Here is a 45810-nt window from a genome sequence, read left to right on the forward strand (position 1 = left end):
GGCCTGTCACGCCGGGGGTCGCGGGTTCGAGTCCCGTCCGCTCCGCCACTAATTTGAAGGCCTTCCCGAATGGGAAGGCCTTTTTGCTATGGGCGTTTTTATCAAGTGACCCACAGGTTTGCATACCAGCACAAATACCAAAGCCCGGCTTAATGACCGGGCTTTGGTATTTTTAGCGTGTTAAACAGCCAACGTTTGGTTTTTACCTGCCAAGAGAGGGCCAGATAGCCGGTTATTTCCACCATTTTCTGGCTATATTCGAGCCTTGCTAGCTTCATTTGCAGCCAATTGAGCGAGTCTACAGGCGGTCAAATCAGCCTTCTGCTGTCTGCTGACTACAGGGCAGTTCCATATTGACCACCCCCTCTTCCATTTGCACGTCGATCTTGAAGCCAAGCCGTTTGGCGAGGTTGACCATGCCGCGATTGCTGGGCATGGTCATGCCGGATAGCTGGCCAATCCCTTGCTCTTTGGCGTAACGGATGATCTTCTCCATCATCAATTTGCCGAGCCCCACCCCTTTCAAGTCCGATCGCACCAGAATGGCAAACTCGGCATCGCTCAGGTCCGGGGTCGAGATAGCGCGTACCACGCCGAGGATTTGATCCTGCAGCTCGCCATCTTGCCCCACAGCCACGAAGGCCATCTCCCGGTCGTAATCGATCTGGGTCATGCGAGCCAGCTCTTCGTGGCCCAGCTCGCCCACATCGGCGAAGAAGCGTTTGTACCTGTCTTCATCGGAGACTTGCAGTACGAACTGCTTGTGAGCAGGCTCATCTTCCGGCCGGATCGGGCGCAGCAGGATATGGCGCTGATCTTTAAGCCAGGCACCCTCCTCCAGTTCGGTAGGATAGGGGCGGATCGCCAGTCGGTTGCTGGTCGGGATGGTGGGGTCACTCAGTGTGAGGCTGGCATCCAGCACCACCATTTCGGCGCCGTACGCTTGCAGCGGGTGCAGGTCCAGCTCCTGAATCTCAGGAAAGGCGAGCAGCAGTTCGGAGAGCTGGCAGAGCACCTGACCGAGGGCATCGATATCCAGTCGTTCCGGTGTGGCCTGCTCACGGATCTTGCGGCTCTTGATCGCACCGATGATCTGGTAACGAGCCAGTGCCTGATTGAGCGGTGGCAGGGCAGCCACCATCTCCTGCGGTTCGGCGCCCGACTCACCCAGCAGAATGACGGGGCCAAAGATGGCGTCTTGCTGGATCCGCACCCGCAGCTCCAGGCCGCCGCTGCGGCGAGCCATGCGTTGCACCAGCAAGCCTTCGATGCGGGCGCCCGGATCATGCTGTTTGACCCTGTCCAGAATGGCATCCGCAGCTTGCGCCACTTCGGCCGAGGTGCGCAGATTGAGCACCACCCCGTGCACGGCAGACTTGTGCAGGATGTCGGGTGAGCGCAGCTTCACCGCTACCGGATAGCCGATCTGCTCGGCGGTCAGGGTCGCTTCGATGGCGTCGGTGACGATCCAGGTTGGCAGGGTCGAGAGACCGGCGGCTTGTAAAATCGGGTGCACCAGATGGGTATCCAATCTTAGCTGTTTGCGCTCCTGCGCTTGGCGGATCAGCTGCTGGCACAGCTCGACATTGAGCTGGTTGCCATGTAGTGACGCCGGTGTCTCCATCAACTGCTTCTGGTTGCGGCGGTATTCCACCATGTGCATGAAGGCGGCCATGGCGCTTTCCGGTGTGCGGTAGGTCGGGAAGCCCGCTTCGGTAAAGAGTTTGCGTCCCTCCTGCGCCGAGTATTCACCCGCCCAGTTGGTGAGGATGTTGAGACGGCGCGCTCTGGGGTGCTGTTTCAGATGGGCAATAAGATGGCTGGCCAGCGGCGCGCTCGGTGCCGTGAGCGAGGGGGCGTGGATGATCAGGATGGCGTCGATGCCATCTTCCTGCAACACGTTGTCCAGCGCCTCCTGATAGGTGGTGATGGTAGCATCGCTGCCAATATCGAGCGGCGGGCGAGCCAGCTTGCCGCCCCGCTCCAGCAGCACATCCACCGCCATATTGGCCAGCCCGCGGCCGTTGGAGATGATGGCGAGTCGCTCTCCCTTGAGGGTCATGGAGTGGCTGAGGGTTTCCACCGCGGCAAACAGTTCGTGGGTATCCCGTACCCGCAACATGCCGGCGCGGCGGATGGCGGCATCATAGACGTTGTCGAGGCCGTGGGCCGGATCGTGGCGCCCGCTTTTCAGCACTAGGATTGGCTTGTTGCGCGAGGCTGCCCGCGCAGCCGAGAGAAAGTGGCGGGCGTCGTGCAACTTGTCCATGTAGATCAAGATGGCGCGGGTGACGCTGTCGCGGGAAAGTTGATCCAGCAGCTGGCCGAAGTCGATATCGCAGTGATCGCCAAGGGAGATGAAGGCGGAGAAGCCCAGCTCATGCTGCTTGGCCCAATCCAGAATGGTGGTGCTGACGGCGGCGGATTGCGACAGAAATGCGACTTGCCCCGGCTTGGCGGCAATGGGTGAAAAGCTGGCGTTGATCCCCTGGCCGGGCAGCAGCATTCCCATGCTGTTGGGGCCGAGCAGGCGAATGTCATATTGCTGGCAGACCCGTTTCAGCTCCAGTCGCTCCTCGGGGGAAAAGTCGGCGGCCAGTATGATGGCAGCCCCCGCGCCCTTTTGGCCGAGCGCTTCCAGTAACGGCAAGACCCGCTCCCGCCTGGTGCAGATGATGGCGAGATCCGGGGTCAGCGGCAGGCTGGCAATATCGGGATAGGCCAGCACGCCGGCGATGGCCTTGTTGCGCGGGGTGACGGGGAGGATGGGCCCTTTGAACTGGCCCGCCAGCAGGTGGCGCACAATTACATGACCCGCCTTGAGCGGGTCGGTCGAGGCGCCGATCACGGCGATTGAGTGGGGTTTGAACAGCCGATCCAGACCGCTTGCTTTCATGGGCACTCCCGACAAAAGGGGGAAGATACCAGTCTAATACGCCTTTGCTGCGGGTTCTGTGACCGGATCCTGATCACCGTTTGTTCAGGGCATTGGCACGCAGATAAAAGCGCAGTTCGCCCTGCACCCGGCGAATGGCTCCCAGGTGGCGTTCCTGCAGATAGATATCCTGCTCCCGGTCGAGCGCCGTACTGGGCACGCCCATGCTTTGCAGATACTCGTCAAACAGGGTTGAACCCTTGATCTCTACCAGATGCTGTTTCATGGCTCTCCTCCCTGCGCCTTGGCGTGTGTTGATGAACGCCCAGTCTGCGATGACCTGCCGGGTTTGCCTATTGTCACTTTTGACACGAGATTTGACACGAGAGCGCTCACACATCTTTCAGAGAGGGCGCCGTTGAGGTGCTGGCTGGCGTTATAGTATGGCGAGGAGCATGAGGCACGGATGGTGCGCAGGATGATCAGAGTCTGGTGGTGGTGCATGGCACTGTGGACGGTTGGCGCAACGGCAACCGAGCAGCCTATCCGCGCCTGGAATCTGCTGCTGGATCACCCCAACCCCGCCGTCGTCCAGTTGTTGCGCCTCTCCCTCGATCTCACCGTGCCCGAATATGGCCCTTACCAGCTGGTCTCCAGCCCGCAGATGGAGCAGGGGCGGGCGGTGAAGGAGCTGCGCAGCGGCGAGCTGGTTCAGGTCGGTGTTTTTGCCCCCGATGGTGAGCGAGAGCGTGAGTTGCTGGCAATCCACATTCCGCTGGCCAAGGGGCTGCTGGGGTGGCGGGTGTGTCTGGTTCGGCAGGGGGATGAGGGGCGTTTTGCCGCGATCGGATCGTTGGCGGACTGGCATCGCGCCGGGCTCTCCATCGGTCAGCATAGATCCTGGCCAGACACCCAGTTGCTGCGGGCTAACGGCCTCAAGGTGACGGTGGGCAATCTTTATGAAGCGCTGTTCAACATGCTGCGCAAGAAGCGTTTTGACTGCTTCCTGCGTTCGGTCATCGAGATCGAGGATGAGCTCAGGCAGCATCCCGATCTCGCCATCGAGCCCCGTCTGGTATTTCGCTACCCGTTGGCGCTGCTCTTCTTTGTCTCGCCAAAATATCCGGAGCTGGCCCAGCGCATCGAGCTTGGCCTGCTGCGGGCGCGGCAGTCTGGTGCTTTTGACCGGGTCTTTGAAGAGGGATTCGGCAGCACCATTCGGCGGCTGAAACTGGATGAGCGGGTGCGCCTCGAGCTGCACAACCCCGACTTGCCGCTGCCCAGCCGCATTATGATGGCCGATCCGGCCCTTATCTATAAACCGGTGTCAGCGCAGTGAGCCCTGATTCTGCGCGGTATCCCAGAAGGCGCGGATCAGCGGTTCTTCCAGCCGCTTCTTGAGTACCCCGATCCCCACATCAAATGGTTTGAAGGCTGGCTTGAGGTCGATGATCCGCACCTTGTCGCCGAGCGGGCTGTGGTCGATTACCGCCGCCGGTACCAGCCCCACGCCACAACCAAGCGCCACCATGGCGACGATTCCCTCGTTGCCCGCCACTTCGGCATAGATGTTGGGCGCTATCCCCTTGTTGCGAAACCATTGATCGCTGCGTTTGCGGGCCAGCCCCTGCTCGGAGAGGATGACTGGCAACTGCTCCCAATCAGGTTCTCCCTGACGGAACCACTGGTTCAGTTGCGGGGCGTTGCGCGGTGCGATAAAGACCAGCGGCACCAGCTGCAGGCTGGCGAACTCCAGCTTGGCGGGCAGGGCATCGGGGCGAGCGGCGATGGCGAGATCGGCCTCGTCGGCCAGAATCTTGTCCACCGCCAGCGCCGGGTCGCCGGTCTCCAGCTTGATCTCCAGCTGGGGGTAGCGGCGGCGAAAGCGCTCCAGCACCTCGGGCAGCAGAAAGTAACTGGCAGTGACCGAGCAGAATACCCGCAGCCGCCCCTGCAGCGGTTCATCGCTACGTTTGAGCTCCTGCTTGAGCTGGCGCCACTCCTGCAACAGGCCGCCGCCAAACTCCCGCAGTTTCTCGCCGGCAGGGGTGAGCCGCACCGAGCGGTTGTCCCGCTCGAACAGGATGCAGCCTGTCTCCTGCTCCAGCCGCTGGATGGCGCGACTCAGGGTGGAGGGGCTGACCGCCATGGCATCGGCACTCTTGCCGAAATGAAGGGAGTCGGCGAGGTGGAGAAACAGCTCGAGATTGCGAAGATCCATCTTTCAGCTCCTGGCGCGGCATATGTGCCCGATATCCAGCGGTTGGCGGCTTGTTTCTGCCATCTCGCGGTACATTCAGCAGGCAATTATGAAGGGTGATCGTTTCAGTTATTGCAACGTACTGTTTCGAATATATCAGTTCAGGCAATAAGTGTCCCGCGCTATAGTGGTTCAGACAACGCCGCTATCCGGCATGGAATCAATCGAACGGAGCAATCACCATGGCTAACTATTTCAACACCTTGAACCTGCGTCAGCAGTTGGCCCAGCTGGGCAAGTGTCGTTTCATGCAGCGCGAAGAGTTCGCGGACGGCTGCAACGTGCTGAAGGGCAAGAAGGTGGTGATTGTGGGCTGTGGTGCCCAGGGTCTGAACCAGGGTCTGAACATGCGCGACTCCGGGCTGGATATCTCCTACGCCCTGCGCAAGGCCGCCATCACCGAGAAGCGTGCCTCCTGGCAGAAAGCCACCGACAACGGCTTCGCGGTCGGTACCTATGAAGAGCTGATCCCGACTGCCGATCTGGTGCTGAACCTGACTCCGGACAAGCAACACTCCGACGTGGTCAAAACCGTGATGCCGCTGATGAAGCAGGGCGCCGCGCTGGGTTACTCCCACGGCTTCAACGTGGTGGAAGAGGGTCAGCAGATCCGCTCCGACATCACAGTCGTGATGGTTGCGCCGAAGTGCCCGGGGACCGAAGTGCGTGAGGAGTACAAGCGCGGTTTCGGCGTACCGACCCTGATCGCCGTTCACCCGGAGAACGATCCCAAGGGCGAAGGCATGGCCATCGCCAAGGCGTGGGCCTCTGCCACCGGCGGCGACCGTGCCGGGGTGCTGGAATCCTCCTTCGTGGCGGAAGTGAAATCTGACCTGATGGGCGAGCAGACCATCCTCTGCGGCATGCTGCAGGCCGGTTCCCTGCTCTGCTACGACAAGCTGGTTGCCGAAGGCACAGACCCGGCCTACGCCGGCAAGCTGATCCAGTTCGGCTGGGAGACCATCACCGAAGCCCTGAAGCAGGGTGGCATCAGCCTGATGATGGACCGCCTCTCCAACCCGGCCAAGCTGCGCGCCTTCGAGCTCTCTGAGCAGCTCAAGACCCTGATGCGCCCGCTGTTCGAGAAGCATATGGACGACATCATCGCCGGTGAGTTCTCCCGCGGCATGATGGCCGACTGGGCTGAAGATGACGTCAAACTGTTCACCTGGCGTGAAGAGACTGGCAAATCCGCCTTCGAAAACGCGCCGGCGTTTGCAGGCAAGATTGCCGAGCAGGAGTACTTCGACAATGGCGTGGTGATGGTGGCCATGGTCAAGGCGGGTGTCGAGCTGGCGTTCGAGACCATGGTGGCCTCCGGTATCTACGAGGAGTCTGCCTACTACGAATCCCTGCACGAGTTGCCGCTGATCGCCAACACCGTTGCCCGCAAGCGTCTGTACGAGATGAACGTGGTCATCTCCGATACCGCCGAGTACGGCAACTACCTGTTTGCCAACGCCGCCGTGCCCTTGCTACGCGAGCACTTCATGCCGACCCTGAAAGCGGGCGATCTGGGTGCCAGCAAGGCGGAAGGGCAGAGCGTCGACAACCTGGCGCTGCTGGCGGCCAACGAAGCGACCCGTAACCACCCGATCGAGAAAATCGGCCAGGTACTGCGTGGTTACATGAAAGACATGAAACGCATCGCCGTTGGCGGTTAAGCCAGCATCGGGCTGGAGGATGAAGGGGCGGGGATGACGATCCCCGTCGCCGGTCGGACTGGACACCCGCTCGGCCAGCCAGAAAAATCAGCCTGACAGTCATAAAAGATGGTCATAAAAAAGCCCCGCTCATCGAGCGGGGCTTTTGCATTCAGAAAGGCTGGATAAATCAGGCTTTCCACGCTTTCCAGGTGTTGATCAGACCGTTGGTGGAGCAGTCGTGGCTGGTGACAGCCTCGTTGTTGCCCAGCTCCGGCAGGATCTTGTTGGCCAGCTGTTTGCCCAGCTCCACGCCCCACTGGTCGAAGCTGAAGATGTTCCAGATTGCGCCCTGTACGAAGATCTTGTGCTCGTACATGGCGATCAGGGCACCCAGGGTTTTTGGGGTCAGGCTCTTGAACAGGATGGAATTGGTCGGGCGGTTGCCTTCGAACACCTTGAACGGCACCAGATCCTTGACCTGCTCCAGGGTTTTGCCAGCCGCCAGGAACTCGGCTTCAACCTCTTCCTTGCTCTTGCCGAAGGCCAGCGCCTCGGTCTGGGCGAAGAAGTTGGCCAGCAGTTTCGGATGGTGGTCACCGATCGGGTTGTGGCTGATGGCCGGCGCCAGGAAGTCGCAGGGGATCAGCTTGGTGCCCTGATGGATCAGCTGGTAGAAGGCGTGCTGGCCGTTGGTGCCCGGCTCACCCCAGATGATGGGGCCAGTCTGGTAGTCAACCGGCTTGCCGTTGCGATCTACGTACTTGCCGTTGGACTCCATGTTGCCCTGCTGGAAGTAGGCTGGGAAGCGGTGCATGTACTGATCGTACGGCAGAATGGCTTCGGACTCGGCACCGTAGAAGTTGTTGTACCACAGGCCGATCAGCGCCAGCAGCACCGGCACGTTCTGCTCATAGGAGGCAGTGGCGAAGTGCATGTCCATCTCGAAGGCGCCTTGCAGCAGGGCTTCGAAGTTCTCGAAACCGACAGACAGGGCGATGGGCATGCCGATGGCAGACCAGGAGGAGTAGCGGCCGCCAACCCAGTCCCAGAACTCGAACATGTTGTTGGTGTCGATGCCGAACTCGGCCACGGCCTTGCCGTTGGTGGAGAGCGCGGCGAAGTGCTTGGCAACGTGGGCCTTGTCACCGGCGATGTTGATGAACCAGTCGCGGGCGGTCAGGGCGTTGGTCATGGTCTCCTGGGTAGTGAAGGTCTTGGAGGCCACCAGGAACAGGGTGGTTTCCGGATCGATCTTCTTCAGGGTCTCGGCGATGTGAGTGCCATCGACGTTGGAGACGAAGTGCATCTGCAGGTGGTTTTTGTAGGGACGCAGCGCCTCGGTGATCATCACCGGACCCAGATCAGAGCCACCGATACCGATGTTGACCACGTGCTGGATCGCTTTGCCGGTGTAGCCTTTCCACTCGCCGGAGATGATTTTCTCGCAGAAGCCTTTCATCTTGGCCAGTACGGCGTTCACTTCCGGCATCACGTCCTTGCCGTCGCACTCGATGGGGCGGTCGGAGCGGTTGCGCAGGGCCACGTGCAGGACGGAGCGGCCTTCGGTCATGTTGATCTTGTCGCCATTGAACATGGCATCGATCGCGCTGCGAAGATCGGTCTCTTTGGCCAGATCAACTAGCAACTTGAGGGTTTCTTCGGTGATCAGGTTCTTCGAGTAATCAACCAGGATGTCGCCGCCGAAGGTAAGGGAAAACTTGTCAAAGCGCTTCGGGTCCTGCGCGAACAGATCCTTGAGTCGGGTCTCTTTGTTTGCTGCAAAGTGGGCTTCCAGTGCCTGCCAGGCCTGGGTTTGGGTTGGATTGATATTTTTCATAGGATTCCTGAAATGCCAAGTTGTGTTTGAACCTTGCAGGCAAGGTCCCGCCAAACCTTATTATCCGAGCATTATAGCGAGCCGAACGGGCGGCCCGTGTAACAGATTTTTACCGATTGTCTTTTACCGCAATGGGCCACTGTCGGGAGCATACAACCAGAACATTGGGATTATGTGTCACGAAAGCAAGGCGGATCTTGCGCTTGCTCATGATTGGGGTCACCCCGATAGCCTGAAATTGTTTTCATCCGGTTGGCGTGGTTATGCACCGACATGGCCATGGGCTGGGGCCAGAAACGACAATGCCAGCCCGAAGGCTGGCATTGTCTGTTGCAGCAGAACCGCGATCACGCCTGCGGTTTTTGCATGTGCATCACCATCTGCGGGAAGGGGATCTCGATGCCTTCGGCATCAAAGGTCAGTTTCACCTTCTCGTGGAAGTCGAACCAGACACCCCAGTAGTCAGCGGTTTTCACCCAGGGACGCACTACGATATTGACCGAGGAGTCGGCCAGCGCGGCAACGGCAATGGTGGCTGCCGGATCTTTCAGGATGCGCGGCTCTTCGCTTACCAGACGCTCGAGGATCTGTTTGGCCTTGCGCAGGTCGGAGCCGTAGCCGATGCCAAAGGTCATATCGACGCGGCGAGTATCCATGCGCGAGTAGTTGACGATGGTGCCGTTGAGGATGGCGGAGTTGGGTACTACCACCATCTTGTTGTCACCGGAGGTGAGGGTGGTGGTAAAGAGCTGAACGGACTGCACCACACCCGCGGTGCCCGCCACTTCGATGAACTCGCCCGCCTTGATGGGGCGGAAGATGATCAGCAGGAAACCGGCAGCGAAGTTGGAGAGCGAGCCTTGCAGCGCCAGACCGATGGCCAGACCGGCGGCACCGATAATGGCGACGAAGGAGGCTGTCTGCACGCCGACACGGCCCAGCGCGGCGATCACCACGAACACCAGAATGGCGTACTTGAGGATGCTGCCGACGAAGTGGGTGACTGTGGTGTCCAGCTTGCGGGCCTGCATCACCTTGACCACGCCACCGCTGATGAGGTTGGCGGCGATATAGCCGACCAGCAGGGTCAGCAGGGCGGCGGCGATATTGACGCCGTATTCGATCAGCAGTCCCTGATTATTGACCAGCCAGGTCTGCGCTTCGGTAATGATTTCGGGTTCCATAGGATGTCCTGTCAGGTTCTAAAAGGTTTATGGTGGATAAATCTAACACCGCAGCGCGACAGTACGGGTCGCATCTGGTACTTCTTTTCTGCCATAAAAACCTGACACAAAAAAGAAGGGAGGCCAAAGCCTCCCTTCTTTTTGCTGAATGATGCGAAAAAACCATCAGCTCTGCAGCAGTTGGCTGCGGATAAATTGCCACTGATCTTCGAAACCGGCGGTGGGCTTGAGCTTGAACTCGGAGCGCACGAACTGGCTGATGCGACCTTCGGTGTAGGCCAGCAGCAGATTGGCCAGCATGGTCTCGTCTAGCTGGAAGCCTTGACCCTCGCGTAGCCGCTTTTCGCGCAGTACCTGCTTGATCTGGGTCTCCAGCTTGTCGAACAGGATGCTGATGCGATCCCGCAGCCGATCGTGCTCACCCAGCAGGGCGTCGCCATTGAGGATGCGGGTAATGCCGGGATTGCGCTCGGCGAACACCAGCAGCAGCTGCAGGATATGGTGGCAGCGCGCCATGGTGTCCTTCTCTTCCGCCATGATCAGATTGACCCGTGACAGCAGGGAATCCTCGATAAAGTCGATCAGCCCCTCGAACATCCGCGCCTTGCTGGGAAAATGTCGATAGAGGGCTGCTTCAGAGACGCCGACCTCGGCCGCCAGACGGGCCGTGGTGATGCGCTGACCCGGACTGGTTTCCAGCATATGGGCGAGCGCTTGCAGGATCTGATCGCGCCGACTCTGTTTCTGATTACTGCTTGCCATGGATTCCCCTAAAAAAACAATGGCTTGATTCTGTTATTAAGCACCGCCCATCGGGCTGGTGTGGTCTGTTATTGGCGACCAGAAGAACCAAAACCGCCTTCACCCCGTTCGCTCTGATTGAACTCATCGACCAGTTGGAAGCTGGCCTGAACTACCGGCATGATCACCAGCTGGGCGATGCGCTCGCCGGGTTGCATGGTGAACTCATCTTTGCCGCGGTTCCAGACCGAGACCATCAGCTGACCCTGGTAATCGGAATCGATCAGACCGACCAGGTTGCCCAGCACGATGCCGTGCTTATGGCCGAGACCAGAGCGGGGCAGGATGGTGGCACACAGACCCGGATCCTGGATGTGAATGGCCAGACCGGTCGGCACCAGGGTGGTATCACCCGGAGCCAGAGTCAGCGGCGCATCCAGCAGTGCGCGCAGATCCATGCCGGCAGAGCCGGGAGTGGCGTAGGCGGGCAGCGGGTACTCGGTACCGATACGGGCATCCAGAATCTTCAGTTCAATTTGTGTAGTCATGAATCGCTTTTTCAGTTGGATCTTGTATTGGCGCCCCTCTTGGCAAGGGCGGGGCGCCGTGAGTCTTGTTCTTTCGGGACGCTCAGTGCCGGTAGTGGCGCGCAATCAGGGCGATCAGGTGACGGGCCAGCGTCAACTTGTCAGCCAGCGGCAGCGGGGCCTGGCCCCCTTGCCAGAACACGGTCAGGGCGTTGTCATCGGCGTTGAAGCCTTGCCCCTCGCGAGACACATCGTTGGCGGCGATCATGTCCAGCCGCTTACGCTGCAACTTGTCGAGGGCGTATTGTTCCACATCCACGGTTTCGGCGGCAAATCCGACGGTGAAGGGTTTGTCTGAAAGGGCACCAACGGCCGCGATGATGTCGGGATTCTTCACCAGCGTCACCACCATCTGGTCGTTGTCGCCGGTCTTCTTGATCTTCTGACTGGCGACCTGCTCGGGGCGATAGTCGGCCACCGCCGCGCAGCCGATGAAGAGGTCGCACTCGCCGACCCGGCTCATCACCGCCTGATGCATCTGCTCGGCGCTCTCCACATCGATGCGGGTGACGCCAGCTGGTGTAGCCAGCGTTACCGGGCCGCTCACCAGCGTCACTTCGGCGCCCGCTTCACGGGCAGCACGAGCGATGGCGTAACCCATCTTGCCGGAGCTGTGGTTGCTGATGTAGCGGACCGGATCCAGCGCCTCGCGGGTTGGCCCTGCGGTGAGCAGCAGCTTGACGCCCGCCAGCAAGGGCTCGGCGGCCAGCTGCTGGCAGCAGCGCTCCACCAGTTCGAGGGGATCCAGCATCCGGCCTGGGCCCACATCGCCACAGGCCTGGCTGCCGGAGTCCGGCCCCCACAGCAGGACGCTGCGGCTGGCCAGGGTCTTGAGGTTGGCCTGGGTGGCTGCGTTGAGATACATCTGCTGATTCATTGCCGGTGCCAGCGCGATGGGCGCCGGCGTGGCCAGACAGAGGGTGGTCAGCAGTTCGTCGGCCATGCCTGCAGCCATCCGCGCCATCAGGTTGGCGCTGGCGGGGGCGATCAGTACCAGATCGGCCCACTTGGCCAGCTCGATATGACCCATGCCAGCCTCGGCAGAGGGGTCCAGCAGGCTGTAGGCCACCGGATGACCGGAGACCGCCTGCAGGGTCAGCGGGGTGATGAACTCCTTGGCGGAGCGGGTCATCACCACCCGCACTTCGGCGCCCTGATCTTTCAGGCGGCGTACCAGCTCGGCACTCTTGTAGGCGGCGATCCCGCCACTGACACCCAACAGGATGCGTTTATCGGCCAATCTCATCTGCTGTTTCTCTATCCGGCTCATTCTGACTGGTCGGCTAAGATACCACAGGCAATGGATGACGACAGGGGTTGGCATCAAGGGGTGTGGTCGGGCGCGCGCAATTTTTTGCTATGTTTTTCCTCAACAGGGATGAGGGAGAGACAAATGAGCATCAAAGAGTGGCCGGAAGATGAACGCCCCAGAGAGAAGTTGCTGCGTCAGGGGCCTGCGGCGCTCTCCGATGCCGAGCTGCTCGCCATCTTTCTGCGCACCGGCGTCAATGGCCTGAGTGCAGTGGATCTTTCACGTAATCTATTGAATCAATTCGGCTCTTTACGCAGTTTGTTGGGGGCGGATCAACGGGCATTCTGCGAGGCGCACGGCCTTGGCCCGGCCAAATATGCCCAGTTGCAGGCGGTGCTGGAGATGGCCAGACGCCATCTGGCCGAGCAGTTGCAACGGGGCGATGCCCTCACCTCGCCCCAGCTGACCCGGGCCTATCTGCAGGCCCAGCTGCGGGATCGGCCGCGCGAGGTGTTTGCCCTGCTGTTGCTCGACAATCAGCACAGAGTCATTCAATTTGTTGAGCTTTTTTTCGGCACAATCGATTCGGCGAGCGTCTGGCCAAGAGAAATCGTGCAGATCGCGCTCAAACATAATGCAGCCGCGGTGATTCTGGCGCATAATCACCCGTCCGGCGTCGCCGAGCCCAGTAGGGCCGACCGCCAGATCACGGATCGGATCACGGCCGCTTTGGCCCTGATCGATATCAGAGTGCTGGATCACTTGGTGATCGGTGATGGCATCACGGTTTCTTTTGCCGAGCGCGGTTGGCTATAACTGTGCTCTGGCACCGTATTAGTTGATCTTTGATCACGGATGCTGTATAAAATGCCGCCTTCTGTTTGCCCCGCAATCGAAGGCCAGCGGGGCAGATATTTGCTCGAGCAATGAAGTAAGATTTGGAGAGACTGACATGTCTAGAGTATGCCAAGTAACCGGCAAGCGCCCGGCAGTTGGTAACAACCGTTCGCACGCTAACAACGCCACCAAGCGTCGTTTCCTGCCGAACCTGCACACTCACCGTTTCTGGGTTGAGAGTGAAAAACGCTTCGTAAGCCTGCGCGTATCCGCAAAAGGCATGCGTATCATCGACAAGCGTGGCGTTGAAGTGGTTCTGGCTGAACTGCGCGCCAGCGGTGTTAAGGTATAAGGAATTAGATCATGGCTAAAGGTATTCGCGAGAAAATTCGCCTGAACTCCAGCGCCGGTACTGGTCACTTCTATACCACTACCAAAAACAAGCGCACCATGCCCGAAAAAATGGAGATCAAAAAGTTTGATCCCGTTGTTCGTCAGCATGTGATCTACAAGGAAGGCAAAATCAAGTAATTACTTGATGTTGCATTCCCAAAAACCCGGCTTCGTGCCGGGTTTTTTTATGCGCCGAATTCAGTACACTGCCGGTTCAAAGGGAGGCTTGTCATGTTCAAATTGAGCCGCAAAGGCTGGAATAACGTGATCATTGTGGTGGTGCTGATCGTGATCACCCTGTTGCATCGTATGGAGACTGCCCAGCAGGAGAACAGCGCCAAGCGCGCTCGCCCCTTGCTGCCGGATGCGGCCGTGGTGCTCACCTGGCAGGGGCCGAGCTGGCAGATTGAGCGGATTGGTCAGGGCTGGCGCAGCGTGCCGGATCTGGCGCTCGACACTGCGCAACTGGATGCCCGTCTGGCGCGCTGGCAGAGCTGGTTGCTGCCTCCCGGCGAGGTGGTGCGGGGTACCCCGGTGACCATCAAGGTGTGGATTGCCGGCCAGAACGATCCGATCGAGATCGGCCTCTATCAGAACAGCGGTCAGTATGGTGCCCAGCTGCCCTCCGGTCTCTGGCTCACCCTCACTGCCGAGCAGTATCGCGATCTGCTGCGTCCTGCCCCCTGAGTTCCTTTTCCTTGCGAGGTGCCCATGCCTGAATTGCCAGAAGTTGAAGTCAGTCGTCAGGGGATCTCCCCCTGGCTCACCGGTATCAAGGTGACGCGTGTAGTGGTGCGGGATGGCCGCCTGCGCTGGCCGATCCCCGGTGAGATTCAGGAGCTGGTGGACCTCACCATCCATCGGGTGCGTCGCCGTGCCAAATACCTGCTGCTGGAGACCGATTTCGGCACTGCCATCCTTCATCTGGGGATGTCCGGCAGCCTGCGGGTGCTGGATATCGGCACGCCAGCCGAGAAGCACGACCACGTGGATATTGAGCTGGAGAATGGCAAGCTGCTGCGGCTCAACGATCCGCGCCGCTTCGGCGCCCTGCTCTGGACTCGCGAACCGGCCGAAGCCCATGCGCTGCTCGCCAAGCTGGGGCCCGAGCCGCTCACCGATGCCTTCAGTGCTGATTACCTGCGTGAGCGCGCCAAGGGACGCAGCACCGCCATCAAACAGTTCCTGATGGACAATCAGGTGGTGGTCGGGGTGGGCAACATCTACGCGAATGAGGCGCTCTATGCTGCCGGCATTCACCCCAAACGGGCGGCGGGCAATATCAGTGCCGAGCGGCTGGGAACCCTGGTGGCCGAGATCAAGCGCGTGTTGGCCGAGGCGATTCGCCAGGGCGGCACTACCCTCAAGGATTTCACCAGCGCCGATGGCAAGCCGGGCTATTTCGTGCAGCAGTTGCAGGTTTATGGCCGTGGCGGTCAGCCCTGTTTCCACTGTCACACCCTGCTGACCGAGACAAGAATGGGCCAGCGCACCACGGTTTTTTGCAGTCATTGCCAGCGCTGAGCGCACTTTTTGCCCCGATCCGGGGGAAGTTGTAACAGCGTATTTCCACTCTGTTGAAGATTTGCACAGCTGTCACTAGTATCCCGACCGTTCAGGCGGTTTGAGAATATAAAAATGACAGTTAAATCAATAGACTGGGAATATTTATCCCGGCAGGAGCGCTATTGCGCAAAATCCATGGCCCGCTTCCTCTACCCCGAGGGATGTGACCGGAAAACCTTCAATCGCGGCAAGTTCGTGCTGCGCAGCCTGCTCTATCGCAAGTCGCTGAGCCGGGTCTTCAGCCTGTTTCAGTGCGACTCGCTCAAGGCGCTGCCAGCGGTCTATCCCGAGCTGCTCGACAAGCCGATGCGCCCCTATCGCTTCGCCTGTGCCAGCGCCCGTGAGCGGGCCGAGATGCTGGAAAATCACTACCGTTTGCTGCTGGAGTGCTACCCGCAGTTGATCGACCCCCTCTATCTGGGCGAGGGGATCGAACTTGGTCACTATCCCCAGAGCGGCTGCCGCATTCTGCTGCGCCACGATGGCACCTTCCGCCGCGAGGCCGAGCTGGCGCTCTCCATCGTCAACGGCGAGGGGCAGCGCCTCTACAGTTGCGCCTTTTCGCTGGCGGGTAGCGTGGATCGTTTGATTCTGATGATCGGCTCCATGCAGGGGCCGGAGCCTGCGGTCGACAATGCTCAGGAGCGGGTGCGCGAGCTGACCAAAGAGGGGCACGGCCTGCGGCCCAAATCCCTGCTGGTGCAGCTGGTGCTGCAACTGGCGCAGAGCATGGCGGCGGCGGAGGTGCTGGCGGTGCGCAAGCGGGCCCACGTGTTTCAGGCCAAGCGCTACAGCAGCAAGCAGAAAGCCAATTTGCAGGCCGATTATGACGAGCTGTGGCAGGAGTTCGACGCCCGGGATGTGGATGCCAACTTCGTCGCCCTGCAAGCCCAGCCGCGCAAGCCGCTGGAGGAGATCGCCTCCAAGAAGCGGGCCATGTATCGGCGCCGCTACGATTGGCTCGATCTGCTGGTGCAGGAGATGAATGAGCGGTTTGCCCGTCAGTAACCGGCAAGCAGGCTGGCCTCTCCATGCGAGAGAGAAACAACAAGGGCTACCCGCGGGTAGCCCTTGTTGTTTCTGCCATCAGGGGAGGAATTAGCGCTGTTGCTGTTTGGCTGCGATGGCCTGGGCCACCACGGGATCGACAAACTGGCGGATGTCGCCACCGTGCAGCGCCACCTCTTTCACCAGAGTGGAGGAGATAAAGGAGTTCTCCTCCGCCGGGGTGAGGAAGACGCTTTCCAGCTCCGGCATCAGGCGGCGGTTCATATTGGCCAGCTGGAACTCGTACTCGAAGTCGGAGACGGCGCGCAGGCCGCGGATCAGCACGTTGGCCTGATGCTCTTTGGCGAAATCGACCAGCAGGCCGGAGAAGCCCACCACCTTGACGTTGGGAAGCTGGCTGGTCACTTGCTGGACAAGCTGGACACGTTCTGCCAGATCGAACAGAGGTCGCTTGCTCGGGCTGTTGGCGACACCGACCACCACCTCGTCAAACAGCTTGGCGGCGCGGCCGATGAGATCGGCGTGGCCATTGGTAACGGGATCAAACGTCCCGGGATAGATCACCCTGGTAGTCATCTTTGTGGTCCTGCAACCTGGAAATTTGGTCGCATTATAAGGTCGTCGCTTGAGAATAGCAGTGCATCAGGCAAGAATACGCCATCGCGCATCAAGCCTCCTTGCATTGGTGACAGGGAGCAAAGGGATTTTTTATGAAACGTATTCTGGTCGTTCGCAATGACAAGATTGGTGACTTCATGCTGGCGTGGCCTAGCTTCGCCATGCTCAAAGGCTCCATGGAGTGTCATGTGACTGCCCTGGTTCCGGCCTACACGGCGCCGCTGGCCCGGCTCTGCCCCTGGATTGACGAGGTGATCATCGATCCGGGCGTGCGGGCCGACAAGGAGCAACAGCGAGCGCTGCTGGCGCGGATCAAGGCGGCGGCGTTCGACGCGTCCATCTGCCTCTTCTCCAACTCCCGCAACGCCATGCTGGTGTGGAAGGCGCACATCCCTTACCGGCTGGCACCGGCGACCAAGCTGGCGCAGGTGCTCTACAACCAGCGACTGGTACAGCGCCGCTCCCGCTCCCAAAAGCCGGAGTCCGAGTACAACCTGGAGCTGATCCGCCGCTTCCTGGCCGATCAGCAGGTGGCCGTGGTGGAGCCCAAGACCCCCTTCCTGCAGTTCGATGAGGAGACTCTGCGGCAGGTGCGCGAACAGCTGGCACTCAAGCTCAAGCTCGATGCCAGCCGCCCCTGGTTGATGGTGCATGCCGGTAGCGGCGGTTCGGCCAACAACCTCTCCATCGAGCAGTATGCCCGTATCATCATCAAGCTCAATCAGGCCTGCCCCGAGCTGCAGTGTGTGCTGACCGCAGGCCCGGGCGAGGAGAAGATGGCCGAACAGCTGGCGGCCGAGCTGCTGGCCCACGGCGGCAACGGCTGGATCTACCGCTCCAGCGATGGTCTGCCGATGTTCTGTCAGGTGCTGGCCAACGCAGCCCTGTTCGTTGCAGGCAGTACTGGCCCGCTCCATATCGCCGGCGCGCTCGATGTGCCGACCATCGGTTTCTTCCCGATGCGCCGCTCCGCCACTCCGCTGCGCTGGAAGCCCCTCAACAGCGAAGGGCGCCACCTTGCCTTCAGCCCGCCGGAGGATAGCGACCATCCTGAGGATATGAGCCAGCTAGATCCCAAGACCATGGTGCCGGTGATGGCCCGCTGGGCGGCGCCCTTCTGGCGCAAGTAACGTATGCAGCAATGCAAACAGGGCCCCGCGGGGCCCTGTTTCGTATGACGGTTATTCCGGCTGCTGCGGTTGCTGGCGCACCCAGAGGTCGGCGTATTTGACGAAGGTGGAGTGGGCGGAGAGGATCGCCAGCAGCAACCCCTGCTTGCCATCGAGGAAGCCTGCCTTGAGCAGGTACATCTTGATGAAGCAGCCGACGGCATGCATCAGCCCCTGACTGAGGGAGCCCTTCTTGCCGCGAGCGGTGCGCTGATCGGCCCAAGCGCGGGCATAACCGGCCGATTTGACCAGATAGTGCTCCAGATCCCGATAGGTGAAGTGGTGCAGGTCGCCGTAAAGGTTGACGATCTTCATGTTGGCGCGCACCTCCACCTTCTCGTGCACCAGCGCCTCGTTGTAGCTGGTGAGTGCCTTGGGATAGAGGCGCAGCACCCGATCCGGATACCAGCCACTGTGGCGGATAAAGCGGCCAAAGACCCAGGAGAGGCGCGGCAGCGAGTAGATGGTGTCGCTGGCCGGATTGGCCATCACGTTGGCAATGGCGGTTTTCAGCTCGGGGGTGAGCCGCTCGTCGGCATCCAGCCACAGCACCCAGTCGGATTGCACATGGGACTGGGCCAGTCGGCGCTGTTTGCCAAAGCCGGGCCACTTGGCGTTGACGAAGAAACGGGCCCCAAATTCGGCGGCGATGGCCGGGGTCTCGTCCTGACTGCCCGAGTCCAGAATGACGATCTCGTCCACCAGTCCGTCGAGGGAGGCGAGGCACTTGCGCAGGTTGTCGGCTTCATTCTTGACGATCAGAACGGCAGCCAGAGTCGGTTTTTTCACGAAATGGGGCTCTCGGTTGTTGCCCGTCTGGCGGGACATGCTCGAATTGGCGCCCATTCTAGCCTAAAAGCGTGGCCGGGGCATGGCATGGCTTGGGTGGTGGCTGGCCGAGGCAAAGCAGAGGCGATTACCAAGGAGCTTCTGTTATTTATCCGGTCGCTGCTTGTGGCGCGTAATCTCGCCCGGCCGAGGCAAAGCAGAGGCGACTACCAAGGATCTTCTGTTATTTATCCGACCATTCTTGGGGCATAATCTCGCCCAGTGATGATTAACCGCCGGGCCAGACCCGAGAGAAGACGCGTAATGAAAATATTGGTGATCGGCCCCTCCTGGGTCGGCGACATGGTGATGTCCCAGAGTCTCTACAAGGCGATCAAGGCCAACCATCCGGAGTGCGAGCTGCACGTGATGGCCCCCGCCTGGTGCTGCGCCCTGCTGGAGCGGATGCCGGAGGTGGACAAGGCGATCACCATGCCCCTTGGCCACGGTGACTTCAAGCTGGTGGCGCGCCGCCGCCTCGGCAAGCTGCTGGCAGCCGAGAAGTACGATCAGGCCATCGTCCAGCCCAACTCCATGAAATCGGCGCTGATCCCCTGGTTTGCCCGCATTCCGGTGCGTACCGGCTGGAAAGGGGAGCACCGCTTCGGCCTGCTCAACGATATGCGCAGCAACAAGTCCGCCTTCCCGCTGATGGTGGAGGGCTATCTGGCGCTCGCTTATCCCAAGGCGCAGATGAAGAGCCGGGCCGATATTCCGACCATTCCCCATCCCTCTCTGCACGTCGATCTGGTCAACCAGAGCAAGGCGCTGGAGCGACTGGGGCTGGATCGCGCCCGCCCGGTGCTGGTGCTCTGCCCCGGTGCCGAGTTTGGCCCGGCCAAGCGCTGGCCGGAGGGGCACTACGCCGTGGTGGCCCAGCAGCATCTGGACGAGGGGTGGCAGGTGTGGATCTTCGGTTCCAACAAGGATGTACCGGTAGCCAACACCATCCGGGATCGGGTCAACCTGCTGACTCGCCCCAACTGCCACGTGCTGGCGGGCAAGACCAGCCTGCACGAGGCGATCGATCTGATGGCGCTGGCCAGCCGGGTCATCTCCAACGACTCCGGCCTGATGCACATCGCCGCCGCCCTTAACCGGCCGCTGGTGGGCGTCTATGGCTCCACCTCGCCGCTCTACACCCCGCCGCTGGCGGATCGGGTCGAGATCGTTCACACCGACATCGAGTGCCGCCCCTGCTTCAAGCGCACCTGCAAGTTCGGACATCTCAAGTGCCTGATCGACCTGGCGCCGGAGCAGGTGGTCGATGCCTGCAAGAAGCTGGAGCAGAGTCAGTAAGATGCCCTACCGTCTGCTCTACAACCTGCTGATCCATCTGGGATTGCCGCTGGCGCTGCTGGCCCTCTACAAGTCGAAGAAAGGCAAGCCCGGTTTTGGCAAGCGCTGGGCCGAGCATCTCGGGCGGCTGCCCGCCACCGGACAGGAGGCGCCGCTCTGGATCCATGCGGTGAGCGTGGGGGAGACGCTGGCCATCACGCCGCTCATTCGTGCCCTCAAGGCGGAGCGACCCGATCTGCCGATCCTGCTCACCACCACCACCCGCACCGGCGCCGATCAGGCTGCCAGGCTGGGGGATCTGGTGATCCATCGCTACGCGCCGCTCGACTACCCCTGGGCCATTGCCGCCTTTCTCGACACCTTCAAGCCGCGCGCGCTCTGGGTGATGGAGACCGAGCTGTGGCCGAATTGGCTGGCCGCCTGTGAGGCGCGCCACCTGCCGGTGACCATCATCAACGCCCGTCTTTCCGAGCGTTCCTGCCAGCGTTATGCCCGCTTCCACGGCGCCTTCGATGCCCTGAGCCGGCCGCTGACCCATCTGCTCTGCCAGCATCAGGATGACGCCGACCGCTTCGTCCGCCTCGGCATCGAGCGTTCGCGGCTGGCGGTGACCGGCTCCATCAAGTTCGATATCCAGTTTGGTGACGAGGTGCAGGCCAAAGGTCGTGCCCTGCGCCAGCAGCTGGGGGCGGATCGGCCGGTCTGGATCGCCGCCAGCACCCATCTGGGTGAGGACGAGCAGGTGCTGGCCGCCTTCGATCTGCTGCTCAAACGCCATCCCGCTGCGCTGCTCATTCTGGTGCCGCGCCACCCCGAGCGGTTCGATCGGGTGGCCGAGCTGTGCGCCCCTTATGGCTGCGTGCGGCGCACTGATGGTGCTGCGGTGAGTGCGGAGGATAAGGTCTATCTCGGCGATACCATGGGCGAGCTGCCGCTGATGCTGGCGGCGGCTGATGTGGCCTTCGTCGGCGGCAGTCTGGTGAAGATTGGCGGTCACAACCTGCTGGAGCCGGCAGCCCTCGGCAAGCCCTGCCTGACCGGTCCCGCCTACTTCAACTTCAGCGACATCACCCGCCAGCTGGTGGCTCAGGGGGGCGCCGCCGTTGTGGCCGACGCCGCCGAGCTGGGCGAGCGGGTGAGCCAGCTGTTTGCCGACGGCAACGCCCGCCGCGAGATGGGCGAGCAGGCCCGCGCCGTGGTGCTGCGCAATCAGGGTGCGCTGGCACGTACTCTCTCGCACTGCCTCACTGCGCTGGAGAACGACTGAGTTTCAGCCTTTCATACATCTCAGCCATAAAAAAACGGAGCGCGATGCGCTCCGTTTTGTTTTTGGCGGTGACCGGAATTAGCGAACGATCAGCCCCAGCAGGATGCCGACCACACCGAAGTCGGAGTCGCTGAAGGTGGTGTTGGCAAAGCCGAGGTCGCCCAGCACCGGCAGCAGGAACACCGGCAGGATGGTGAGCAGCAGCAGGCCGTTGGCGAAGGCACCCAGAATGGCGCCGCGACGACCACCGGTGGCGTTGCCGAACACCCCGGCAGCAGCGCCGACGAAGAAGTGTGGTACTACGCCCGGGATGATGACGGTCAGACCCATGGCGTAGAGCAGCGCCATCCCCACCAGACCGGCGGCAAAGCTCGACAGGAAGCCGATCAGCACGGCGTTGGGGGCGTAGGGGAAGACGATAGGGCAGTCGAGAGCCGGCTTGGCGTTCGGCACCAGCTTGTCGGAGATCCCCTTGAAGGCCGGAACGATCTCGGCGATGACCATCCGCACACCCTGCAGGATGACGTAGACACCGGCGGCGAAGGTGATGGACTGCATCAGGGAGAACATGAACCAGTGCTTGCCCTTGGCGACGCTGGAGACAAACTCGGGGCCGGCGAAGGCGGAGGTCACCAGGAAGATGATGCCCATGGTGAAGGAGATGGCCACCGGGGTATCACGCAGGAACAGCAGGCTCTTGGGTACCTGTACATCTTCGCAGCTGTGGGCCTTGTTGCCGAACTTGGCGCCGATCAGGGCGGAGAGCACGTAGGAGCAGGTGGAGAAGTGGCCCAGCGCTACGTCATCGGAGCCGGTGATCTGCTTCATGAAGGGGTGGGCGATGGCCGGGAAGAAGACCATGGCGACGCCGACCACCAGACTGCCGACCGCGATCAGCGGCACACCGCTCATGCCACCGGCAGAGAGGATCACCGCCACCATCATCGACATGAACAGGGTGTGGTGACCGGTCAGGAAGATGAATTTCCACGGAGTCAGACGGGCGATCAGGATATTCACCAGCATGGCGAAGAACATGATCATCGCCATCTCCTTGCCAAACGAGGTCTGGGCGATGGAGACGATGGCCTCGTTGTTGGGGACGACCCCCTTGATGCCGAAGGCGTGTTGGAAGATGACGGCAAAGTCACCCAGCGAGTTGATCACCAGGGTGGCACCGGCCCCCAGAATGACGAAACCCATGATGGTCTTGACCGTGCCCTTGATGCACTCGGTCACCGGTTTCTTCTGGGCAATCAGGCCGATAAGCGCGATCAGGCCGACCAGCACGGCGGGCTCGGACAGCACGTCAAACATCAGAAAGTTGAAAAATTCCATGGTCAGCTCCTGGCAATGAAAGATGCGGCCCGCAGGCCGCATGGAGGATCCTTAGAGGGCGCCCAGTTCGCGCAGGGCGGTGGCGAGCTTCTCTTTCATCGCGGCCTTGTCGACCATGTTGTCGAGGGCCACCAGACGGCCGTTGACGCCCATGCTCTGTAACTGCTCGGCGATGTCGCGGGTGGCGACAAAGATCTCGGCGGTTTCACTACCGGCGGAGGCCAGATCGCGGTGATCCACTTCGGCGGTGACTGCCAGCTCTTTCAGGATGCTCTTGATGCTCATCTCCATCATCAGGCTGGTGCCCAGACCGTGACCGCATACAACCAGAATTTTCATTGTCTCTTCCTCTGTCAGGTGCGCCGTGGCGCAGATCAGTAGCGCGCCAGAATGCGCAGGATGTCGTCTTTGGTGTCGGCCGCGATGATGGCCGCCACGTCCTCTTCATTCATAAACAGCTCGGCCAGCTGGGCGATGGTCTCCACGTGGGAGTTGCTGTCGCTGGCGGCCAGGGTGATCAGCAGCCGGATCGGGTCGTTGCCCTCGGAATCGAAGTTGACCCCCTGCCTGATGACGGTCAGCCCCAGACCCAGCCGGTTGACGCCGTCTTCGGGGCGGGCATGGGGCATCGCCAGACCGGGGCCCAGTACGTAGTAGGGGCCGAGCTCTTCATGAGAGCGAAACAGCGCCGCCACGTAGGAGGGTTCGATGGTGCCATTGGCCAGCAGGGGCGCCGTCGCCAGCTCGATGGCGTGACGCCAGTCGCGGGCTGCGGGTTCGATGCGGATGACATCCTCGGTCAGCAGTTGAGTCAGCATGGTGGTGTCCGGCTAGTTAAGATGGCGCCAATCTATCGATCTTGCGGTGGTGAAACTGTGAGGGTGATCGCGAAAGTTAGCGCTATCAGATAGCGCTAACATCAAATTGTGATAGCGCTATCACTTCACCCACTAACGGGAGTCATCCTGCCCTCATTGTGGGGGAAAGAGAGTAGAATCGGCCTTGAGCAAATGGTCAGTGGCGCTCTTTTGCCTTAAAGTGAGCAGCCGCAAGTCGAGGATGGGATGGATGTCAGAAGCAAAGAAGCGCCGTAGCACGGGTCGGGTGACCCTCAACGATGTGGCCCAGCTGGCCGGAGTGGGGGCCATGACGGTCTCCCGTGCCCTGCGCACGCCGGAGATGGTCTCCGACAGGATGCGTGAGCGCATCGAAGCTGCGGTGGAAGAGCTCGGCTATATCCCCAATCGGGCCGCCGGGGCGTTGGCCTCTGCGACTTCCCAGACCATCGTAGTGATCGTCCCGAGTCTGGCGGAAGCGGGCTGTGGCGAGATGATTGCTGGCCTGCAACAGACCCTACTCGACGAGGGTTACCAGATCATGCTGGGGGATGCCCAGCATCTGAAACAGCAGGAAGAGAGCCTGCTGACCAGCTTTTTGCAGCACAATCCGGCGGCGGTGGTGCTGTTTGGTGGTGATCCCGGCGAGACGATCCGTACTCGCCTGAAAGCTGCCCGTTTGCCAGTGGTTGAGGTGGGTGCCATGGCCCGCAGCCCCATCGACATGAATGTGGGAGTCTCCAACTTCGATGCCGGTTATCAGCTCACCCACCACCTTATCGAGCGGGGCTACCGCAATATCGGTTTTCTCTGTGCCCGTCAGGAGCAGTGGATGCTGCAACAGCGGATGCAGGGCTGGCAGAAGGCGCTGCTCGATAACTACCTCTCCCCCGATGCCATCATCAACACCTCTGAGCGGCCCAGCTTCAGCACCGGTGCCACCATGCTGGGTGAATTTCTGCTGCGCTGGCCCGAGCTGGACGCGCTGATCTGCGTTAACGACGAACTGGCGGCCGGGGTACTGTTCGAGTGCCAGCGTCGCCATTTGAATGTGCCGGGCAAACTCGCCATCGCCGGATTTGACGATCTGGATGTGGCGCGCGCCTGTTATCCGACCCTTACTTCGGTCAGGATCCCCTATCGAAAAATGGGGCAGGAGGCCGCCGAGCTGATCCTGCGCCAACTGGCTGGGGAGCCCGTGATGGGCACTGCGCTGGCTCTCGATTTTCAACTACAAAAGCGCCAAAGCAGCTGATCCCCGTTTCACACGTCATCAAAGAGGCAACCATGTTCAAGGCTCTGTTACTGGAAAACCAAGACGGCAAGACTGTTCCGACTCTGACCCGGCTGGCCGAGAGCCAGTTGCCGGAAGGTGAAGTGCGGGTAGCGGTCGCTTACAGCTCCATCAACTACAAGGACGGGTTGGCCATCACCGGCAAGGGCAAGATAGTGCGCCAGTGGCCGCTGGTGCCCGGCATCGACTTCGCCGGTACCGTGCTCGAATCTGCCGACAGCCGCTATCAGCCCGGCGACAAGGTGGTGCTGACCGGTTGGGGCGTGGGCGAAGGGCACTGGGGCGGTATGGCCGAACAGGCGCGGGTCAAGGGGGACTGGCTGGTGCCGTTGCCCGCCGGGCTGGATGAGCGCCAGGCCATGTGCATCGGTACCGCCGGTCTCACCGCCATGCTCTGCGTGCTGGCGCTGGAAGAGGCGGGCATTACTCCAGATAGCGGCGAGGTTCTGGTCACCGGCGCGGCAGGCGGTGTTGGCTCCACCTCGGTTGCCCTGCTGGCAGCCCTTGGCTATCAGGTGGCAGCGCTGACCGGTCGGCCCGAAGAGCAGGGCGCCATGCTCACTGCGCTGGGTGCCAGCCGCATCGTGCCGCGCAGCGAACTGCTGGTGCCCGCCAAACCGTTGGAGAAGCAGCTGTGGGCCGGTGCCATCGATACCGTCGGCAGTCAGGTGCTGGCCAAGCTGCTGGCCCAGATGAACTATGGCGGCGCCGTGGCGGCCTGTGGGTTGGCGGGCGGCTTTGATCTGCCGACCTGTGTGATGCCCTTCATCCTGCGCAATGTGCGGCTGCAGGGGGTCGATTCGGTGATGTGCCCGTTTGAACGTCGTCAACTGGCGTGGCAGCGACTGGCACGGGATCTGCCCGCCAGCTTCTTTGAACAGGCGGTTACCGAGATTGGGCTGGAGCAGGTAGTGGAGGCCGCCGAGGCCATCACGCAAGGCCAGATCGCCGGCCGGACTCTGGTCAAACTTTGAACTCTCTCTGACTGGCGAGCCCGACAATTCCGGATAAAATTGGAGTGCGGGTGAACTATCCAAGGAGAGTGAAGATGGGTGGACACAAGCCGGATTACGACTCCTCTGATGATGATTGGGAGCCGGATTCCTGGGAAGAAGAGCTGGATCAGTGGGAAGATGAAAGCTGGCAGGATGATGACACTTTCGATGACCAGTGAACCACGGCATTGAACGAACAGGCGGGCTTTGGGCCCGCCTGATTTTTTTGCCGCGCTCACACGGCTGAGCGTTCGCTCTTGGTCAGGGGTGGGGCGCTGGGTAGAATGAACTGCCCAAATGACGCTCAAGGATGACTATGCGACTCACCATCATATTGTTGGCTGCCCTGCTGGGTGGCTGTGTCTCCAACGATGATCCCTGCGAGAAGGTGTGGAGTGAGGTGGGGGAGGCGGATGGCAAGCTGGGCTTCACCACCGAGCGGATCGAGTTCCATCAGGGCCAGTGTGGCAAGAAGGTAGATGCCGAACTGTGGAAGCAGGGACATCAGAAGGGATTGGCATGGTATTGCCGCCCCGAGCACCTCTATCTGGCTGGCCGCTCAGGCGAGGAGTATCGCGGTGTCTGCCCGAATGATACCCAGGCACGCAGATTGTTCGAACAGGGGCGTCAGGGGTGGACCGATCAATAACGCCCTGACAGGGAGGGGCGTTACTCCTCTTTCAAGCGCAGCGGTTGGCAGAGGTAACCCTTGTCATTGGCACTGCGGGCGCACTTGCTGCAGACAAACTTGGGTTTGCGCACGATTTTTCTCAGCGCCTTGAGATCGGTGGGGATCTCGTGACGGCGCCATTCACACAGGGTTTTGCTGCCCATAACGACTACCTCTACGACTTGACGGCCGTATTGTAATCGATTTTCATTTCGAATAAACCGGCAAAGCTCGCTTATTGGCCGATATGCCAATAAGCGATTGTTTCGGGAGGGATTACTGGTAGAGGAACTTGGTGAAGATAAGCTCGCGCACCGCTTTCTTGCCGGTCTCTTTCACCAGCAGTTCGTTGACGGTTGTCTCGCACTCCTTGCGCAGCTCTTCTCGGTTGGTCAGGGACTTCACTTGATCGGCATTTTTGCTGCCAATCAGACGGATGATGGCATCGCGGATCAGCGGGTCATGCTGCTCCAGCAGCTTGAGGTCGGCTTCGTTTTCCGCCATCAGCTCCACCGTGACCCGGATATAACCGAGGGTTTTGCTATCACTCAGGTAGTTGGTGATGATGTCGGGATCGAGCGCGTGGTAGGAGAAACCGGGCTTGGCGGCCCCCTCTGCGCCCTCGGCGGGCGGCTCATCTTCAGCCAGAGCTTGCTGCTGCAGGGCGCCACAGCTCAGTAACAACACCAGCAGAATTTTGAAGATCTTCATATAGATGGCTCATCAGCAAGAGATAACCCATTTTTGATGTTGCCATCGGGGCCGTCAAGCACGGATGTTCTTACATTTCGCTATTGATTTACGGATAATAAACCGGATTTTAACCTGAACACGGAAATCTCTGGATGGTGAAGCTGTGAAGTCCGAGTTGACTGTTCCCCTCACGCCGTTAAGCGGGTGGCTGGCCCCCGAATGTTGCGAATTGCCCGCCAGCTTGCGCCCCTGGCTGCTGGAGCCCGGCTCCATGACCCGGCGGCTGCGTCAGCACAATCGCCACTTTTCGGTGGAGTGGCTGGGCAATCACCCGGTCGCCCTTACTGCCGATGAGCAGTGGCTGGTGGATTCGGCCTCGCCGGCCGGTACCTGCCGCGAGGTGATCCTGCACGGGGATCGTGGGCCCGCCGTGCTGGGCTGGACCCTGTTTGCCGATGACGCACTGCAAGGAAGCGGCATTGCCGAGCTTGGCGAGCAGCCGCTGGGTGAGCGGGTATTTGGCCATGAGCCTGCCCGCCGCGATCATCTGCAACTGGCCCGTTTCGATATTGCCGCCAATCCCCGTTGCCCGGCCGCCACTGTCTGGGGGCGTCGTTCCCGTCTGTTTCTGGGGCAGTGGCCACTGCTGGTGCACGAGCTGTTTCTGCCCTCTCTCGTCTGTGACAAGGAGCTGGAGTGAATCTGTTAACCAAGGAGCGGGGACTTGCCTATATGCAGTTGGCCCGCGTCGACAAACCCATAGGCACTCTGCTGCTGCTGTGGCCAACCCTGTGGGCGCTCTGGCTGGCCGCTGGTGGCCTGCCCAATCTCTGGGTGCTGACCGTGTTTGTGGTCGGCGTCTTTCTGATGCGCTCGGCAGGGTGTGTGATCAACGACTATGCGGATCGCAACTTCGACGGCCACGTCAAACGCACCGCCGGTCGCCCCTTGCCCACGGGTAGAGTCAAGCCGTGGGAGGTGCTGGCGCTCTTCTTCGTGCTGGCACTTATCTCGTTTGGTCTGGTGCTGACCATGAATCCGCTCACCATCGGCCTGTCGTTTGTCGCCCTGCTGCTGGCGGTGAGTTACCCCTTCATGAAGCGCTTTATCTCGAACCCTCAGCTGGTGCTCGGGATGGCCTTCTCATGGTCGATCCCGATGGCCTATGCGGCGCAGGCGGATGCACTGCCGCTGGTGGCCTGGTTGCTCTTTTTCGCCAATCTGCTCTGGACGGTGGCTTACGACACCCAGTACGCCATGGTGGATCGGGATGACGACCTCAAGATCGGCCTCAAATCCAGCGCCATCCTGTTTGGTCGTTACGACAAGCGGATCATCGGCGCATTGCAACTCTCGACGCTGCTGCTGTTGCTGGCGGTCGGGCAGCTGATGACGCTGGGGGGCTGGTATTACTGGGGATTGTTGGGGGCGGCGGTGCTGTTTGTCTATCAGCAGCGGCTCATTCGCGAGCGGCAGCGGGAAGCCTGCTTCCAGGCGTTTCTCAACAACAACTATGTGGGGGCGCTGGTGTTTGCCGGTCTGGTGCTCGATTACCTGCTGGCGTGACATGTTCCCGCGCAGACTCCGATAAAAAAGAAGGCCGCATGATGCGGCCTTCTTTGTTTGCGTTGCAGATCAGAGCTGATTGCCTGCCTGAATGGTGCGGCGGATCTTGTTGCTCAGCAGCGGCACTATATTGTCGGCCAGCGCCTGGAAGCGGCCGAGATCCGGCTTGCACTCGGGAGAGAGGTAACCCTCTTTGCGCAAGGTGTGGATCAGGGTGCTGAACAGCTTCTGGTCGAAGAACTCGGGGGCGTTGATGCCGTGCAGGGTGCCGAGGCGCTCTGCCATCATCAGGCCGTCCGCTTCCAGTTGTTCCGCTTCGATATGAGGCTGGGCCAGTACCCGGGTCAGCACGATGGCGTAGCGTTGCAGGGTCTCCTGAATGCTCTCCGCCAGCAGCAGCAGGCGCATCTGGTTGGCCGGATTGACCCAGTAGCCGTCATCGCGGGTCTCGATCAGTTGCTGGGTCTGCAGCGCGTCGAGCAGGCTGTCGACCAGCGCCGGCAGATCCTCCTCTTCATAACGCAGGAACAGCTCGGTCTTGAGCAGCGGATAGATGTCGATGCAGCGGGCCATGATCTCGCTGCGGGAGATCCCCTCGCACCGTTCGATCAGTGCCGCCACCAGAGAGGGCATGGCGAACAGGTGGAGGATGTTGTTGCGGTAGTAGGTCAGCAGGATCGCCTGATAGCGGTCGAGACTGATGATCTGCCCCAGTTTGTCCTCGCTCACCTCGAACTTGTTGAGCTCCATCGCCTGATCCAGCAGGGTCTTGGCATCCTCATCCGGAATGGTGCTCTGCGGGCTGTAGGGCACCGCTTTGAGCAGATCCAGATAGGTGTTGAGCTGGGCCTGCAACTCGTCGCGGGTCAGGGCGTGGCGCTCGGCGGCCAGCAGCGCCAGCGCGCTCAGGGTCAGGCCGTTGACCGCGGCAGCGCCGTTGATGCGGGTCATCAGCAGTTCGGCCAGATTGTTGACAGTGCCCGCCATCCACTCCGGACGTTCCTCTTCCCCGATGTGCTTTTTCCAGTCGGGAATATGTTCGCTCAGGTAGCTGTTGAGGGTCAGCGGTTCGCCGAAGTTGACGAAGCCACGGCCGTAGTTGCGCAGCTTGCGCAGGATGCCGAGCACCTGCAGGAAGCTCTCTTTCTCCTTGCGACTCCCCTTGAGCTCGTTGTGGTAGGTGTTCACCTCCATCACGTGCTCGTAACCCAGATAGACCGGCACCAGAGTGACCGGCCTGTCCAGCCCGCGCATCATTGCCTGCAGGGTCATCGCCAGCATGCCGGTCTTGGGCGGCAGCAGACGGCCGGTACGGGAGCGACCGCCTTCGGTGAAGAACTCCACCGAGTAACCCTTGGCAAACAGCAGGTTGAGGTATTCCCGGAATACCGTGCTGTAGAGCGGGTTGCCCTTGAAGGTGCGGCGAATGAAGAAGGCACCGCCGTGGCGGAAGATCGGGCCCGCCGGCCAGAAGTTGAGATTGATGCCCGCCGCGATATGGGGCGGCACCATCCCCTGGTGGTAGATGACGTAGGAGAGCAGCAGGTAGTCCATGTGGCTGCGGTGACAGGGAACGTAGACGATCTCGTGCCCTTCCTGCGCCAGCTGGCGTACCTTCTCGGCGCCATTGACCGACAAACCGCGGTAGAGCTTGTTCCAAAGCCAGCCGAGGAAGCTCTCGCCCAGGCGGATCAGCCGGTAGGAGAAGTTGGAGGCGATCTCGTCCATGTAGCCATGGGCACGCTTTTGCGCCTTCTCGAGGCTGATCCCTTCGCGCTGGGCCTCCTCTTCAATCGCCTGCTGGATCACCGCGGAATCGAGCAACTGCTTGAACAGCAGATTGCGGTTCGGCAGTTTCGGGCCGGTAGCGGCCAGCTGCTGGCGGCTGAAGTGGGTACGGGCCACTCGCGCCAGCTTGTGGGCGATCGCCTCGTCGGTGCCGTGCTTGTCGGCCATGTAGCGCAGGGAAAGCGGCGGCGAGAAGCGCACCAGATTCTCGCGACCCTTGAGGATCACGATGAGCGCCTTCTTCAGCCGGTTCGGCGCCAGGCTGCTGATGATGTTGAGGCCGGAGGCTTCTTCCCCTTCCCGACCCGGAGCTCGGCCCCAGAACAGGGTGACGGGCACCACCTGGATATCCAGTGCGGGATCCTGCTTGTGCAGATCCAGCAGCTGGTGGAACTCCTGCAGGAAGGGGAGCGGTTTGCTGCGTTTGCCAAACAGGGGAGGCGGACGATCCAGACAGACATAGCGCGGCAGCAGCTGGCCGTTCAGTTCCAGCGGCGTGAAGGGACCGGGCAGACCGAGATCCTCGCAGCACTGCTGTAGGGTCATCAGGTCGGTGATCGAACTGGTTTTCAGGGCATAGACGATGGGTCTGGCCGGATCCAGATTGAGTTCTGTGATGGGATTTTCCGGCAGGCTCTTGTGATTGACCAAGCCGCTGACCGGCCATTGCAAGATGGCTCTGGAAATCTTCTGTCCTAGGGACATGTGCGTCTGCTCTCCAAAAAAATGCGGCGTGAGCATAGCAAATCGACAGCCCCTTGTCGCCGAGAGGTACGATGAGTCGGCTGCGCAGGATCAAAACAGTAGTAAATGAGGGGTTGGTTGCGACAAATGTCAGCTGCGCCTTGCCTTGGCCACTGCACTGTATATACTGCCAGTGTGCTGTATAAAAAGACAGGTGCCAATTCTATGAAACCCCTTACCCCCCGCCAGGCCGAAGTGCTGGAGCTGATCAAGGTGAACATGAGCGAGACCGGTATGCCGCCGACTCGTGCCGAGATTGCCCAGAAGCTTGGTTTCAAGTCGGCCAATGCGGCCGAAGAACATCTGAAGGCCCTGGCCAAAAAAGGGGTCATCGAGATCATGCCGGGCACGTCCCGCGGCATTCGCCTGTTGCTCGAAGAGGAAGAGGTGCTGGAAGAGAGCGGCCTGCCGCTCATCGGCAAGGTGGCTGCCGGTGAACCCATCCTGGCTCAGGAGCATATCGAGAGCCACTATCAGGTTGATCCCGCCCTGTTCCACCCGCGCGCTGATTTTCTGCTGCGGGTGCAGGGGATGAGCATGAAGAACATCGGCATTCTGGATGGCGATCTGCTGGCGGTGCACAAGACCCAGGAGGTGCGCAACGGTCAGGTAGTGGTCGCCCGTCTCGATGAGGATGTCACCGTCAAGCGCTTCCAGCGCAAGGGCAGTCAGGTATGGCTGCTGCCGGAGAATGAAGAGCTCTCCCCCATCGAGGTGGACCTCTCCTGCCAGCAGCTCACCATCGAGGGACTGGCTGTCGGGGTGATCCGCAACGCCGACTGGATGTAATCATCTCCGCCAACTGCGTTTGCCACACGGCCTCCTTCGGGAGGTCGTGCTGTTTCTGGCGCACTTTCCCTGTCATATCAAACAGATCATCGGTGGCGGCATTTTTGTCCTGCGCGACCGGCTACCAATCATCCATTTCAGATATATGCTCAGATCAGTGCCCTGTCGCCGAGACAGGGCTTGGCGCCTCCCTCTGACCATCACAATGCGTCGGTACGGGAGGGCCGGTAACAACGAGAATCGGGCAGTACACCTTCACGGGATATGAAGGGGGAGTGGGGAGATCCCGAGCCTTGTCAGGCAAAGGGGACCACTCGTAATGGTTGCAGATAGTCGTGACGGGCCTGTTCCCAGTTCAGGCCGACGAAGCAACATGACCTGTCGGTCAAGGAGGACTGGTATGGCATCAAGATCGCCATGGGATTCAGAGGCTGGGGCTGCGCCAGCGGAATCGTCAATCACCCGTTTTGTCAAAGGTAGCCGGATGACCTGGTTTTACGGTCTCTGGCTGCACCATCGTGGTTCGCACTGGACGCTCTGGCTGGGATGTCCGAAAGAGAAGGTGGTGCGTCTGGTGCTGCTGTTCAAACGTGGTCACGGCGATCGCCAGGGGGAAGAGGGCTGGCTGGCCCCCGTGATTCCCATCGGCGTGCGGGCCATCGGCAAGATGTTGCAGCAGGGGCGTAACGCTCGCCCCTGAGCAGAAGAGACAAAAAAATCCACCCATAACCGGCACCCGAGGGGGCCGGTTTTTTTATGGCTGAGATTGGCGATTAATTATGCCAAATGGTCGACTCCTGACAGGGCGTTGCACAAGGTTGAACCACCTTGGCGGCTCGCTGGGGTACAATGCCCCCCTCTTGTCCGGTCACTGCTGGCCATCTGCCTCGAACTGAAAGGGTCTCTTGTTATGATGAAGCTCCGCTATCCCCTGCTCTTTCTGCTGCTGACAGCCTGCCTGATCCTGGTGTTCTACGCCACGCAGCCAGAGCAGCCGGAACAGGCCGATTATTATCCGGCGGGGCGGGACATCAATGATTTCGCCTTTACCGATGCGGACAACCAGCCGTTCACTCCTGCCAACCTTAAGGGGCACTGGACCTTCCTGTTTGTCGGTTACACCTTCTGCCCCGATATTTGCCCCACCACCCTGGCAGATATGCGTTCCGTCTATGACCAACTGAAGAAGATTGCGCCCGACAGTCAGGTGGTGTTTATCTCGGCGGATCCCCAGCGTGATGATATTCCACGTCTCAAGACCTATACCGCCTTCTTCAATCCCGAGTTCAAGGCGGCCACTGCCCCCCACGACAAGCTGTTCCCGTTCGTGCGCAATCTGGGGCTGATCTACTCCATCGCCAATCAGGGGGAGAAGGATTACCTGATCGATCACTCCGCCTCCATCGTGCTCATCAATCCCAAGGGCAAGCTGCAGGCGGTATTCCGCCCGCAGGTGGCGCCGGGTCAGGTGCCCCGGGTGCAGATGGCCACCATGCTCTCTGACTTCGCCCGCATCCTGAAGTTGGCAGGTCACTGAGCGTGACCCCAGCTGTTGCCCCCTGGTGGCGAGATCCCTCTCGCCACCGCGCTGTCTTTGCGCTCGCCCTGCCCATGGTTTTCTCCAATATCACCACCCCCTTGCTGGGGCTGGTGGACACCTGGGTGATCGGTCATCTCGGTCAGGCCTGGTTTCTGGGGGGCGTCTCGGTCGGTGCAACCCTGATCAACCTCATTTTCTGGCTGCTCGGCTTCTTGCGGATGTCGACCACCGGCCTGACGGCGCAGGCGCACGGCGCCGCCGACGGTCGTGCCCAGCTTGATACCCTGCTGCGGGCACTGGGGCTGGCTATCGCCTTGGGGTTGATGCTGCTTCTGTTGCTCTTCCCCCTGTTGCCGCGATTGATCGCCCTGAGTGGCGGCTCGCCCGAGGTGCAGCTCTATGCGGGCCAATACGTGGCGGTGCGGATCTGGAGCGCTCCGGCGGCGCTCTGCAATCTGGTGATCATGGGCTGGCTGCTGGGGATGCAGGATGCTCGCAGCCCCATGGTGATGCTGATCCTCACCAATCTGGTCAATATGGCGCTCGACGCCCTGTTTGTGCTCGGGCTCGGCTGGCAGGTGCGGGGTGTGGCGGCAGCCTCGGTCATGGCGGACTACTGCGCGCTGGTGGTCGGGATCTGGCTGGTACGCCGTCAGCTGCGGCAACTGGCGCCGACGGTATGGCAGGATGGCTGGCAGCGCTGGCGGCAGCTCGAGCCCATGGTGCGGCTGCTCGGTCTCAACCGCGATATCTTCCTGCGCTCCCTTTGCTTACAGCTCTGCTTTGCCTTTATGACTCTGCAAGGGGCACGACTGGGGGATGTGGCGGTGGCCGCCAATGCGGTGCTGCTCAACTTCCTGATGCTTATCTCCTACGGACTCGATGGTTTTGCCTATGCGGTGGAGGCCATGGTAGGGCGAGCCATCGGTCAGCGGGATCGGCAGAAACTGCGGGAGGCCATCGTGCTCAATCTGGGCTGGGCCGCCCTGATTGCGACCGCATTTACCTTTGGGTTTGCCCTGCTGGGCAGTTGGCTGGTGGGGCAGATCACCGATATTCCGGCCGTGGTGGCGGAGGCAAATCGTCAGCTTCCCTGGCTGATCGCCATGCCCTTGCTGGCGGTCTGGTGTTTCCTGCTGGATGGCGTATTCATCGGGGCGACCCGGGCACGGGAGATGCGCAACAGCATGTTGCTTGCCGCGTTTGGCGGCTTCTTCCCGATCTGGTGGCTCTGTCAGTCGTGGGGTGTGGCCGCGTTATGGGCGGCGATGGCGGCGCTGATGGTGGGGCGCGGTCTGTCGCTGGGGGTTACTTGCTGGCGGCTGGAGCGCAGCGGGCATCTGCTCGACGCCCGCCACTGAGCCGCGATGACGCTTACATGGCGCCGTCGTAGCCGAGCTGGCGCCAGCTCTCGTAGACGAACACCGATACCGCGTTGGAGAGGTTCATGCTGCGGCTCTGGGGCACCATCGGAATACGCAGCCGCTGTTCGAACGGCAGACTCTCGATGATCTCGATGGGCAGGCCACGACTCTCCGGGCCAAACAGCAGGGCGTCGCCAAGGGCATACTGGGCTGCCGAGTGCGCGGTGCGGCCCTTGGTGGTGCAGGCAAACACCCGTTTGGGCACCACGGCGGCCAGAAACGCCTCATAGCTCGGCCAGCGCTTCACCTCGGCAAACTCGTGATAGTCGAGTCCCGCCCGCTTTACCCGCTTGTCATCCCACTCAAATCCCAGCGGCTCGATCAGATGGAGCCGGTAACCGGTATTGGCGCAGAGCCGGATGATATTGCCGGTGTTGGGCGGAATTTCCGGCTGGTAGAGGACGATATCGAGCATGACGAGTTCCTGCAAAGAGATGTAAAGCCAAGAAGGGGCGCCAGCATACCCAGCGCCCGTCCGGATGAAAAGGATCAGGCGATGGGCAAGCGGATGGTGATGGTCAGCCCGGTCGGGTGATTGTTGCTGGCCGCAATGGTGCCGCCGTGACGCTGGATCGCTTCCGAGGCGATGGCCAGCCCCAGCCCGGTACCGCCGGTCTTGGCGTTGCGGGCATCATCGACCCGGAAGAAGGGCTGGAACAGCAGCGCCTGCTGCTCGTCAGGCACCCCGGGGCCGTCATCCCGAATGGTCATCACCCACTCCTGCCCCTCCCGATACCAGTCAACCTTGATGAACTCGCGGGCATATTTGAGGGCGTTGCGCAGGGGGTTCTCCACCGCCCGGGCCAGCAGCTCGGGCCACATCTGGATCGACTCGGCGGGCAGCGGCGGCAACCTGAGCTGCTTGCCGCTCTGGTTCGCTTCGAACATGGCATCTTCGAGGATGGGTTCCAGCAGGTCGGCCAGCGGGTGCACCACCGGTGCCTCCACATGCTGCTGCACCCGCGACAGATCCAGCAGATCGCCGATCAGCTTGTCCAGCCGCCCGATCTCCGATTCGATCCGCGCCAGCTCGGCGCTGTCACCCTGCTTGCGGCGGATCAGCGCCTGCGCCAGTTGCATCCGGGTGAGGGGGCTGCGCAGCTCGTGGGAGATATCGGAAAGCAGCTGTTTCTGCTTCTGGATCATGCTCTTGAGCGTCTCCACCATACGGCTGACGTTATCCGCCAGCTGGCCGATCTCGTCGCCCCGTCCCAGGTTGGGGATCTGCACCTCCAGATTGCCGGCCGCCAGTTGGGAGACCGACTTCTGCAACTGCAGGATGGGGCGGGTCAGCCGCCAGGCGAGCAGCAGGCAGAGCGGGGTGCTGACCAGCATCGAGATGCCCAGAATGCGGATCGGGTGATCCAGCACCTGAATGAACAGGAACAAGTATGGATTCTCGGCATTGAGGCCGAAATAGACGTGATAGCGATGGCCGTGGTGCTCCATCAGGAAGGGGCCGGCGATCGCCTTGCGATCCTCGTTGCCCAGCATGGGATTGGCCGGGTCATCTGCATCCACCATAAAGCGCACCACGAACTTGCGCGGATGGGTGGTGGACTGGATCTGCCCCTTCTCGTCGCGCAGGTAGACGTTGTCCACCGGCAGCATGGCGATCTTGTCCATCGCCTTGGCCAGATCGAAATCCTGATCCGGCTCGGCGGCGTTGAGCAGGGCCTGCACGTTGTTCTGCATCCGCGCGACTTCGTGGGTCGGCAGCGGGATCTGGTTGCGGGGATCCAGGGTCGGCAGGCTAATCACGGCGGCCAGCATCACCAGCAGCATGAACCAGAACCAGAGGAAGATGTGGGTCGAGATCCCGTTGAGGGAGTTGATGCGCTCTATTCTTGCTCTAGCCACAGGTACCCGCGCCCCCGTACGGTTTTGAAGCGGGGCTGGCCATCGGTGCGGTCCGGCAGCTTCTTGCGCAGGTTGCTCAGGTGCATGTCGATGGCCCGATCGAAGGGTTCCAGCTTCTTGCCCAGCACCTGCTCGGAAAGGTGGCTCTTGCTGACGATCTGGCCGGGATTACGCAGCAGGCACTCCAGCAGCCCGAATTCGGTGGCGGTCAGCTCCAGCAGTTGTTCGCCGCAGCGGGCCTGCTGCAGGCCGGGTTGCAGCACGATATCCATGAAGTGCACTTCGTCGGAGGAGTTGCCGCGCTGGGGCGGGGCGCTCTGGGTACGGCGCAGGATGGCGCGTACCCGGGCCAGCAGCTCCCTGTCATCGAACGGCTTGGCCAGATAGTCGTCGGCACCCGCTTCCAGACCGTTGACCCGATCCTGGCTGTCACCGCGGGCGGTCAGCATCAGCACCGGGGTATCGTGGGTCTTGCGCAGCTTGGTCAGCATGGCAAAGCCGTTGAGTTTGGGCATCATTACATCCAGCAACACCAGATCGAAGCTCTGCTCCGCCAGCCGTTGCAGCCCCTCTTCACCATCCTCGGCGACCGTGACCTGAAATCCCTCCAGGGTCAGAATTTCGGTGAGCAGTTGGGTCAATTCAAGATCGTCGTCGACCAGGAGCATTCTGTTCATCTGGTGTTATTCCGCAGATTTTCGCGCCAAACTGACGCCGGGGTCAGGGTATAATAAGTTTTTCATCGCCAGAGGAAAGCCGGTTTTGAGCCATCAACAATATTCCCGTTGGGTGACCTTTGCCAGCATAGCGGCGGTCACCACCGCTACCTTGCTGATCATCGGCAAACTGATCGCCTGGCTGATGACCGACTCGTCGACCCTGCTGGCGTCGCTCACTGACTCCTTCATGGATGTGAGTGCCTCCATCATCAACCTGTTGGCCATTCGCTATGCGCTTGCCCCCGCCGATGACGAACACCGCTTCGGTCACGGCAAGGCGGAGTCGCTGGCGGGCCTCATCCAGTCAGCCTTTATCTCCGGCTCCGCCCTGCTGCTGGTGATGCACGGAATTTCATCCCTGCTCAATCAGGCGCCTATCCTGCGGCTGGAAGCGGGTCTCTGGGTCAGCGGCGGATCCATCGTGCTGACCCTGCTGCTGGTCAGCTTCCAGAGTTTCGTTATTCGCAAGACCAACAGTGTGGCCATCAAGGCCGACATGCTGCACTACCGTTCCGATCTGCTGCTTAATGCCGGTGTCTTGCTGGCGCTGGTGCTGGCGGGGCAGGGGTGGTACTGGGCCGACGGCCTGTTTGCCATCCTGATCGGGCTGTTCCTGTTGTGGGGGGCGGGACACATCGGCTACGAGTCGGTGCAGGCGCTGCTCGATCGTCAGTTGCCAGCGGAAGAACAAGCGAGAATAATGGCGCTCTGCTGTGCCGTAGAAGGTGTACACGGCGTACATGACCTGCGCACCCGTCAATCCGGGCCGACCCGATTCGTACAGTTGCATCTTGAACTGGATGATCAGATCCCCCTGGTCAAGGCCCATCAGATCGCCGATGAAGCCGAGCTGGCGGTACGCCAGGCATTCGAGCGGATGGATGTCATCATCCACATGGACCCCATCTCGGTGCTGACAAAAGAACAACAGAGCCCTCACCCAGAACAACAGTAGGCTGCAACATGGATGAACTGGTTGCCAAAACCTGGCACAAAATTCAGCAAGAAGCGGAGTGCATGGCGGCCCAGGAGCCGATGCTGGCCAGCTTCTTCCACTCCACCATTCTCAATCACAAGAATCTGCGTTCGGCGCTGAGCTTCCAGCTGGCCAACAAACTCGACAGCGCCACCATGCCCGCCATCGCCCTGCGCGAGGTGATCGAGCTGGCCCTGCGCAGCGAGCCCGAGCTGCTGACGGTAGTGGCGGCCGACATCTGCGCCGTGCAGGAGCGGGATCCGGCGGTCGACCTCTTCTCCACCCCGCTGCTCTATCTCAAGGGGTTCCATGCCCTGCAGGGCTATCGGGTCGCCAACTGGCTGTGGCGTCAGGGGCGCCGCTCGCTGGCCCTCTATCTGCAAAACCAGATCTCGGTGGTGTTCGGGGTGGATGTGCACCCGGCCGCCCGCATCGGCAAGGGGATCATGTTTGACCATGCCACCGGCATAGTGGTCGGCGAGACGGCGGTGATTGAAGATGATGTCTCCATCCTGCAGAGCGTGACCCTCGGTGGTACCGGCAAGGAGAGCGGCGATCGCCACCCCAAGATCCGCGAAGGGGTGATGATAGGGGCGGGCGCCAAGGTGCTCGGCAATATCGAAGTGGGCGTGGGCGCCAAAATTGGCGCGGGCAGCGTGGTGATCAATCCGGTGCCGCCTCATACCACGGTCGCTGGCGTACCCGCCAAGATCGTCGGCCGTCCGGAGTGCGACAAGCCTTCACTGGATATGGATCAGTGTCTCTGATCTCCCGGCCGGAGTAGTCGATGGCCAAACGTTGGTCGGGTTATCTGATTTTGGGGATGTGGCTGCTCAACCTGCTCCATCTCTATCTGGGACTCTCCCCCTGGCCTGCGGCCATTGCGGCCTGGGGGGCATCACTGCTCACCTGGCCCTGGCTGGTGGGAGCCGCCAAGCGGCAGGCGCTGGCCTTGTATGGCGCGGCGCTGTTGCTGCTCATCTTCTCCTGGTGGCAGGGAGCGACCCTCACCGCCGGTGACTGGCTGCTGCCCAACATCAATATGCTCACCATGTTTGCCGCGGTGAGCACCCTCAACCTCGCCACCTCGGGTCTCTTGACCGGCACCACCTCCTGGATCGGGTGCAAGGGGCTGTGGAGCACCATGGCCAGCCTCAATCTGCTGGGGGCGGTCATCAACCTCTCGGTGTTGTTTATCATCGGCGATCGACTGGAGCGCAATGGCACCCTGGAGCGGCGTCAGGTGATGGTGCTGAGCCGGGTCTTCTGTGCTGCCGCCTTCTGGTCACCCTTCTTTGTCGCCATGGCGGTGGCGCTCACCTATGCGCCGGGCTTGCAGCTTTCCCATATTCTGCCGTTCGGGATCCTCGCCGCCTTGCTGGCGATGGGCCTCACTGCCTGGCAGGTGGAGCGGATCGGGGTGGCCGACTTTGCCGGTTATCCGCTGAGGCTGCAGACTCTGGGGTTGCCGGTCACGCTGGCGCTGCTGGTACTGCTCATCAAGCAGGTATGGCCCCAGCTTGGCATTCTGGCGGTGATCGCGCTGGTGGCCCCGCTGCTGGCGCTGCTCTTTATGCCGAGGGTCGGGCGCAAGGCGGCCCTCAAGCGGCAGGTGGTGGAGCGCTTTCCCGCCATCGGCGGTCAGCTGGTGCTGTTTCTGGGGGCCGGTTTGCTGGCGGCAGGCATCAACAGTGCGTTGTCGGTCATCGATCTCGGTGCCGGTCATGGCCTGCCACTGTTCAACCACTTTGGCTGGCTTGAGGCATCCCTGACTCTGCTGCTGATCCTGCTGGTGGCCATCGTCGGGGTGCATCCGCTTATCAGTATCTCCGGGCTGGCGCCACTGCTCTGGCCGATGGCGCCGGATCCCAGCCTGCTCGGCATGTGTTTCCTGCTGGGATGGGGGCTTGCCACCGGCACCAGTCCGCTCTCCGGCTCCAATCTGGCGCTGGCCTCCCGCTACAACCTCAGTGCCGGGCTGATCCTGCGCTGGAACCTGCTCTACGGCCTGCTGATGTATGTGGTCGCCTGTCTGTTGCTGGGGGCTTATATCGCCTTGCATGGATAACGGCGGCGCCGTCAGGAGGGGGCAAATGATGCGCGGGCGGCGGGGTCTTTTACGCATGGTTCAGTGTGTTGTCGCGGCTCGGGCGCAGGATGCGAGAAAAATAGACGCATATTTAGACAATACATCTATGGAAGGCGCATTTTACAGCGCACTGGCTTGTTTGTGCCGATGCGCTCGGGGTATGCTGGCTTCACGCGCTTGAATCGCCCTCTGTGGGGCATCGCAATTGAACAAACAGGTATGCATATGTCACTAGAAGTCCTTGAGCAACTCGAATCCAAAGTACAATCCGCCGTCGACAACATCTCCCTGCTGAAGATGGAGCTGGACGAGCTGAAAGAGCAGAACAGCAAGCTGCAAGACGAGAACCATCAGCTGCGCAACGAGCACACTGCATGGCAGGAGCGTCTGCGTGCCCTGCTGGGCAAAATGGATCAGATGGGCGAAACCATCTAATTCATCGCCTTCAGGCAGAATTGAAAACGGGCCGCTCCATGAGCGGCCCGTCTGTTTTTGGCGGGATGGGAATTACAGCGCCAGCAACTGCTTGACTGTCTTCTCGATGCCGTCTGCAGCTTCCACTATGTTGTTGGCCAGCATGTAGGCGGGGGTGGAGATCACCTTGCGCTCCTGATCCACCACGAATTCGTTGACCGGGCAGTTGAGATGGCTGCCACCCATCGCCTCGATGGCGTTGGCGGTACCCTCGTCATGGCCGATGGTCGCCAGCGTCCCGGCACCGTAGATCAGCGGGATCATGGCGGGCGCGATGCAGATATAGGCGGCCGGTTTGTTGGCGTTGGCAAAGCTCTGGCACGCTTTCAGCACATCGGGCTGGATCTGGCACTCGGCTCCTTTGATAGCGAAGTCGCACAGGTTTTTGGCCGCGCCAAAGCCGCCGGGCACCAGCAGCGAGTCGTAATCGACCGCATCCAGTTCGGCCACATCCTTTATCTGGCCACGGCAGATACGGGCCGCTTCGACCAGCACATTGCGGCTCTCCCCCTCGCTCACTTCACCGGTCAGGTGGTTGATGACATGGAGCTGCGCCACGTTCGGGGCGAAGCACTGGACGGCGGCTCCCTGACGGGCCAACGCCAGCAGGCTGATGACGGCCTCGTGGATTTCGGCCCCGTCAAAGACACCGCAGCCACTCAAAATCACGGCCACTTTTTTCATGGCAAACTCCTCGTTGTTGAAAATGTGAGCCAGGATGGATTGTTGTACTTTTGTATGGTTATCGCTCGCCCTCCGCTGGTCAAGTCATCTTGCTGTGCTAGGATTGTTTCGTTTTGGATCCTGCCGTACCTACTCCCTTAAATCTTTTTCCACATTGATCGAGATCATTCTAACTGTCTCACGATCGGTTTTTACGATCTCAATGCATTGTTTTTAATGAGTTTTTATATTCTTATGCACAGTTTTATCACTGTGCGTCCTGATGCGCCCCATTTTTGAACACAGAGTTATCCACAGACTGAGTTCCTTTATCAGGCGCTGTGTGCTGTTGCTGCGCCCCTTGGTGTGAGGGGGGCCCTGTGGCATCCTAGCGGCTGTTTATCTCTGGCAGGACGATTTCATGGCCCCTAGCAATCCCCTTATTCTGGTCGACGGCTCCTCTTATCTTTACCGCGCCTTCTTCGCCTCCCAGCAGGCCGATCTGCGCACATCGACCGGTTTGCCGAGCGGCGCCGTCCGTGTCATGGCCAACATGATGCGCAGCCTGCGCAAGCAATATCCTGACTGTCATGTGGCCGTGGTGTTTGATGCCAAGGGCAAGACCTTCCGCGACGACATCTATCCCGAGTACAAGGCGACCCGCGCCAGCATGCCGGACGATCTGCGTAGCCAGGTCGCCCCTATCCACCAGATGATCAAGGCGATGGGCTTCCCCTTCCTGATGGTGGAAGGGGTGGAGGCCGACGACGTGATCGGCACCCTGGCCCGTCAGGCGACCGAGAAGCAGCTGCCGGTGCTGATCAGCACAGGTGACAAGGACATGGCGCAGCTGGTCTCCGACCATGTCACCCTGATCGACACCATGAAAGATGTGAAGACCGATCGGGAAGGGGTGATCGAGAAGTTCGGCGTACCGCCCGAGCTCATCATCGACTATCTGGCCCTGATGGGGGACAAGGTCGACAACATTCCCGGCATGACCGGCGTTGGTGAAAAGACTGCACTTGCCCTGCTGCAGGGGATCGGCAGCATCGACGAGATTGCTGCCAACCTCGACAAGGTGGCCGCGCTCGGCTTTCGTGGCTCCAAGGCGTTCGCCGACAAGTTCCGCGAGCAGGAGGAGCAGGTTCGTCTCTCCTATCGACTGGCGACCATCAAGACCGATGTCGAGCTGGAACAGAGTCTGGAAGAGCTGTTGCTCAAGCCTGTCGACAAGGAGTCCCTGCTGGCGGTCTATCGCGAATACGAGCTGCGCAACCTGATCAAGGAGCTGGAGTCCGGTGGTGAAGAGGGGAGCGAGAGCGCCGGACAAGACGAGGCTGGCGATGAGAGCGCTGCTCCGGTTGCCGCCATCGAAACCGACTACCGCTGCATTCTGGACGAAGCCGAGTTTGACGGCTGGCTGGAACAGTTGAAATCGGCACCGCTGTTTGCCTTCGATACCGAAACCACCAGTCTCGACTATATGGAGGCACGGATTGTTGGCGTCTCCTTCGCGGTTGAGCCGGGCAAGGCTGCTTATGTGCCGTTTGGCCACGACTATCTGGGGGCCCCGGTACAGCTGAGCGAGGCCGTGGTGCTGGGCAAGCTCAAGCCGCTGCTGGAAGATCCGACCCGTCTCAAGGTGGGGCAGAACCTCAAGTACGATCGCAACGTGCTGCTCAACCACGACATCGACCTGCAGGGCATTGCCTACGACACCATGCTCGAGTCCTATGTGCTCAACTCTACCGCCAGCCGTCACGACATGGATTCGCTGGCCAAGCGTTATCTCGGAGTCGAGACCATCTCGTTTGAAGATATCGCAGGCAAAGGGGTGAAACAGCTCACCTTCAACCAGATCGAGCTAGAGCAGGCGGCCCCCTATGCGGCGGAAGATGCCGACATCACCCTGCGTCTGCACCAGACCCTGTGGGGTCAGCTGGAGGCCGTGCCGGGCCTTGCCAAGGTATTCAGCGAGATCGAACTGCCCCTGCTGCCAGTGCTGGCGCGGATGGAGTTGCTCGGCACCACTATCGATCCCAAGCTGCTGCATCAGCAGAGCCAGGAGATCGAGCTGCGGTTGGCGGAACTGGAGAAGCAGGCTCACGAGCTGGCCGGGCAGGAGTTCAACCTCTCCTCACCCAAGCAGCTTGGGGAGATCCTCTTCACCAAGCTGGGCCTGCCGATCATCAAAAAGACTCCCAAGGGGGCACCGTCCACTGCGGAAGAGGTGCTGGCCGAGCTGGCGGAGACCTACGAGCTGCCGCAACTGCTGATGGAGCATCGCGGTCTGGCCAAGCTCAAGTCCACCTACACCGACAAGTTGCCGCTGATGATCAAGCCCCTGACCGGTCGGGTACACACCTCCTATCATCAGGCGGTGGCGGCTACGGGCCGTTTGTCATCATCTGATCCCAACCTGCAGAACATCCCGGTGCGCAACGAGCAGGGGCGCCGGATCCGTCAGGCCTTCATTCCGAGCGCCGGTTACAAGCTGGTGGCGGCGGACTACTCCCAGATCGAGCTGCGCATCATGGCGCACCTTTCCGGTGACAAGGGGCTGCTGACCGCCTTTGCCGAGGGCAAGGACATCCACAAGGCGACTGCCGCCGAGGTGTTCGGCGTGGCGCTCGATGCAGTCACCACCGACATGCGCCGCAGCGCCAAGGCGATCAACTTCGGCCTTATCTACGGCATGAGCGCCTTCGGTCTGGCCAAGCAGTTGGGGATCGGTCGTGCTGAAGCGCAGAAGTACATGGATCTCTACTTCGAGCGCTACCCGGGCGTGCTGGAGTATATGGAGCGCACCCGTCAGCAGGCGGAAGCCCAGGGGTATGTCGAGACCCTGTTTGGTCGTCGCCTCTATCTGCCGGATATCAAGTCCCGCAACGCCGGTTTGCGCAAGGCTGCCGAACGGGCCGCCATCAACGCACCCATGCAGGGTACGGCTGCCGACATCATCAAGCGCGCCATGATCAACGTGGATGGCTGGATCCGAGAGATTGAAGATGAGTCGATCCGCATGCTGATGCAGGTACACGATGAACTGGTGTTCGAGATCCGCGAAGAGAAGCTGGAGGAGTACATCGCCATCATCAAGGAGAAGATGTCTGCCGCAGCCGAACTGCATGTGCCGCTGCTGGTGGAGGCGGGTACCGGTGACAACTGGGATCAGGCCCACTGATCTCCGGTCAGCCGTTTTGCACTGCTATATAGCTATATAAGAAGCGAAGCCCGGCATTATGCCGGGCTTCCTGTTTCTGCCAGCCCTATCAGGTCTCTTGCAGATACTCATCCTTGAGCAGCACATAATTGTCCGCCGAGGTCTTGAGGAAGGCGATCTCGGCGGGTTTGAGCGGGCGAGCCTGTTTGACGGGATTCCCTATATATAGAAAGCCCGATTCGAGTCGCTTGCCCGGTGGCACCAGCGAACCTGCGCCGATCATCACATCATCTTCAACCACGACGCCATCAAGCAGAATGGCACCCATGCCGACCAGCACCCGGTTGCCGATGGTGCAGCCGTGCAACATCGCCTTGTGACCCACAGTGACATCTTCACCGATCAGCAGCGGATAGCCGGTCGGGTTGCTGGCGCTCTTGCGAGTCAGGTGCAGCACAGTGCCGTCCTGAATATTGCTGCGGGCGCCGATGCGGATATGGTTCACATCCCCCCGTGCCGCCACCATGGGCCAGATGCTGGCATCATCGGCCAGTTCGATATCGCCCACCAGTGTCGCGCAGGGATCTACATACACCCGTTTGCCCAGTTGCGGGCGTTTTCCCTTGTAGGGTCTCAGTCGCAAGTCCATCTTGTCCTCCTTGTTTTCGGCCATTCTAGCAACCTGAAGGCGGTTTCTGTGGATAAGTTTGTATAAAAGCTGTGGTTGGAGATGAATAACTAAAAAAGTGGCCTTTTTTGCAATTTTATTGCCGCTGAGGGGTTGCCAGAACGAATTCACTCCCTATAATGCGCCTCCAT

General features: G+C 60.7%; 47 protein-coding genes. 26 read left to right on the top strand and 21 right to left on the bottom strand.

Annotation, left to right across the window (positions count from 1 at the left end; all coding sequences use genetic code 11):
* Window positions 1–313: 313 nt before the first annotated feature.
* Both AB5Y99_RS17615 and AB5Y99_RS17620 read right to left on the bottom strand, forming a co-directional pair.
* On the bottom strand, window positions 314–2896 hold the full coding sequence (locus tag AB5Y99_RS17615; RefSeq protein WP_368210318.1) for a GNAT family N-acetyltransferase: 2583 nt from the start codon (window positions 2894–2896) through the stop codon (window positions 314–316).
* A gap of 73 nt (window positions 2897–2969) precedes the next feature.
* Window positions 2970–3161: a hypothetical protein gene (locus AB5Y99_RS17620; protein WP_005339486.1), complete on the bottom strand. Its 192-nt coding sequence runs from the start codon at window positions 3159–3161 to the stop codon at window positions 2970–2972.
* A gap of 192 nt (window positions 3162–3353) precedes the next feature.
* Between AB5Y99_RS17620 and AB5Y99_RS17625 the strand changes: the two genes are divergently transcribed.
* Window positions 3354–4214 (top strand): amino acid ABC transporter substrate-binding protein, encoded by an 861-nt coding sequence (locus AB5Y99_RS17625; RefSeq protein ID WP_160881293.1) that lies wholly within the window; start codon window positions 3354–3356, stop codon window positions 4212–4214.
* Here AB5Y99_RS17625 and ilvY read toward each other — a convergent pair.
* Window positions 4203–5096, bottom strand: a complete 894-nt coding sequence (ilvY, locus tag AB5Y99_RS17630) for an HTH-type transcriptional activator IlvY (protein ID WP_005342097.1) — start codon at window positions 5094–5096, stop codon at window positions 4203–4205. The genes AB5Y99_RS17625 and ilvY overlap by 12 nt on opposite strands.
* 221 nt (window positions 5097–5317) lie before the next feature.
* Here ilvY and ilvC point away from each other — a divergent pair, with 221 nt between their 5' ends.
* On the top strand, window positions 5318–6799 hold the full coding sequence (ilvC, locus tag AB5Y99_RS17635) for a ketol-acid reductoisomerase (protein ID WP_005355979.1): 1482 nt from the start codon (window positions 5318–5320) through the stop codon (window positions 6797–6799).
* Between the two features lie 169 nt (window positions 6800–6968).
* On the opposite strand, the gene pgi is transcribed toward ilvC, so the two are convergent.
* The 5 genes from pgi to coaBC all read right to left on the bottom strand — a co-directional run bounded on the left by pgi (window position 6969) and on the right by coaBC (window position 12376).
* Window positions 6969–8618, bottom strand: a complete 1650-nt coding sequence (gene pgi, locus AB5Y99_RS17640) for a glucose-6-phosphate isomerase (RefSeq protein ID WP_005339491.1) — start codon at window positions 8616–8618, stop codon at window positions 6969–6971.
* Between the two features lie 347 nt (window positions 8619–8965).
* Window positions 8966–9802: a mechanosensitive ion channel domain-containing protein gene (locus AB5Y99_RS17645; RefSeq protein ID WP_005339493.1), complete on the bottom strand. Its 837-nt coding sequence runs from the start codon at window positions 9800–9802 to the stop codon at window positions 8966–8968.
* 165 nt (window positions 9803–9967) lie between these two features.
* A complete protein-coding gene (gene slmA, locus AB5Y99_RS17650) occupies window positions 9968–10564 on the bottom strand; it encodes a nucleoid occlusion factor SlmA (RefSeq protein ID WP_005339495.1) in 597 nt (198 codons plus the stop codon).
* Between the two features lie 68 nt (window positions 10565–10632).
* Window positions 10633–11091, bottom strand: coding sequence for a dUTP diphosphatase (gene dut / locus AB5Y99_RS17655; protein ID WP_005339498.1), 459 nt, complete (start codon window positions 11089–11091; stop codon window positions 10633–10635).
* An 82-nt stretch (window positions 11092–11173) separates the two neighbouring features.
* Window positions 11174–12376 carry a bifunctional phosphopantothenoylcysteine decarboxylase/phosphopantothenate--cysteine ligase CoaBC gene (gene coaBC, locus AB5Y99_RS17660; RefSeq protein ID WP_368210321.1) on the bottom strand — a complete coding sequence of 401 codons (1203 nt, stop codon included), beginning with the start codon at window positions 12374–12376 and terminating at the stop codon, window positions 11174–11176.
* 147 nt (window positions 12377–12523) lie between these two features.
* Between coaBC and radC the strand changes: the two genes are divergently transcribed.
* The 6 genes from radC to AB5Y99_RS17690 all read left to right on the top strand — a co-directional run bounded on the left by radC (window position 12524) and on the right by AB5Y99_RS17690 (window position 16186).
* The gene (radC, locus tag AB5Y99_RS17665) at window positions 12524–13198 is read left to right on the top strand and encodes a DNA repair protein RadC (protein ID WP_368210323.1); all 675 of its coding nucleotides are present in this window, start codon (window positions 12524–12526) and stop codon (window positions 13196–13198) included.
* Between the two features lie 136 nt (window positions 13199–13334).
* Window positions 13335–13571 carry a 50S ribosomal protein L28 gene (gene rpmB, locus AB5Y99_RS17670; RefSeq protein WP_005307492.1) on the top strand — a complete coding sequence of 79 codons (237 nt, stop codon included), beginning with the start codon at window positions 13335–13337 and terminating at the stop codon, window positions 13569–13571.
* A gap of 11 nt (window positions 13572–13582) precedes the next feature.
* On the top strand, window positions 13583–13750 hold the full coding sequence (gene rpmG, locus AB5Y99_RS17675; protein WP_005307500.1) for a 50S ribosomal protein L33: 168 nt from the start codon (window positions 13583–13585) through the stop codon (window positions 13748–13750).
* 93 nt (window positions 13751–13843) lie between these two features.
* Window positions 13844–14299 (top strand): hypothetical protein, encoded by a 456-nt coding sequence (locus AB5Y99_RS17680; protein WP_139429835.1) that lies wholly within the window; start codon window positions 13844–13846, stop codon window positions 14297–14299.
* Window positions 14300–14323: 24 nt separating this feature from the next.
* Window positions 14324–15136: a bifunctional DNA-formamidopyrimidine glycosylase/DNA-(apurinic or apyrimidinic site) lyase gene (mutM, locus tag AB5Y99_RS17685; RefSeq protein WP_021231536.1), complete on the top strand. Its 813-nt coding sequence runs from the start codon at window positions 14324–14326 to the stop codon at window positions 15134–15136.
* A gap of 114 nt (window positions 15137–15250) precedes the next feature.
* Window positions 15251–16186 (top strand): VirK/YbjX family protein, encoded by a 936-nt coding sequence (locus tag AB5Y99_RS17690; RefSeq protein WP_368210325.1) that lies wholly within the window; start codon window positions 15251–15253, stop codon window positions 16184–16186.
* Between the two features lie 90 nt (window positions 16187–16276).
* On the opposite strand, the gene coaD is transcribed toward AB5Y99_RS17690, so the two are convergent.
* Window positions 16277–16762 carry a pantetheine-phosphate adenylyltransferase gene (gene coaD / locus AB5Y99_RS17695; RefSeq protein WP_019446530.1) on the bottom strand — a complete coding sequence of 162 codons (486 nt, stop codon included), beginning with the start codon at window positions 16760–16762 and terminating at the stop codon, window positions 16277–16279.
* Window positions 16763–16896: 134 nt separating this feature from the next.
* Between coaD and AB5Y99_RS17700 the strand changes: the two genes are divergently transcribed.
* Window positions 16897–17934, top strand: a complete 1038-nt coding sequence (locus tag AB5Y99_RS17700; protein WP_075115948.1) for a glycosyltransferase family 9 protein — start codon at window positions 16897–16899, stop codon at window positions 17932–17934.
* 51 nt (window positions 17935–17985) lie between these two features.
* On the opposite strand, the gene AB5Y99_RS17705 is transcribed toward AB5Y99_RS17700, so the two are convergent.
* Window positions 17986–18762: a glycosyltransferase family 2 protein gene (locus AB5Y99_RS17705; protein WP_031227896.1), complete on the bottom strand. Its 777-nt coding sequence runs from the start codon at window positions 18760–18762 to the stop codon at window positions 17986–17988.
* Window positions 18763–19065: 303 nt separating this feature from the next.
* Between AB5Y99_RS17705 and waaF the strand changes: the two genes are divergently transcribed.
* Together waaF and waaA are read left to right on the top strand one after the other, a co-directional pair.
* A complete protein-coding gene (gene waaF, locus AB5Y99_RS17710; protein ID WP_368194930.1) occupies window positions 19066–20100 on the top strand; it encodes a lipopolysaccharide heptosyltransferase II in 1035 nt (344 codons plus the stop codon).
* A 1-nt stretch (window position 20101) separates the two neighbouring features.
* Entirely contained in the window at window positions 20102–21367 is a 1266-nt protein-coding gene (gene waaA / locus AB5Y99_RS17715; protein WP_368194931.1) for a lipid IV(A) 3-deoxy-D-manno-octulosonic acid transferase, read from the top strand.
* 78 nt (window positions 21368–21445) lie between these two features.
* On the opposite strand, the gene AB5Y99_RS17720 is transcribed toward waaA, so the two are convergent.
* From AB5Y99_RS17720 to AB5Y99_RS17730, 3 genes are read right to left on the bottom strand one after another with little or no spacing between them, the layout of a single operon-like run.
* Entirely contained in the window at window positions 21446–22705 is a 1260-nt protein-coding gene (locus AB5Y99_RS17720) for a PTS ascorbate transporter subunit IIC (protein WP_042030406.1), read from the bottom strand.
* Window positions 22706–22756: 51 nt separating this feature from the next.
* Window positions 22757–23044, bottom strand: a complete 288-nt coding sequence (locus AB5Y99_RS17725) for a PTS sugar transporter subunit IIB (protein ID WP_005356014.1) — start codon at window positions 23042–23044, stop codon at window positions 22757–22759.
* 35 nt (window positions 23045–23079) lie between these two features.
* On the bottom strand, window positions 23080–23523 hold the full coding sequence (locus AB5Y99_RS17730) for a PTS sugar transporter subunit IIA (RefSeq protein WP_201931714.1): 444 nt from the start codon (window positions 23521–23523) through the stop codon (window positions 23080–23082).
* Window positions 23524–23773: 250 nt separating this feature from the next.
* On the opposite strand from AB5Y99_RS17730, the gene AB5Y99_RS17735 reads away from it, so the two are divergent.
* The 4 genes from AB5Y99_RS17735 to AB5Y99_RS17750 all read left to right on the top strand — a co-directional run bounded on the left by AB5Y99_RS17735 (window position 23774) and on the right by AB5Y99_RS17750 (window position 26479).
* Window positions 23774–24796: a LacI family DNA-binding transcriptional regulator gene (locus AB5Y99_RS17735; RefSeq protein ID WP_368210328.1), complete on the top strand. Its 1023-nt coding sequence runs from the start codon at window positions 23774–23776 to the stop codon at window positions 24794–24796.
* 32 nt (window positions 24797–24828) lie between these two features.
* Window positions 24829–25809: an MDR family oxidoreductase gene (locus AB5Y99_RS17740; protein ID WP_368210330.1), complete on the top strand. Its 981-nt coding sequence runs from the start codon at window positions 24829–24831 to the stop codon at window positions 25807–25809.
* Between the two features lie 74 nt (window positions 25810–25883).
* Window positions 25884–26009: a hypothetical protein gene (locus tag AB5Y99_RS17745; protein WP_005339521.1), complete on the top strand. Its 126-nt coding sequence runs from the start codon at window positions 25884–25886 to the stop codon at window positions 26007–26009.
* A gap of 137 nt (window positions 26010–26146) precedes the next feature.
* Entirely contained in the window at window positions 26147–26479 is a 333-nt protein-coding gene (locus tag AB5Y99_RS17750; RefSeq protein ID WP_005339523.1) for a DUF2799 domain-containing protein, read from the top strand.
* Between the two features lie 20 nt (window positions 26480–26499).
* Here AB5Y99_RS17750 and AB5Y99_RS17755 read toward each other — a convergent pair whose 3' ends face one another.
* Both AB5Y99_RS17755 and AB5Y99_RS17760 read right to left on the bottom strand, forming a co-directional pair.
* Window positions 26500–26664 (bottom strand): hypothetical protein, encoded by a 165-nt coding sequence (locus tag AB5Y99_RS17755; RefSeq protein WP_005339525.1) that lies wholly within the window; start codon window positions 26662–26664, stop codon window positions 26500–26502.
* 112 nt (window positions 26665–26776) lie between these two features.
* Entirely contained in the window at window positions 26777–27211 is a 435-nt protein-coding gene (locus AB5Y99_RS17760) for a flagellar basal body-associated protein FliL (RefSeq protein ID WP_005339527.1), read from the bottom strand.
* A gap of 145 nt (window positions 27212–27356) precedes the next feature.
* Here AB5Y99_RS17760 and AB5Y99_RS17765 point away from each other — a divergent pair, with 145 nt between their 5' ends.
* The gene (locus AB5Y99_RS17765) at window positions 27357–27893 is read left to right on the top strand and encodes a chorismate lyase (protein ID WP_005339534.1); all 537 of its coding nucleotides are present in this window, start codon (window positions 27357–27359) and stop codon (window positions 27891–27893) included.
* Complete coding sequence (ubiA, locus tag AB5Y99_RS17770) at window positions 27890–28759, top strand: 4-hydroxybenzoate octaprenyltransferase (RefSeq protein ID WP_005339536.1); 870 nt, start codon at window positions 27890–27892, stop codon at window positions 28757–28759. Before AB5Y99_RS17765 ends, ubiA begins: the two co-directional genes overlap by 4 nt.
* A 69-nt stretch (window positions 28760–28828) precedes the next feature.
* Here ubiA and plsB read toward each other — a convergent pair whose 3' ends face one another.
* Window positions 28829–31252: a glycerol-3-phosphate 1-O-acyltransferase PlsB gene (plsB, locus tag AB5Y99_RS17775; protein ID WP_160881285.1), complete on the bottom strand. Its 2424-nt coding sequence runs from the start codon at window positions 31250–31252 to the stop codon at window positions 28829–28831.
* A gap of 204 nt (window positions 31253–31456) precedes the next feature.
* Between plsB and lexA the strand changes: the two genes are divergently transcribed.
* The 4 genes from lexA to dinF all read left to right on the top strand — a co-directional run bounded on the left by lexA (window position 31457) and on the right by dinF (window position 34981).
* Window positions 31457–32080 carry a transcriptional repressor LexA gene (gene lexA / locus AB5Y99_RS17780; RefSeq protein WP_005339540.1) on the top strand — a complete coding sequence of 208 codons (624 nt, stop codon included), beginning with the start codon at window positions 31457–31459 and terminating at the stop codon, window positions 32078–32080.
* A 484-nt stretch (window positions 32081–32564) separates the two neighbouring features.
* Window positions 32565–32780 carry a hypothetical protein gene (locus AB5Y99_RS17785; RefSeq protein WP_019446524.1) on the top strand — a complete coding sequence of 72 codons (216 nt, stop codon included), beginning with the start codon at window positions 32565–32567 and terminating at the stop codon, window positions 32778–32780.
* A gap of 210 nt (window positions 32781–32990) precedes the next feature.
* Window positions 32991–33617, top strand: a complete 627-nt coding sequence (locus AB5Y99_RS17790) for an SCO family protein (RefSeq protein WP_151286371.1) — start codon at window positions 32991–32993, stop codon at window positions 33615–33617.
* Window positions 33618–33619: 2 nt separating this feature from the next.
* Entirely contained in the window at window positions 33620–34981 is a 1362-nt protein-coding gene (gene dinF / locus AB5Y99_RS17795; RefSeq protein WP_151286372.1) for an MATE family efflux transporter DinF, read from the top strand.
* 13 nt (window positions 34982–34994) lie between these two features.
* Here the strand turns inward: dinF and trmL are convergent, their stop codons facing one another.
* From trmL to AB5Y99_RS17810, 3 genes are all read right to left on the bottom strand, one after another.
* Entirely contained in the window at window positions 34995–35459 is a 465-nt protein-coding gene (gene trmL / locus AB5Y99_RS17800) for a tRNA (uridine(34)/cytosine(34)/5-carboxymethylaminomethyluridine(34)-2'-O)-methyltransferase TrmL (RefSeq protein WP_042010920.1), read from the bottom strand.
* 74 nt (window positions 35460–35533) lie between these two features.
* A complete protein-coding gene (locus AB5Y99_RS17805) occupies window positions 35534–36904 on the bottom strand; it encodes an ATP-binding protein (protein WP_005339547.1) in 1371 nt (456 codons plus the stop codon).
* Window positions 36886–37581 carry a response regulator gene (locus tag AB5Y99_RS17810; RefSeq protein WP_368210333.1) on the bottom strand — a complete coding sequence of 232 codons (696 nt, stop codon included), beginning with the start codon at window positions 37579–37581 and terminating at the stop codon, window positions 36886–36888. The genes AB5Y99_RS17805 and AB5Y99_RS17810 overlap by 19 nt, the downstream gene beginning before the upstream one ends.
* A gap of 85 nt (window positions 37582–37666) precedes the next feature.
* Here AB5Y99_RS17810 and AB5Y99_RS17815 point away from each other — a divergent pair, with 85 nt between their 5' ends.
* The 4 genes from AB5Y99_RS17815 (at window position 37667) to AB5Y99_RS17830 (ending at window position 41123) form a co-directional block, all read left to right on the top strand.
* Entirely contained in the window at window positions 37667–38578 is a 912-nt protein-coding gene (locus tag AB5Y99_RS17815) for a cation diffusion facilitator family transporter (RefSeq protein ID WP_005339551.1), read from the top strand.
* Window positions 38579–38586: 8 nt separating this feature from the next.
* A complete protein-coding gene (gene cysE / locus AB5Y99_RS17820) occupies window positions 38587–39366 on the top strand; it encodes a serine O-acetyltransferase (RefSeq protein ID WP_005339552.1) in 780 nt (259 codons plus the stop codon).
* Between the two features lie 20 nt (window positions 39367–39386).
* The gene (locus tag AB5Y99_RS17825) at window positions 39387–40667 is read left to right on the top strand and encodes a hypothetical protein (protein WP_368210336.1); all 1281 of its coding nucleotides are present in this window, start codon (window positions 39387–39389) and stop codon (window positions 40665–40667) included.
* 246 nt (window positions 40668–40913) lie between these two features.
* Complete coding sequence (locus tag AB5Y99_RS17830) at window positions 40914–41123, top strand: cell division protein ZapB (protein ID WP_005339554.1); 210 nt, start codon at window positions 40914–40916, stop codon at window positions 41121–41123.
* A gap of 72 nt (window positions 41124–41195) precedes the next feature.
* Here the strand turns inward: AB5Y99_RS17830 and elbB are convergent, their stop codons facing one another.
* Entirely contained in the window at window positions 41196–41846 is a 651-nt protein-coding gene (gene elbB, locus AB5Y99_RS17835) for an isoprenoid biosynthesis glyoxalase ElbB (RefSeq protein WP_236294633.1), read from the bottom strand.
* 400 nt (window positions 41847–42246) lie between these two features.
* On the opposite strand from elbB, the gene polA reads away from it, so the two are divergent.
* Entirely contained in the window at window positions 42247–45012 is a 2766-nt protein-coding gene (polA, locus tag AB5Y99_RS17840) for a DNA polymerase I (protein ID WP_368210339.1), read from the top strand.
* 88 nt (window positions 45013–45100) lie between these two features.
* Here polA and AB5Y99_RS17845 read toward each other — a convergent pair whose 3' ends face one another.
* Complete coding sequence (locus tag AB5Y99_RS17845; protein ID WP_108541386.1) at window positions 45101–45640, bottom strand: gamma carbonic anhydrase family protein; 540 nt, start codon at window positions 45638–45640, stop codon at window positions 45101–45103.
* Between the last annotated feature and the right edge of the window lie 170 nt (window positions 45641–45810).

The organism is Aeromonas sp. R4-2, from assembly GCF_040908295.1.
GTDB classification, from domain to species: Bacteria; Pseudomonadota; Gammaproteobacteria; order Enterobacterales; family Aeromonadaceae; genus Aeromonas; species Aeromonas veronii.

Coding starts and splice junctions, on each gene's coding strand:
- AB5Y99_RS17615 (WP_368210318.1), bottom strand. CDS start 2,896: ATGAAAGCAAGCGGTCTGGATCGGCTGTTCAAACCCCACTCAATCGCC.
- AB5Y99_RS17620 (WP_005339486.1), bottom strand. CDS start 3,161: ATGAAACAGCATCTGGTAGAGATCAAGGGTTCAACCCTGTTTGACGAG.
- AB5Y99_RS17625 (WP_160881293.1), top strand. CDS start 3,354: ATGATCAGAGTCTGGTGGTGGTGCATGGCACTGTGGACGGTTGGCGCA.
- ilvY (WP_005342097.1), bottom strand. CDS start 5,096: ATGGATCTTCGCAATCTCGAGCTGTTTCTCCACCTCGCCGACTCCCTT.
- ilvC (WP_005355979.1), top strand. CDS start 5,318: ATGGCTAACTATTTCAACACCTTGAACCTGCGTCAGCAGTTGGCCCAG.
- pgi (WP_005339491.1), bottom strand. CDS start 8,618: ATGAAAAATATCAATCCAACCCAAACCCAGGCCTGGCAGGCACTGGAA.
- AB5Y99_RS17645 (WP_005339493.1), bottom strand. CDS start 9,802: ATGGAACCCGAAATCATTACCGAAGCGCAGACCTGGCTGGTCAATAAT.
- slmA (WP_005339495.1), bottom strand. CDS start 10,564: ATGGCAAGCAGTAATCAGAAACAGAGTCGGCGCGATCAGATCCTGCAA.
- dut (WP_005339498.1), bottom strand. CDS start 11,091: ATGACTACACAAATTGAACTGAAGATTCTGGATGCCCGTATCGGTACC.
- coaBC (WP_368210321.1), bottom strand. CDS start 12,376: ATGAGATTGGCCGATAAACGCATCCTGTTGGGTGTCAGTGGCGGGATC.
- radC (WP_368210323.1), top strand. CDS start 12,524: ATGAGCATCAAAGAGTGGCCGGAAGATGAACGCCCCAGAGAGAAGTTG.
- rpmB (WP_005307492.1), top strand. CDS start 13,335: ATGTCTAGAGTATGCCAAGTAACCGGCAAGCGCCCGGCAGTTGGTAAC.
- rpmG (WP_005307500.1), top strand. CDS start 13,583: ATGGCTAAAGGTATTCGCGAGAAAATTCGCCTGAACTCCAGCGCCGGT.
- AB5Y99_RS17680 (WP_139429835.1), top strand. CDS start 13,844: ATGTTCAAATTGAGCCGCAAAGGCTGGAATAACGTGATCATTGTGGTG.
- mutM (WP_021231536.1), top strand. CDS start 14,324: ATGCCTGAATTGCCAGAAGTTGAAGTCAGTCGTCAGGGGATCTCCCCC.
- AB5Y99_RS17690 (WP_368210325.1), top strand. CDS start 15,251: ATGACAGTTAAATCAATAGACTGGGAATATTTATCCCGGCAGGAGCGC.
- coaD (WP_019446530.1), bottom strand. CDS start 16,762: ATGACTACCAGGGTGATCTATCCCGGGACGTTTGATCCCGTTACCAAT.
- AB5Y99_RS17700 (WP_075115948.1), top strand. CDS start 16,897: ATGAAACGTATTCTGGTCGTTCGCAATGACAAGATTGGTGACTTCATG.
- waaF (WP_368194930.1), top strand. CDS start 19,066: ATGAAAATATTGGTGATCGGCCCCTCCTGGGTCGGCGACATGGTGATG.
- waaA (WP_368194931.1), top strand. CDS start 20,102: ATGCCCTACCGTCTGCTCTACAACCTGCTGATCCATCTGGGATTGCCG.
- AB5Y99_RS17720 (WP_042030406.1), bottom strand. CDS start 22,705: ATGGAATTTTTCAACTTTCTGATGTTTGACGTGCTGTCCGAGCCCGCC.
- AB5Y99_RS17725 (WP_005356014.1), bottom strand. CDS start 23,044: ATGAAAATTCTGGTTGTATGCGGTCACGGTCTGGGCACCAGCCTGATG.
- AB5Y99_RS17730 (WP_201931714.1), bottom strand. CDS start 23,523: ATGCTGACTCAACTGCTGACCGAGGATGTCATCCGCATCGAACCCGCA.
- AB5Y99_RS17735 (WP_368210328.1), top strand. CDS start 23,774: ATGTCAGAAGCAAAGAAGCGCCGTAGCACGGGTCGGGTGACCCTCAAC.
- AB5Y99_RS17740 (WP_368210330.1), top strand. CDS start 24,829: ATGTTCAAGGCTCTGTTACTGGAAAACCAAGACGGCAAGACTGTTCCG.
- AB5Y99_RS17745 (WP_005339521.1), top strand. CDS start 25,884: ATGGGTGGACACAAGCCGGATTACGACTCCTCTGATGATGATTGGGAG.
- AB5Y99_RS17750 (WP_005339523.1), top strand. CDS start 26,147: ATGCGACTCACCATCATATTGTTGGCTGCCCTGCTGGGTGGCTGTGTC.
- AB5Y99_RS17755 (WP_005339525.1), bottom strand. CDS start 26,664: ATGGGCAGCAAAACCCTGTGTGAATGGCGCCGTCACGAGATCCCCACC.
- AB5Y99_RS17760 (WP_005339527.1), bottom strand. CDS start 27,211: ATGAAGATCTTCAAAATTCTGCTGGTGTTGTTACTGAGCTGTGGCGCC.
- plsB (WP_160881285.1), bottom strand. CDS start 31,252: ATGTCCCTAGGACAGAAGATTTCCAGAGCCATCTTGCAATGGCCGGTC.
- lexA (WP_005339540.1), top strand. CDS start 31,457: ATGAAACCCCTTACCCCCCGCCAGGCCGAAGTGCTGGAGCTGATCAAG.
- AB5Y99_RS17785 (WP_019446524.1), top strand. CDS start 32,565: ATGACCTGGTTTTACGGTCTCTGGCTGCACCATCGTGGTTCGCACTGG.
- AB5Y99_RS17790 (WP_151286371.1), top strand. CDS start 32,991: ATGATGAAGCTCCGCTATCCCCTGCTCTTTCTGCTGCTGACAGCCTGC.
- trmL (WP_042010920.1), bottom strand. CDS start 35,459: ATGCTCGATATCGTCCTCTACCAGCCGGAAATTCCGCCCAACACCGGC.
- AB5Y99_RS17810 (WP_368210333.1), bottom strand. CDS start 37,581: ATGAACAGAATGCTCCTGGTCGACGACGATCTTGAATTGACCCAACTG.
- cysE (WP_005339552.1), top strand. CDS start 38,587: ATGGATGAACTGGTTGCCAAAACCTGGCACAAAATTCAGCAAGAAGCG.
- AB5Y99_RS17825 (WP_368210336.1), top strand. CDS start 39,387: ATGGCCAAACGTTGGTCGGGTTATCTGATTTTGGGGATGTGGCTGCTC.
- AB5Y99_RS17830 (WP_005339554.1), top strand. CDS start 40,914: ATGTCACTAGAAGTCCTTGAGCAACTCGAATCCAAAGTACAATCCGCC.
- elbB (WP_236294633.1), bottom strand. CDS start 41,846: ATGAAAAAAGTGGCCGTGATTTTGAGTGGCTGCGGTGTCTTTGACGGG.
- polA (WP_368210339.1), top strand. CDS start 42,247: ATGGCCCCTAGCAATCCCCTTATTCTGGTCGACGGCTCCTCTTATCTT.
- AB5Y99_RS17845 (WP_108541386.1), bottom strand. CDS start 45,640: ATGGACTTGCGACTGAGACCCTACAAGGGAAAACGCCCGCAACTGGGC.